The 54,366-nt window shown below is 63.6% G+C and carries 57 protein-coding genes, 2 tRNA genes and 2 pseudogenes (1 of these 61 only partly in view); 20 read left to right on the top strand and 41 right to left on the bottom strand.

Annotation, left to right across the window (positions count from 1 at the left end; translation table 11 throughout):
* Positions 1 to 294: 294 nt before the first annotated feature.
* On the bottom strand, positions 295 to 1,704 hold the full coding sequence (locus tag YUA_RS0108670; RefSeq protein WP_027530324.1) for an amidase: 1,410 nt from the start codon (positions 1,702 to 1,704) through the stop codon (positions 295 to 297).
* A gap of 106 nt (positions 1,705 to 1,810) precedes the next feature.
* Here YUA_RS0108670 and YUA_RS0108675 point away from each other — a divergent pair, with 106 nt between their 5' ends.
* Positions 1,811 to 2,386, top strand: a complete 576-nt coding sequence (locus YUA_RS0108675; protein WP_027530325.1) for a TetR/AcrR family transcriptional regulator — start codon at positions 1,811 to 1,813, stop codon at positions 2,384 to 2,386.
* Positions 2,387 to 2,814: 428 nt separating this feature from the next.
* Here YUA_RS0108675 and YUA_RS51560 read toward each other — a convergent pair.
* The 3 genes and pseudogenes from YUA_RS51560 to YUA_RS51565 all read right to left on the bottom strand — a co-directional run.
* A pseudogene (locus YUA_RS51560) lies at positions 2,815 to 2,895 on the bottom strand (transcription elongation factor); the annotation flags it as partial.
* Positions 2,896 to 2,934: 39 nt separating this feature from the next.
* The gene (locus YUA_RS0108680) at positions 2,935 to 4,098 is read right to left on the bottom strand and encodes a transcriptional regulator CadC (RefSeq protein ID WP_245285124.1); all 1,164 of its coding nucleotides are present in this window, start codon (positions 4,096 to 4,098) and stop codon (positions 2,935 to 2,937) included.
* On the bottom strand, positions 4,025 to 4,543 hold the full coding sequence (locus tag YUA_RS51565; RefSeq protein WP_245285125.1) for a winged helix-turn-helix domain-containing protein: 519 nt from the start codon (positions 4,541 to 4,543) through the stop codon (positions 4,025 to 4,027). The genes YUA_RS0108680 and YUA_RS51565 overlap by 74 nt, the downstream gene beginning before the upstream one ends.
* Before the next feature lie 316 nt (positions 4,544 to 4,859).
* On the opposite strand from YUA_RS51565, the gene YUA_RS46820 reads away from it, so the two are divergent.
* The 4 genes from YUA_RS46820 (at position 4,860) to YUA_RS0108705 (ending at position 11,732) form a co-directional block, all read left to right on the top strand.
* Entirely contained in the window at positions 4,860 to 9,578 is a 4,719-nt protein-coding gene (locus YUA_RS46820) for an autotransporter domain-containing protein (protein ID WP_051383128.1), read from the top strand.
* A 55-nt stretch (positions 9,579 to 9,633) separates the two neighbouring features.
* Complete coding sequence (locus YUA_RS0108695; RefSeq protein WP_156947081.1) at positions 9,634 to 10,131, top strand: zinc ribbon domain-containing protein; 498 nt, start codon at positions 9,634 to 9,636, stop codon at positions 10,129 to 10,131.
* Positions 10,132 to 10,289: 158 nt separating this feature from the next.
* On the top strand, positions 10,290 to 10,817 hold the full coding sequence (locus tag YUA_RS46825; protein WP_027530329.1) for a hypothetical protein: 528 nt from the start codon (positions 10,290 to 10,292) through the stop codon (positions 10,815 to 10,817).
* A gap of 261 nt (positions 10,818 to 11,078) precedes the next feature.
* Positions 11,079 to 11,732 carry a hypothetical protein gene (locus tag YUA_RS0108705; RefSeq protein WP_027530330.1) on the top strand — a complete coding sequence of 218 codons (654 nt, stop codon included), beginning with the start codon at positions 11,079 to 11,081 and terminating at the stop codon, positions 11,730 to 11,732.
* A 19-nt stretch (positions 11,733 to 11,751) separates the two neighbouring features.
* Here YUA_RS0108705 and YUA_RS0108710 read toward each other — a convergent pair whose 3' ends face one another.
* Positions 11,752 to 12,195 (bottom strand): GNAT family N-acetyltransferase, encoded by a 444-nt coding sequence (locus tag YUA_RS0108710; protein ID WP_156947082.1) that lies wholly within the window; start codon positions 12,193 to 12,195, stop codon positions 11,752 to 11,754.
* Positions 12,196 to 12,297: 102 nt separating this feature from the next.
* On the opposite strand from YUA_RS0108710, the gene YUA_RS0108715 reads away from it, so the two are divergent.
* From YUA_RS0108715 to YUA_RS0108735, 5 genes are all read left to right on the top strand, one after another.
* On the top strand, positions 12,298 to 13,788 hold the full coding sequence (locus tag YUA_RS0108715) for an AbiV family abortive infection protein (protein ID WP_084292277.1): 1,491 nt from the start codon (positions 12,298 to 12,300) through the stop codon (positions 13,786 to 13,788).
* 10 nt (positions 13,789 to 13,798) lie between these two features.
* Positions 13,799 to 15,064 carry a helix-turn-helix domain-containing protein gene (locus tag YUA_RS0108720; protein WP_027530333.1) on the top strand — a complete coding sequence of 422 codons (1,266 nt, stop codon included), beginning with the start codon at positions 13,799 to 13,801 and terminating at the stop codon, positions 15,062 to 15,064.
* A 21-nt stretch (positions 15,065 to 15,085) separates the two neighbouring features.
* On the top strand, positions 15,086 to 15,811 hold the full coding sequence (locus tag YUA_RS46830; RefSeq protein ID WP_051383129.1) for a TIGR02391 family protein: 726 nt from the start codon (positions 15,086 to 15,088) through the stop codon (positions 15,809 to 15,811).
* Positions 15,812 to 15,896: 85 nt separating this feature from the next.
* The gene (locus tag YUA_RS0108730; protein WP_027530334.1) at positions 15,897 to 16,553 is read left to right on the top strand and encodes a hypothetical protein; all 657 of its coding nucleotides are present in this window, start codon (positions 15,897 to 15,899) and stop codon (positions 16,551 to 16,553) included.
* A gap of 179 nt (positions 16,554 to 16,732) precedes the next feature.
* On the top strand, positions 16,733 to 17,182 hold the full coding sequence (locus YUA_RS0108735; RefSeq protein WP_245285126.1) for a class I SAM-dependent methyltransferase: 450 nt from the start codon (positions 16,733 to 16,735) through the stop codon (positions 17,180 to 17,182).
* A gap of 102 nt (positions 17,183 to 17,284) precedes the next feature.
* On the opposite strand, the gene YUA_RS0108740 is transcribed toward YUA_RS0108735, so the two are convergent.
* The 9 genes from YUA_RS0108740 to YUA_RS0108780 form a co-directional block, all read right to left on the bottom strand.
* Positions 17,285 to 17,360 (bottom strand) — tRNA-Phe (locus YUA_RS0108740).
* Positions 17,361 to 17,557: 197 nt separating this feature from the next.
* Positions 17,558 to 17,740 (bottom strand): DNA gyrase inhibitor YacG, encoded by a 183-nt coding sequence (gene yacG, locus YUA_RS0108745; protein ID WP_027530336.1) that lies wholly within the window; start codon positions 17,738 to 17,740, stop codon positions 17,558 to 17,560.
* A gap of 136 nt (positions 17,741 to 17,876) precedes the next feature.
* On the bottom strand, positions 17,877 to 18,506 hold the full coding sequence (locus YUA_RS0108750) for a Maf-like protein (protein ID WP_027530337.1): 630 nt from the start codon (positions 18,504 to 18,506) through the stop codon (positions 17,877 to 17,879).
* 158 nt (positions 18,507 to 18,664) lie between these two features.
* Positions 18,665 to 19,132: a low molecular weight phosphatase family protein gene (locus YUA_RS0108755; RefSeq protein ID WP_027530338.1), complete on the bottom strand. Its 468-nt coding sequence runs from the start codon at positions 19,130 to 19,132 to the stop codon at positions 18,665 to 18,667.
* 71 nt (positions 19,133 to 19,203) lie between these two features.
* Positions 19,204 to 19,701, bottom strand: coding sequence for a UPF0262 family protein (locus YUA_RS0108760; protein WP_027530339.1), 498 nt, complete (start codon positions 19,699 to 19,701; stop codon positions 19,204 to 19,206).
* Positions 19,698 to 20,993 (bottom strand): histidinol dehydrogenase, encoded by a 1,296-nt coding sequence (gene hisD / locus YUA_RS0108765; RefSeq protein ID WP_027530340.1) that lies wholly within the window; start codon positions 20,991 to 20,993, stop codon positions 19,698 to 19,700. The genes YUA_RS0108760 and hisD overlap by 4 nt, the downstream gene beginning before the upstream one ends.
* Before the next feature lie 190 nt (positions 20,994 to 21,183).
* Positions 21,184 to 21,633, bottom strand: coding sequence for a DUF2948 family protein (locus tag YUA_RS0108770; protein ID WP_027530341.1), 450 nt, complete (start codon positions 21,631 to 21,633; stop codon positions 21,184 to 21,186).
* An 82-nt stretch (positions 21,634 to 21,715) separates the two neighbouring features.
* Positions 21,716 to 22,375 (bottom strand): NAD-dependent epimerase/dehydratase family protein, encoded by a 660-nt coding sequence (locus tag YUA_RS0108775; protein ID WP_027530342.1) that lies wholly within the window; start codon positions 22,373 to 22,375, stop codon positions 21,716 to 21,718.
* 26 nt (positions 22,376 to 22,401) lie between these two features.
* Complete coding sequence (locus tag YUA_RS0108780; protein ID WP_027530343.1) at positions 22,402 to 23,340, bottom strand: SDR family oxidoreductase; 939 nt, start codon at positions 23,338 to 23,340, stop codon at positions 22,402 to 22,404.
* Between the two features lie 135 nt (positions 23,341 to 23,475).
* Between YUA_RS0108780 and YUA_RS0108785 the strand changes: the two genes are divergently transcribed.
* Entirely contained in the window at positions 23,476 to 24,078 is a 603-nt protein-coding gene (locus tag YUA_RS0108785) for a TetR/AcrR family transcriptional regulator (RefSeq protein ID WP_371259874.1), read from the top strand.
* 9 nt (positions 24,079 to 24,087) lie between these two features.
* Here the strand turns inward: YUA_RS0108785 and YUA_RS0108790 are convergent, their stop codons facing one another.
* The 5 genes from YUA_RS0108790 to YUA_RS0108810 form a co-directional block, all read right to left on the bottom strand.
* Entirely contained in the window at positions 24,088 to 24,912 is an 825-nt protein-coding gene (locus YUA_RS0108790) for an alpha/beta fold hydrolase (protein ID WP_027530345.1), read from the bottom strand.
* Positions 24,913 to 24,938: 26 nt separating this feature from the next.
* Positions 24,939 to 25,448 carry a hypothetical protein gene (locus tag YUA_RS0108795; protein ID WP_027530346.1) on the bottom strand — a complete coding sequence of 170 codons (510 nt, stop codon included), beginning with the start codon at positions 25,446 to 25,448 and terminating at the stop codon, positions 24,939 to 24,941.
* Positions 25,449 to 25,639: 191 nt separating this feature from the next.
* Entirely contained in the window at positions 25,640 to 25,948 is a 309-nt protein-coding gene (locus tag YUA_RS0108800; protein ID WP_027530347.1) for an EthD family reductase, read from the bottom strand.
* A 207-nt stretch (positions 25,949 to 26,155) separates the two neighbouring features.
* Complete coding sequence (locus YUA_RS0108805; RefSeq protein WP_027530348.1) at positions 26,156 to 27,862, bottom strand: FAD-dependent oxidoreductase; 1,707 nt, start codon at positions 27,860 to 27,862, stop codon at positions 26,156 to 26,158.
* Positions 27,863 to 27,888: 26 nt separating this feature from the next.
* On the bottom strand, positions 27,889 to 28,089 hold the full coding sequence (locus tag YUA_RS0108810; RefSeq protein ID WP_027530349.1) for a hypothetical protein: 201 nt from the start codon (positions 28,087 to 28,089) through the stop codon (positions 27,889 to 27,891).
* A 318-nt stretch (positions 28,090 to 28,407) separates the two neighbouring features.
* Here YUA_RS0108810 and YUA_RS0108815 point away from each other — a divergent pair.
* A tRNA-Thr gene (locus tag YUA_RS0108815) sits at positions 28,408 to 28,482 on the top strand.
* Positions 28,483 to 29,451: 969 nt separating this feature from the next.
* Positions 29,452 to 30,201, top strand: coding sequence for a S9 family peptidase (locus YUA_RS47990; protein ID WP_084292281.1), 750 nt, complete (start codon positions 29,452 to 29,454; stop codon positions 30,199 to 30,201).
* Between the two features lie 401 nt (positions 30,202 to 30,602).
* Here YUA_RS47990 and YUA_RS0108825 read toward each other — a convergent pair whose 3' ends face one another.
* The 3 genes and pseudogenes from YUA_RS0108825 to YUA_RS43710 form a co-directional block, all read right to left on the bottom strand.
* A complete protein-coding gene (locus tag YUA_RS0108825) occupies positions 30,603 to 31,088 on the bottom strand; it encodes a Crp/Fnr family transcriptional regulator (RefSeq protein ID WP_027530351.1) in 486 nt (161 codons plus the stop codon).
* A gap of 46 nt (positions 31,089 to 31,134) precedes the next feature.
* Positions 31,135 to 31,740 (bottom strand): ferric reductase-like transmembrane domain-containing protein, encoded by a 606-nt coding sequence (locus YUA_RS0108830; protein WP_035970684.1) that lies wholly within the window; start codon positions 31,738 to 31,740, stop codon positions 31,135 to 31,137.
* A gap of 35 nt (positions 31,741 to 31,775) precedes the next feature.
* Positions 31,776 to 32,278, bottom strand: a pseudogene (locus YUA_RS43710) (Twin-arginine translocation pathway signal).
* Positions 32,279 to 32,558: 280 nt separating this feature from the next.
* Between YUA_RS43710 and YUA_RS0108840 the strand changes: the two are divergent.
* Complete coding sequence (locus YUA_RS0108840; protein ID WP_027530353.1) at positions 32,559 to 33,566, top strand: LLM class flavin-dependent oxidoreductase; 1,008 nt, start codon at positions 32,559 to 32,561, stop codon at positions 33,564 to 33,566.
* A gap of 192 nt (positions 33,567 to 33,758) precedes the next feature.
* On the opposite strand, the gene YUA_RS0108845 is transcribed toward YUA_RS0108840, so the two are convergent.
* The 6 genes from YUA_RS0108845 to YUA_RS0108870 are packed head-to-tail and all read right to left on the bottom strand — an operon-like array spanning position 33,759 to position 38,370.
* Positions 33,759 to 34,634 carry an amidohydrolase gene (locus YUA_RS0108845; protein WP_027530354.1) on the bottom strand — a complete coding sequence of 292 codons (876 nt, stop codon included), beginning with the start codon at positions 34,632 to 34,634 and terminating at the stop codon, positions 33,759 to 33,761.
* Positions 34,635 to 34,648: 14 nt separating this feature from the next.
* Complete coding sequence (locus YUA_RS0108850) at positions 34,649 to 35,041, bottom strand: RidA family protein (RefSeq protein WP_027530355.1); 393 nt, start codon at positions 35,039 to 35,041, stop codon at positions 34,649 to 34,651.
* Positions 35,042 to 35,066: 25 nt separating this feature from the next.
* On the bottom strand, positions 35,067 to 35,870 hold the full coding sequence (hpaH, locus tag YUA_RS0108855) for a 2-oxo-hept-4-ene-1,7-dioate hydratase (protein WP_027530356.1): 804 nt from the start codon (positions 35,868 to 35,870) through the stop codon (positions 35,067 to 35,069).
* Between the two features lie 3 nt (positions 35,871 to 35,873).
* The gene (locus YUA_RS0108860) at positions 35,874 to 36,734 is read right to left on the bottom strand and encodes a fumarylacetoacetate hydrolase family protein (RefSeq protein WP_027530357.1); all 861 of its coding nucleotides are present in this window, start codon (positions 36,732 to 36,734) and stop codon (positions 35,874 to 35,876) included.
* 49 nt (positions 36,735 to 36,783) lie between these two features.
* A complete protein-coding gene (locus YUA_RS0108865; RefSeq protein WP_027530358.1) occupies positions 36,784 to 37,401 on the bottom strand; it encodes a flavin reductase family protein in 618 nt (205 codons plus the stop codon).
* A gap of 3 nt (positions 37,402 to 37,404) precedes the next feature.
* Entirely contained in the window at positions 37,405 to 38,370 is a 966-nt protein-coding gene (locus YUA_RS0108870) for a tripartite tricarboxylate transporter substrate binding protein (RefSeq protein ID WP_027530359.1), read from the bottom strand.
* Between the two features lie 129 nt (positions 38,371 to 38,499).
* Between YUA_RS0108870 and YUA_RS0108875 the strand changes: the two genes are divergently transcribed.
* The 5 genes from YUA_RS0108875 to YUA_RS0108895 all read left to right on the top strand — a co-directional run bounded on the left by YUA_RS0108875 (position 38,500) and on the right by YUA_RS0108895 (position 42,871).
* A complete protein-coding gene (locus YUA_RS0108875; RefSeq protein ID WP_027530360.1) occupies positions 38,500 to 39,306 on the top strand; it encodes an IclR family transcriptional regulator in 807 nt (268 codons plus the stop codon).
* Positions 39,307 to 39,403: 97 nt separating this feature from the next.
* Positions 39,404 to 40,699, top strand: coding sequence for an O-acetylhomoserine aminocarboxypropyltransferase (locus YUA_RS0108880; RefSeq protein WP_027530361.1), 1,296 nt, complete (start codon positions 39,404 to 39,406; stop codon positions 40,697 to 40,699).
* A gap of 4 nt (positions 40,700 to 40,703) precedes the next feature.
* Positions 40,704 to 41,486 carry an alpha/beta fold hydrolase gene (locus YUA_RS0108885; RefSeq protein ID WP_027530362.1) on the top strand — a complete coding sequence of 261 codons (783 nt, stop codon included), beginning with the start codon at positions 40,704 to 40,706 and terminating at the stop codon, positions 41,484 to 41,486.
* 68 nt (positions 41,487 to 41,554) lie between these two features.
* On the top strand, positions 41,555 to 42,058 hold the full coding sequence (locus YUA_RS0108890) for a DUF6496 domain-containing protein (RefSeq protein WP_027530363.1): 504 nt from the start codon (positions 41,555 to 41,557) through the stop codon (positions 42,056 to 42,058).
* A gap of 81 nt (positions 42,059 to 42,139) precedes the next feature.
* Positions 42,140 to 42,871 carry an SDR family NAD(P)-dependent oxidoreductase gene (locus YUA_RS0108895; RefSeq protein WP_027530364.1) on the top strand — a complete coding sequence of 244 codons (732 nt, stop codon included), beginning with the start codon at positions 42,140 to 42,142 and terminating at the stop codon, positions 42,869 to 42,871.
* 213 nt (positions 42,872 to 43,084) lie between these two features.
* Here the strand turns inward: YUA_RS0108895 and YUA_RS0108900 are convergent, their stop codons facing one another.
* Genes YUA_RS0108900 through phnG form a run of 9 tightly spaced genes read right to left on the bottom strand, consistent with a single transcriptional unit; the run spans position 43,085 to position 50,081 of the window.
* Complete coding sequence (locus YUA_RS0108900; protein WP_027530365.1) at positions 43,085 to 43,696, bottom strand: pyridoxamine 5'-phosphate oxidase family protein; 612 nt, start codon at positions 43,694 to 43,696, stop codon at positions 43,085 to 43,087.
* 25 nt (positions 43,697 to 43,721) lie between these two features.
* Entirely contained in the window at positions 43,722 to 44,315 is a 594-nt protein-coding gene (phnN, locus tag YUA_RS0108905; protein WP_027530366.1) for a phosphonate metabolism protein/1,5-bisphosphokinase (PRPP-forming) PhnN, read from the bottom strand.
* Positions 44,312 to 45,469, bottom strand: coding sequence for an alpha-D-ribose 1-methylphosphonate 5-triphosphate diphosphatase (locus tag YUA_RS0108910; RefSeq protein ID WP_027530367.1), 1,158 nt, complete (start codon positions 45,467 to 45,469; stop codon positions 44,312 to 44,314). The genes phnN and YUA_RS0108910 overlap by 4 nt, the downstream gene beginning before the upstream one ends.
* A gap of 12 nt (positions 45,470 to 45,481) precedes the next feature.
* On the bottom strand, positions 45,482 to 46,180 hold the full coding sequence (gene phnL / locus YUA_RS0108915) for a phosphonate C-P lyase system protein PhnL (protein WP_027530368.1): 699 nt from the start codon (positions 46,178 to 46,180) through the stop codon (positions 45,482 to 45,484).
* A 20-nt stretch (positions 46,181 to 46,200) separates the two neighbouring features.
* Positions 46,201 to 46,998, bottom strand: coding sequence for a phosphonate C-P lyase system protein PhnK (gene phnK / locus YUA_RS0108920; RefSeq protein WP_027530369.1), 798 nt, complete (start codon positions 46,996 to 46,998; stop codon positions 46,201 to 46,203).
* Positions 46,991 to 47,887 (bottom strand): alpha-D-ribose 1-methylphosphonate 5-phosphate C-P-lyase PhnJ, encoded by an 897-nt coding sequence (locus tag YUA_RS0108925; protein WP_027530370.1) that lies wholly within the window; start codon positions 47,885 to 47,887, stop codon positions 46,991 to 46,993. Before YUA_RS0108925 ends, phnK begins: the two co-directional genes overlap by 8 nt.
* Positions 47,884 to 48,999 carry a carbon-phosphorus lyase complex subunit PhnI gene (locus tag YUA_RS0108930; RefSeq protein WP_027530371.1) on the bottom strand — a complete coding sequence of 372 codons (1,116 nt, stop codon included), beginning with the start codon at positions 48,997 to 48,999 and terminating at the stop codon, positions 47,884 to 47,886. The genes YUA_RS0108925 and YUA_RS0108930 overlap by 4 nt, the downstream gene beginning before the upstream one ends.
* 4 nt (positions 49,000 to 49,003) lie before the next feature.
* Positions 49,004 to 49,612, bottom strand: coding sequence for a phosphonate C-P lyase system protein PhnH (gene phnH / locus YUA_RS0108935; RefSeq protein WP_027530372.1), 609 nt, complete (start codon positions 49,610 to 49,612; stop codon positions 49,004 to 49,006).
* Between the two features lie 4 nt (positions 49,613 to 49,616).
* Positions 49,617 to 50,081: a phosphonate C-P lyase system protein PhnG gene (gene phnG, locus YUA_RS0108940; protein WP_027530373.1), complete on the bottom strand. Its 465-nt coding sequence runs from the start codon at positions 50,079 to 50,081 to the stop codon at positions 49,617 to 49,619.
* A 107-nt stretch (positions 50,082 to 50,188) separates the two neighbouring features.
* On the opposite strand from phnG, the gene phnF reads away from it, so the two are divergent.
* A complete protein-coding gene (gene phnF / locus YUA_RS0108945; RefSeq protein WP_027530374.1) occupies positions 50,189 to 50,917 on the top strand; it encodes a phosphonate metabolism transcriptional regulator PhnF in 729 nt (242 codons plus the stop codon).
* A 134-nt stretch (positions 50,918 to 51,051) separates the two neighbouring features.
* On the opposite strand, the gene phnE (YUA_RS0108950) is transcribed toward phnF, so the two are convergent.
* The 4 genes from phnE (YUA_RS0108950) to phnC form a co-directional block, all read right to left on the bottom strand.
* Positions 51,052 to 51,897, bottom strand: a complete 846-nt coding sequence (gene phnE / locus YUA_RS0108950; protein WP_027530375.1) for a phosphonate ABC transporter, permease protein PhnE — start codon at positions 51,895 to 51,897, stop codon at positions 51,052 to 51,054.
* On the bottom strand, positions 51,894 to 52,778 hold the full coding sequence (gene phnE / locus YUA_RS0108955) for a phosphonate ABC transporter, permease protein PhnE (protein ID WP_027530376.1): 885 nt from the start codon (positions 52,776 to 52,778) through the stop codon (positions 51,894 to 51,896). Before phnE (YUA_RS0108955) ends, phnE (YUA_RS0108950) begins: the two co-directional genes overlap by 4 nt.
* Positions 52,779 to 52,851: 73 nt before the next feature.
* On the bottom strand, positions 52,852 to 53,787 hold the full coding sequence (phnD, locus tag YUA_RS0108960) for a phosphonate ABC transporter substrate-binding protein (RefSeq protein WP_027530377.1): 936 nt from the start codon (positions 53,785 to 53,787) through the stop codon (positions 52,852 to 52,854).
* A gap of 70 nt (positions 53,788 to 53,857) precedes the next feature.
* Positions 53,858 to 54,366, bottom strand: partial view of a phosphonate ABC transporter ATP-binding protein gene (gene phnC, locus YUA_RS0108965; RefSeq protein ID WP_027530378.1) — the 3' portion only. The gene runs 301 nt beyond the window's last position; only the last 509 of its 810 coding nucleotides appear in the window; its start codon lies beyond the right edge, outside the window; it ends in the stop codon at positions 53,858 to 53,860.

A 54,366-nucleotide genomic window follows, 5' to 3' on the forward strand; every position in this document is an offset into this window, starting at 1 on the left:
TTGAGCCAACGATTGCGAATCCTTCCGATGCGTCGCGAAACCCACAATCGCGGAGCTGCCCTTGTGCGACCCCTGGCTAGGCTCAAATCCGGGAGGCGCAACACCCGATTCTTGCGGCTGGTTGAGCAGCAAATTCCGAGGTCTGTCGCATAAAAACTCTAGTTTGACAGCCGCAGCCCATAGATGTGGCTCTCAAGGGCCAGGTGGAGAATCTTTTTGCACCACGAGCTAACGAGGAACGCTTCTGTTCGAAGCGCCGCCTCGCCCGGTTCGAACGCCAACGCCCCGTATTCGTCACAGGTCCGGATGCAGGTCCCGCACGGGGCTCACGCTTTCGAGCAGTGACGCAAGGTGCAAGACGGTCGATTCGGCGAGCCAGCTTCCGACGAGCTGCACGTTGATCGGCAATCCTTTCTTGCTGGTGCCGAACCGCATCGACAGCCCGGGCAATCCGGTGATGTTGAGCGGCACAGTCGCGCCCTGAAGGTAGGTGGCGTCCACCTTCTGACCGTTGATGACGAACTCTGCGACGCCGTGCTTGTGGGCAGGGATCGGCAGCACCGGAGTGATCAGCGCGTCGTATGTCTTGAAATACTCGGCATAGCCGTCACGCAGCCGCTCCGCCGCCTGCTCCGCGTCGATGTAGTCCTTCATGGACGTGTCGGGCAGCGAGAGCATGGTCTTGGCCATCTTGTAGAGCTCGTCCGGGCTGCGTCCGGCCGTCGCTTCCGCGAACGCGGGCTTCATCTCCATGACGTGGAGCCGGTTGAACACGTCCAGCGCAAAGTCGCGCTCGAGCGCCGGGATGCGCACCGGCTCCACGAAGAAGCCGAGATTCCTGAGCGCCTCGGCGGCCGCTTGCACTGTGGCACCGACCTCGGGGTCGACCGGCCCGAAGCCGGGCTCAACCAGCCAGCCCACCCGGAGCTGACGATAGGGCGAGCGCCCGAGGCCGGCATCGAACTGGGCGGCACTCGTCGCGAAAGCGTCGTGGCCGTCAGGGCCGGCCAGTTGCGGGAAGGCGAGCGCGAGGTCGCGGACACTGCGCGCCATGGGACCGACATGCCAGAAGCGCCGCGGCACACGCGGCCAGATTCCGGTCATGGGCACGCGTCCATGCGTCGCCTTGAGGGAGACGATGCCGGTCTGCGCGGCCGGACCGCGCACCGAGATGGCCAGGTCGGTGCCCAGTCCCAGCGGCGACATGCCAGCCGCGATCGCCGCGGATTCACCGCCGCTCGAGCCTCCCGGCGTGCGCGTCAGATCCCAAGGATTATTGGACCTGCCGGAGAGCAGATTGTCGCTTTCGATCCAGTAGGAGAATTCGGGAAGGTTCGTCTTCGCGAGCAGGATACCACCCGCCTTCTTCATGCGCGCGACGCTGGTCGCATCGGTCTCGGGAACGCGTCCCCGGAAGATCGGCGAACCGCGCTGGGTTGCCACGCCTGCCGTGTCGATCGAGTCCTTCACCGAGAAAGGGACGCCGTGCAGCGGACCAAGGTGTTCGCCGTCGACGACCGCCTTCTCCGCCGTCCTGGCGGCTTCGAGGGCGCCATCGGCGACCGTAACGATCGCGTTTATCTTCGGGTCCACGGCTTCGATGCGATCGAGATGCGCCTGCACGACCTCGATCGGCGACACCTCCTTGGTCCGGATCAATTCAGCCAGCTTGGTCGCATCGGAATAGATGATCTCAGTGCTCATTTGAATGTACCTACCTAACGTTCGGTAGGAGAAATATCGCTTTCGAAAGCTCCCGTCAACCCCTATCTAACGTTTGGTAGGTTCACTGAGAGCTTTGGGGCGTTCTTTGAGTGCAAATTCACGGGAAGCGATCTTGGCCGCGGCGACGCGCATCGCGCAGGCTCACGGCTACAGCGGGTTGAACTACCGCGATCTCGCCGCCGACGTGGGGATCAAGGCTCCGAGCATCTACCATCACTTCCCGAGCAAGGCCGATCTCGGCGCGGCGGTGGCGAAGCGCTATTGGGAAGACACCGCCGCCGAGCTCGACGCCATCTCGGCGGAATTCGCTAACAATCCGGTGCGTGCTCTGCAGGAATATCCCACCAGGATATTCCGAAGATCACTCGAGAATGGGAATCGTCTATGCCTCTGCAGTTTCATGTCCGCCGAATATGACGACCTGCCGGCGGAGGTGCAGAAGCAGGTTCAAGCCTTCGCCGACGTCAACGTTGCGTGGCTCAGCAAAACCTTAGTCGCGACGGGTTTGGTCGGACCTGACGAGAGCGAAACCCGAGCCCGATCGATCTTCGCCGCCGTCGCGGGTGCACAGCTCATGGCACGCAGTCGCTCGGACATCTCTCTCTTCGATGCACTCACCGACGGCTATCGAGCGGCTGGTCTTCTGCCAGGCGGACAGTAAGGGCCCATCAGCCTCAGCTGAGTCAGGCCGGCTGAGTTGGGGGACGTACGCAAACTCAGCGGGATTTACCGCGAGCGTCCTTCGCGCCGATCATCTAGCAAACGCGATCGTACAGGGTCACGCTCCAGCGTGGAAAAGCGTAGTTTGGTGCCCAGGGAGGGAATCATACGCAACCACCGACAGGACGAACCGCTGTTTGTGCTTAATATGGTGGCGTGAGCGCTTGGCCGTGGTGGCGGAGGTCCGCTTCACCCTGTCGGAGGAAGACCGTTTTCTGATCGGAGGGCAGCCTGATTGGCGAGGCCAGTGGGGCTGCCGGGCACGCAAACACCGCAACTTGCTCGTCCGCCCAGCGGCCTAGTACCCCGCCCACTTCGAGCAGACAGACAGAAAGCGCAGAAGATCGGGAAGACCGCTCGGGTCGGAGCCGGATGCGAGATCGGACGGTCGGGGAGCAGGGTCTCCGACGCCGTTTCGGCACGGTCTCCCTTGGTAAAGGCGACGCTCAATCTCGAACTCCGTTTTCGCGAGCCAAACGCGACGGCGCGTCAGCTTTGAGGCAGGCCGGCCGCCACCATGGATTGCATAATCCGTTGGGAGGCTTCGAGATAGATCGGGCTGGCATTCTTCGTGGGCGGCGGCACATTGAGCAACGTCGATCCGGGCCGCAATTCCCGCCCCTTGTCCATCGCCGCTCTGGCTTCATCAAATCGTCCCAGTTGCTGATAGGCCGCCGCCAGCAGCATATGCGTGCGCCCGGAGGCCGCGGTGATCGCGATCGACTTCAGCAGCCAGGGTACTGCGTCTGCGGCGCGGCCCAGCATCAAATTGGCCCAGCCTGCACCGATCATCCAGGTCCAGCGCGAGACCTGTGGGGTATCGAAGCGGTCCGCCTGCTTGAACGTCGCCAGTGCGTCCTCGAAACGTCCGCTTTGAATCTGGGCAAGGCCGATATGGTACAGCGCGATCCCGTTCCACGGATCGAAACTCAAAGCCCTGGCGCAAGCCACCAGACTGGCGCGGAACTGATTGGTCGCATTGAGGAGGCGACAATAGGCCTCATGTGCCGGAATATAACTGGGCGTTGTGCGCAAGGCCTGCTGCAGGACCTTCTCCGCTTTGGATTCGGCGGCGTCACGCTCGGCCGGGCTCAACCACACCATCTGGATGCCGCGCATCAGATGCGCGGCCAGCGCGACCTGAATGTCGATATCGTCCGCGTCATCCGCGAGCGCCTCTTCCAGAATGGCCTGCGCCGCCCGAAAACGTTCCGGACTGGTCTGATTGATGTAGGCGGTCGCCTGTTCGATCACGACCTTGTTCCGCCCCGCCGACGATCCGCCGGTCGCCGCAGCCGATCGGGTATTGGCATTCAGCAACTCGTTGATGCGCAGCGCCAAAGCGTGGCCCACGCCCGCGGCGAGGCGCGATTGCTGCAGTTGCAGGTCCGGATTGTCGGTCAGGCTGACCGAGTATGATGCGGTCCACTTGACCTCGCGTGTCCGCGTCTCCGTCATGCGCGCGCGTATGGTCCACGCCTGCTCGCCTTTTTGCAGTTCGCCGTGCACCACGAAATCGGCCGGCGCCTTGGCCGCGTCCGAAACCAGCAGGCGGATATTCTCGATCTTTGCCAAGCCATCACCGAGACGATCGCTGACATCCGCGGCCATTTGAGTGGCGAGCGGGTCGCCGCTGGCTGTCGTCACCGGCATCACGGCGATGGTCGCGGGCCCCCGCGCCGGGATGAGGCCGGGGCGCAATGCCGCGGCGGCAATCGCGATTCCGAGGACAGCGAGCCCGGCAGCGCCAGCGAGCGCAAAAGCGGCTTCGCAGGCGGAACGCAAACCGGCGCGTGGCGGCGATGCTGCTTGTTTCGACCGGCGCCTCAGCGTCGGGCGCGACGCGGGCGGACTGGCTCGTCGCGGCTTGTTCAGGCAGGTCCACAGCGGCGGTGTCCGTCCCCTCCGCGTCGAACAGATAGCCGCGGCCGGAAATAACCCGGACAATCTGGCGCTTGTTGTCGCCGAGCCCGGCCCGGATTTCCCGGATGCACTGGAACAGGCTGTCTTCGCCGACATGAACGTTCGGCCAGACCGTTTCCATCAAGTCCTGCTTGCTGAGCACCCGGCCGGTGTTGGCGGCGAACAGGCGCAGCATTCCAGCGTCTTGGGCCGGAGCTTGATCGTCTCGCCATCCGGCCGGCGCAGCTCGGCGCGTTCCTGATCGAGCTCGAAGCCAGAAAACCGCAGCACCACTCTCTCCCACCGGCAACTGGCCCCGGATCGCACAAAAGGATGTGCTGAATGTACCGGTGCGGTCAAATATCAGAAAAATTTCAGAATGTCTCGGCGCGTTGTCAGGACTTGCTGCGTGCGCCATGACATGACCAAAAGATCGGGTCGAAGTGAGGAACTGGGCCGAAAGAGGCTGCGCCGCCGGACAGGCGCGCGAACCTATGCCAGTGGGGAAGAAGTTGGAATCGCGTTGCAATTCTGTCGCGCTGTGGCGTATCGGCCGCAAGCGGCTGCGTACCGTGCTGCTGGCCTCGACGGCGCTGGTCGCCGTGGGCTCGCCGGCGGCGGCCCAGGACGCCACCTGGCTCGCCAGCCCCGGCTCGGGCGACTTCAACACCGGCACCAACTGGGACCCCGGCACGATGCCAGGCGGCACCGCGTTCTTCGGCGCCTCGAACACCACCAACCTGTCGTTTTCGAACGACACCAGTGTCGGCGGCTGGACCTTCAACGTGGGCGCGTCGACTTATAGCTTCACGGACAACTTTTTTCTGACGTTCCTTGGCGCCGGCATTGTCGTCAACGGCGGCAGTGCCACCATCACCAGCGGCGGCGAAATTGATTTCCTCAACTCCAGCAGCGCCGGCAGCGCCAGCATCGCCACCACCAACAGCGGCGCCCTGACCTTCAACAACACCAGCACGGCCGGCGGCGCCACCATTACCAACAACAACATTGTGAATTTCAAACACACCAGCACGGCCGGCAACGCCAGCATCGCCAACAGCGGCGCCCTGACCTTCTACAACACCAGCACCGCCGGCACCGCCAACGTCACCAACAACAGCGGCGGCACGCTGAGTTTCTACGATGCCAGCACGGCCGGCAGCGCGACCATCACCAACAACAACAGCGGCGCCACCTCTTTCGGCGACGCCAGCTCAGCCGGCAGCGCCGCCATCACCAACAATGCCGGCGGCACGCTGGCTTTCTACGCGACCAGCACGGCCGGCAACGCCTCGATCACCAACAACACCGGCGGCAACGCCTATTTCCGCGACAACAGCACGGCCGGCAGCGCCACCATCACCAACAACGACACACTGAATTTCAACAACGCTAGCACGGCCGGCAGCGCCGCCATCACCAACAACAGCTCCTTGACTTTCAACGACACCAGCACGGCCGGCAACGCCGCCATCACCAGCAACAGCGGCACGCTGACTTTCAGCAACGCCAGCACCGCCGGCAGCGCTGCTATCACCACCAACAGCGGCGGCTCCCTGAATTTCAACGACACCAGCACGGCCGGCAACGCCACCATCACCAACAACTACAGCACGTATTTCAACTACACCAGCACGGCCGGCAGCGCCGCCATCACCAACAACGCCGGCGGCATTGTCGATTTCTCGGCTACATCAGGAGCCGCCGGCGACGGCAAGATCACGGCCGGCTCGATCGCCGGCGCCGGCAATTACTATCTCGGCGCCAATGAGCTGACGGTCGGCGCCAACAATCTCTCGACCAATGTCAGCGGCGTCTTCGATGGTGGCACCGTCGGCGGCACCGGCGCCTCGCTCATCAAGACCGGCACCGGCACGCTGACGCTCTCAGGCTCGAGCTACTATACCGGCGGCACCACGATCAACGGCGGCACGTTGCAACTCGGCACGCTCGGCAGCGCCGGTTTCATTCTGGGGACCGTCGCCGTTGGCGGCTCCGGCGCATTCGATGTGGTCAACGCCGACACCAGCGGCATCACCAGCATCACGAACAGCGGAGCCACGAATTTCCGCAACAACACCAGTGCCGGCAGCGCCGCCATCACCAGCAACAGCGGCGGCGTCCTGTATTTTCGCGACACCAGTACGGCCGGCAGCGCCACCATTACCAACAATTCAGGCTCCGGTCTGTATTTCCAGGCCGCCAGCACGGCCGGCAGTGCGACCATCACCAACAACCACCTGCTGTATTTCTACGGCGCCAGCACAGCCGGCAGCGCCACGATCGCCAACAACTTCGTCGCGCATTTCCTGGACACCAGCACGGCCGGCAGCGCCGCCATCACCAACAATGGCCTCGGCACCAACCTGATTTTCCACAACGCCAGCACGGCCGGCAGCGCCACCGTCACCAACAGCAACAACGCCTCGGTGACTTTCAACGACACCAGCACGGCCGGCAGCGCCACCATCACCAACAATGCTACTGGCACGCTCGAATTCCTCAACGGCAGCACGGCCGCCAGCGCCAATGTCACGAACAACAACGCCCTGAATTTCCGCGACACCAGCACGGCCGGCAGCGCCACCATCACCAACAATGCTACTGGCACGCTCGAATTCCTCAACGGCAGCACGGCCGCCAGCGCCAATGTCACGAACAACAACGCCCTGAATTTCCGCGACACCAGCACGGCCGGCAGCGCCACCATCACCAACAATAATTTTCTGCAATTTTTTGATAGCAGCACGGCCGGCAACGCCACCATCACCAACAACGGCGGCACGCTGACTTTCTACGGCGGCAGCACGGCCGGCAGCGCCACCATCACCAACAACGCTGCCCTGAATTTCAACGACGCCAGCACCGCCGGCAGCGCTGCTATCACCAACAACAACTCCCTGACTTTGAACGACACCAGCACGGCCGGCAACGCCACCATCACCAACAACCACAACACGTATTTCAACGACACCAGCACGGCCGGCAGCGCCGCCATCACCAACAACGGCGGCGGCTTTCTGGCTTTCTACGGCAGCAGCACGGCTGGCAGCGCCACCATCACCAACAACGGCGGCACGCTGAATTTCAACGACACCAGCACGGCCGCCAGCGCAACCATCACCAACAACAGCAGCGGCTTTCTGTATTTCCTCAACGCCAGCAGTGCCGGCAGCGCCGGCATCACCAACAACGGCAACGTGACTTTCTACAGCACCAGCACGGCCGGTAGCGCCACCATCACCAACAATGGCGCCACGTATTTCTACAACAACAGCACGGCCGGCAGCGCGGCCATCACCAACAACAGCGGTGGCGTGGTCGATTTCTCACTCTCGACCGGACCCGCCAGCGACAACAAAATCACGGCCGGCTCGATCGCCGGCGCCGGCAATTACTATCTCGGCGCCAATGAGCTGACGGTCGGCGCCAACAACCTCGCGACCAATGTCAGCGGCAGCATCGAAGACGGCGGCGTTGGCGGCGGCACCGGCGGCTCGCTCACCAAGACCGGCACCGGCACGCTGACGCTCTCGGACGCCAACACCTATACCGGCGGCACAACGGTGAACGGCGGCACGCTGGCGGTGAACGGCTCGATCCTGTCGTCGAGCGGCGTGACGGTGAACAATGGCGGCACGCTCGGCGGCACCGGCATTGTCGGCAACACCACGATCCTGAGCGGCGGCGCGCTCGCGCCAGGCAACTCGATCGGCACGCTCACTGTCAACGGCAACCTCACCTTCAACGCCGGCAGCTTCTACCGGGTCGAAATCTCGCCGAACGGCACCGCCGACCGCACCAACGTCATCGGCATTGCGACGCTCACCGGCGCCACCGTGCAGGTGAGTGCGCTGCCCGGCAGCTTCCGCGCCCAGACCTACACCATCCTCAATGCGGGCAGCTTCGGCGGCACGCAATTCGCCGGCCTCACCGGCAACGTGACGCCCGGCGCGCGCAATCCGCGCCTGACCTATGACCTGAGCAATGTGTTCCTGTCGGTCGATGCCGGCACGCTCGTGCTGCCGCCCGGCACGATCGGCAACCCGGCGGGTGTCGCGGGCGGCATTAACAAGGCGATCGAGGGTGGCGCGACGCCGCCGGCCAGCTTCGATGCACTGCTCAACATGAGCGGCGCGCAACTCGGCAACGCGCTCCACCAACTGTCGGGTCAGGCCCCCACCGGCGCCACGACCAGCGGCATGCAGATGATGGGCTCGTTCCTGTCGCTGGTGCTCAATCCGTTCGGCGGCGCGCCGAACAGCAATCCCGGCACGCTCGGCTTTGCGCGCAGCTTCGGTGCCGGCGAGCAGCCGCTGTCGCCGGAAATTGCCGCCGCCTATGCCGCGGTGACGCCGCGGGACGCCCGACCCGATACGTTCGACCGGCGCTGGAATCTGTGGGGTCAGTCCTATGGCGGCAGCAACCGCACCGGCGGTGACAGCGCAATCGGCACCAGCGACACCTCGGCTCGCAGTGGCGGCTTCGCCGCCGGCGCCGACTATCGCGTGAACGTCGATGCACTGGTCGGCTTCGCGCTCGGCGGCGGCGCCACCAGCTGGGCGCTGGCACAAAATCTCGGCGGCGGCCGCAGTGACGTGTTCCAGCTCGGCGCCTATGGCTCGCATTCGTTCGGCGCCGCCTATGTCTCCGCCGCTCTGTCCTATGCGTGGCACGGCACCAGCACCGAGCGCACCGTCACCGTTGCCGGCGTCGACAGGCTGACGGCGAACTTCAACGCACAGAGCCTCGGCGGCCGGATCGAGGCCGGTTATCGCATCGCGACGCCTTGGCTCGGCGTCACGCCATACGCGGCCTTGCAGGTGCAGAATTTCCGCACGCCGTCCTACAGCGAGAGCGCGGCCTCGGGCTCGAACACCTTCGCGCTAACCTATGACGCGCGCGCGACCACCGCCACGCGCACCGAACTCGGCGCCTGGTTCGACAAGACCATCGCGCTCGATCGCGGTAACGCACTCGCGCTGCGCACCCGCGCCGCCTGGGCGCATGACCATTCCGACAATCCGGCGCTGGGCGCCATCTTCCAGACGCTGCCAGGCGCGAGCTTCACCATCAACGGCGCGCCGCCCGCACCGAATGCTGCGCTGCTGTCGCTCGGCGCCGAGTTGCGGCTGGCCAGCAACTGGTCATTCGGCGCCAGATTCGATGGCGAGTTCGCCAGCAACTCGCAGACCTATGCCGGCAACGGCACGGTGCGTTACGCGTGGTAGGCGCCGCGCCTCCGAAATCGTCGAGTACGACATTCCGGCGATCATCGATCGTGCCTTGTTCGATGAAGTCCAAGCCCTTCTGGTTGCGCGCCAACCACGGGCCAAAGGGCCGCGTCTGACCTCGGCGCCCTCCTTGCTGGGCGGGCTGGTACGCTGTGACTGCGAGGTATGCTGCGCCTTGACGACCGCAACGAGCACGTCCAGGACCGGAAAAATCTACGCCTATTACAAGTGCATCCAGGCCACCAAACAGGGGCTCCACAAGGAGGGCAATGGGGCGAGCTGCGCCAACCGAAAGATCCTGCGGCCGGTCATCGAGAAGTTGGTCGTTGAGGCGCTGACCGATCAATTGTTGCAGCCCGACCGGGTGACCTCGATCCTGCTCGCCCTGAAGGCTCGGCGAGATGAGCGGCAGGCCTCCGCCGACCGCCAGATCGTCGATCTTGCCCGCCGGGCGTCCGAGGCCGAGGAGCGACTGGGACGCCTCTACGCGGCGATCGAGGCCGGTAGCATAGCATCGATGGTACCGATCCGACGCTCAAAGAGCGTGTAGCCGCGCTTAAGGCCAGCCGGGATCGGGCGGCCGAGGCTCTGGACTATGCGAAAAAGTCCAGCGGCGCGCCGATCGAGATCGATCCGATCGCCGTCGGTTCCCCCACCATCAGCACCACCCGCGTTCGCGTCCCCGCTCGCCTGCTTCTCAAGGGTGACGTGACCAGCTCCAACGAAACCGTGCTCGGCATCAGCGCTGGCGTTGCGACACCGCGCGGCAAGGTCGAAGTCTCATTGGAGAAGGCCGGCCGCAAGCGCCTCGCTATCTGGAATGCGCGTACCATTATCGTCGTGCGGCGGGCGACGTTCGGGGCCGTCACCAACGCAGACATTCCGCTCTCTGATCGCCTACCAACCTTTCATGAACTGGCCAGTTTCGACGCCGGCGAGGCGTGGGACCGACTGTCACCCGAGCAGCAGCGCGTGATTGGCGTGCTCGCCCTCCGGTTCGGCACCATCGGTCAGTGTGACGGCTTCTTTCACGAAACCATTGAAGCCGTCCGCAAGAGCTTCTCATCGAGCCATTGGACGTCGCAGGTTCAGGCGACCGCTGTTTGGCCGCGCCTGCATATCGAGCTGATCGAAAGCGCCGCGCAGGCTGCCTTCCAGAACCTATGTGACCACTTCGATCCACTCTGGCCCCAACTGTTCAACTGGCGAGCCCGGAAGGAGGTGAAGCAATCGTAGGCTTGTCTGCCCGCCACCTGCTGAGCACGGGCGGTGTTCAGCCAACCATCAACCCCCAATCCGAGAAACGACATGAGCAACGCGGTAAACAAAGCGCAGACAACTCCAAGCATCAGCGCCCCCGGCGCCGATAAATTTTCCTCGCATTCTCTGATTCCGACCAGCCCGCCCAATGCATGTCAGCGCAGCCCTGTGGATGGAGAACCATCCCGGGGCACAACGATTCCTTCGACAGGGGCGCGGATCAGCAGGAGGTCACTCATGAATATACTCGTATCAACCGCTGCCATCGCAGCCGCACCGGCTTTGGCGGGCAATCACTCTGGGCGCCCAATTGACATTCCTCCCGGTGAAGAGTTGCGAAATACGGACAGCCCCACCCTCGCCGACCTGATAGACAACCTTACTGTCACCAAGACGGCAGCCGAGAACGCCTGTACCGTGTTGAGCGAGACCGAGGAAAAATGCCGCGATGCGGACGGCGGCCTTGCACGGGCCAAGAAGCTGAAGGTGTACGGCGGACCAACCCGTCCTCTGAGCATCATCGTTGATGGGGTGAAGTCCGACATCGAGCCGGGGGAATGGTTCTTCCGGGATCGCGAGCACGTCAAGAAAGAGGGCACGCCCGAGCAGCTTGCGGAATGGAACCGGCAATCTAGAGCCGCCCGCCATGCGGTCCGGAAAGAGCTACGCGCCGCCGAACGAGAGCATCTGCGCGCTATGGATCGTTGGACATTCGCCGAACGAGCGCTGACCGAATACAAACCTACAAGCGCGGCCGAGGCCACAGAGCTGCTAACGTTAGCGGGCAAGCCGCAGGAGCGCGGTACGCTCTATTTGGATATCGACGAGTGGGCGTTTCAGCGCCTCGTCGCTAACTGTGCAGCTGCGCTCCGCGAAGCGTTGACCAACTGACCCCAAAACGCCCGCCGGTTCACGCTGGCGGGCCCGTCGGCCTTTCCCAGCGAAGTTTTGTGCGGTCATTGTTTACGTGGGTTTTGACGAACCCGAAGTGTTCAAAGCGCTCAACCATCGAGCTGGTGTTGTTCGAACGGACGTCGGTGTCGATCGGCCTGCCAGTTTCCTTCAACCTCGCTATGAGCGAAGAGGAAACACGCTGATTTCGTGCAGCCGCAGAAACTCCAAGGTAAACCAGCCAGATAGCCTTATCGTCGCCTTCAGCTAACGCATATCCAATGATTGTGCCGGCCGCATCGGTCGCAATCCACGACTGATTCGTTGCGACCAAACGATCAATCAATTCCTTTGTCCCCGATCGAACGGCTGTAGGGACCTCTGGGGCGACCTCAGCGAAAACTTTGAGAATACCAGCTTCATCGCCAGGAGCCGCGACACAGTAAGATATATCCTTCGTCATCTGGGTTCTCCGATAGATCGGTTTCGCGATGCGGCAGTTTACAATCGTCCGAATCATAGGTTGAGTTCAAGAAGAGCATCAACCACACTTTGGACGAGGGGCATGAGCGATCCGACTTCGCACATTTGGCGGCTTTGCTTGGATCAAGCGAATGGGATGATCGAAGCCGCTCATCGCCTGAACGAAACGCAGAGATGGCCCCATATTGTCTATCACCTTGGCTTGCTTGCTCTGGAGGAGGTCGGGAAAGCAAGCATGGTGGCGGCCAAATCCGTCCCAAATGCGCTTTCTGATGGTGATTGGTTCGATCGGTGGTTTGATAGTCACCGCCGAAAGTTGCAATGGGCGGTTTGGTCTCCACTAACAAGGCTTGATCCGGCAGACTTTGAACAGGCTCGGCAATTTGCCGAACGCGCCCATAGAATGCGGCTGGACTCGCTGTACGTCGATACGAACGCGGATCTGGCAGATCCGCCGCCCCATCAAAAAGTTCTGCAGGACGACGCTGATCAGGTTCTCGTGCTTGCCCAGTCCCGCCTAGAACATGAATTGCAGTCGAAAGAGACCGCGCTAGAGGTAGACGAACTCACGACGTGGTTTCTGGACACCGTGGCCGACCAGGACCGGTCGCGCACTCTACTTAGTCCGAGCTTCCTTCGGCAATTTGAGGCTTTGGGAGCTAAACCAAGAGATTGGGCCGCCTGGGCTAGAACCGAGATGGCGCGACTTGACGCAGAAGCCGAAGAGTTTCTGAAAGCGGAGCTCGCGAGGCCCGCCGTGGCTTCCGAAGCGGCCAAACCGAAATGGAGGGCGAACGCGCCGGTTTACACACCATCGCATTCGCTCAGGCCAAAAATTTTGGCGAGATGGAACGATCATATAGAGCCGGTCCAGTTTCTCTGGACCGGAAAGAAGGACACGCTCACCCTTCAGGTATCTTTGAGCGACAATCGACCTCTTCAGGATCTAGCTGGCAGGCTCATCAGCCTAAGCAAGTTGGCTATAGCGTGCATCAGCATCGGAAGTCTCGGCTATTTCTGGTTCCAACGGCCGGGCTTCCAGCAAAAGATGTTCAAAGAGGTTCGCGACCTTGAGCACAACCGACCCATGGATCTCGTTACGTCAGAGACCTTCTGGGATGACGGTCGAGCTGTAGCACTCACGGATGCGCATATCGATAACGCTCTGCGTTGCATGATGGCGTATGCGCCGCTGCCGGAAGCCGAAGCTGAGCCCATTTTTGCGCCGTACTTTAACGGCCTCGCAATGATTGCAAAGTCGGACACGTTTTACCGCTTCGATGATTTGGCTCGGCATGAATTTGTGAGGAGCCTGGCCGGAGCATTGCGTCACTACGGCGGGTGGAGCGGGCGTTCAGACGAATTTGAAGCTTGTCTCCATCGCTGCTTCGCTCCGTTCATGCCAGAGTGGCAACACCGCGAGAAGGTATTTCAATCACTCAAAACGCTGGGTGATCCAAGCGATACCCCGCTTGTTAATTTGCGTACCGCAAAGCACATGGCGGACCTTTACTTAGTGCACACTGCTAGTCAAACGTGGAAAAACATTCTCGATAAGCGCCCGGCTGATTAGGGAGGACAACATGACTTCTGAGATATTCGAATTGCCGATTGAATCGATCACAGTTGCCCACATCCACTCGCTAATAGCTTCCCAGGCGGAGGAAGGGCCGCGCTTCGAATTGAAGAGAGCGCTGGCTACGAATGACGGCCGCCCCGACCGCTGGATGCGCGACCAGAGCGCAATTGGCAGTGTTGCCCGCGACGATATAGCTAAAGAGCTTGTTGCGTTCGCTAACGCCTACGGTGGCGTTATCATTGTCGGCATCGAAGAAACGGACGATAGCCCGAAGCGCGCTAACTCGATCTTCGAGCCCATTATACCGTCTGTCCATGACTGCGCGGATCGGCTGGTCCAATCGTTGCGGAGCGTGATTGATCCGCCTATTCCTATGCTCGAGGCGCGCGGCATTGAGGTCGCGGACGGAGGTGGTGTCATAGTCTTGCGGGTTGGGTCTTCGCCGTCAGCGCCTCATGGCTTCGGGCGTCCATCAAATGCTTATGTTCGGCGGGGTAGCAATTCAGAGCCGCTTGCGATGCGGGATATCCAGTCAATCTTCTACGAGCGCCGAACTAGGCTCGAACGGGTGGCGCGGATCTCCGAAGAGCAGTTTAAGGCTGCTGATGATGCAGCACGGCATTGGCGTGCTGGGAAACTGGTTCAGCCGGACACTAATCAGCCGATAGATTCATCAAACGGGTTACTGTTTCAGCTCTCGCTCGTCAGCTCAGAAGATATGGCTATCGATAACTTACCGGATCGTTTTCACCGGAAGCCGATTAGAATTGCTAAGCCGAATATCAGGAGTCTCGTTGAGCTTCCGGGTTGGACCTCTGAGTGGAAGCGCGGATACCGATCCGTTGAATACCCCTTCAGCTACTCCTCGAACCTGTCCAAGGTTTCTCTTCGAGCGGATGGCCTGCTCAACGTGTTGCTTGTTCGGTCGGATAATAAGTTTCATCCATCATGGTACTCCGCCATAATAGCTCAGAGCTTTCTTCTGGTTGAATGGTTACGCCGCTGGTTAGGACGACCCGATGTCGAGTTCATGGTCCAAGGCAAATTTGAGAAGGCTGGGAATCCCGCGATAGCCCACAGCAATGGTCATTTTGACACTTGGGTGAGCATTCCTTGGGATTCGGCCGTAATCGGACCCTATTCGCTGACATCACGGGCGAACTTCCCCGCGACGCATGACGTGATCGAACGCGAGGTGTGGGATCTGTTCGGCGCCAAGCGAGATGGTCCGTTGATAGTGGACTGGGATCTAGATCTAGGGCTGAACTAAGCCGAAGCGGGTGGAGTTACAGTGCCAAAGCTTTTCAATCATTCGTTCAAGTCGATTGAGCAACTGAACCGGGCCTCGCCTGAGCGGGTTGGCATTGCCATTGTGCTCCATATGCAGGTGCAAGGCGGTCGATTTTCACCGCACAACTTTCAGACCGACATCAACCACTGGTTTGCTAACCAAGGCTCTCCGCCTTGGCTGATGCAACGCATCTCGGAAGGCATGATGTGGGCACAGCAAATGCTTCTTGCAGTGCCGGATCTCAGTCAATCAGCCGGTGCATGGTACGTCCTTAGCAGGACGGGGATCGAGTTTGAGCCGGAGGTCGATCTTGAGAGACTTCAAATCGAGCGACTTCTTCCCGATTTTCTATTGCATCCAGACGTGCGAGAGGCATCAGCGGAGATATTCAAGATCGGCCGCTACGACGCCGCGGTATTCGAGGCGTTTAAGCTAGTCGAGACAGAAATACGGGAGGCCGCAGGCTTGCCAGCAGAGGCCCATGGCATGCCCATGGTGGCCAAGGCGTTCAATGCTGAAAGCGGTCCTCTGATGCTATCGAGCGATCCGGCCGGCGAGCGACAAGGCATGCAGCAATTCATGGCGGGCGCCGTCAGCGTCTTTAAAAATCCGAGAAGTCACAGAAATGTTGATCTGTCGGATCCGAGAGAGGCCGCAGAGATGTTGATAATTGCAAGTCACCTTTTGCGGATTGTCGGCAGCCGGCGAACTCGATCTAGCACCTAAGATTAACCATTTCTTAGGAAAGCGAGCACGAAAGCACTTCTGCGTTGTAGTGTTGCCTCATTTCTAGCAGGCGGCATTCCCAATTATGACTTACCTCGACAGAGTCACGCCGGTAGTAGATCTAACGATTTCCAGGCTGGCATCGCAGCGTTTCTTGGTTGACCCAATCTCGGGCGAAAAATTCTCCCGACAAACCAGCATCATCAGCTCAGCCTACAAGCGCCATGGCGCGATCCTTGAAGTTGCTATCAGGGAAAGTCTTCGTGAGAGCAACCGACATCGAGTTTGGAGGGAGGATGCTTTTAAAGTCTCCCGTGCTGCGGACCAAATTGTTGGGCAGCAGACTGACGAAGCGTACTCGTCCACAACGCTTCCCTACGGCGAGGCTGTCCGCACATTGCAGATCGATATGATCGCATTCGACGACGCGGACAAGACCCTTCGCGCCTACGAGATTAAGCGGGGAAACGGCGCGTTCGACGCTGGCAAGATTCGGTCAATCCGCCGAGACCTGAACGTCACCCAGATGCTCCTCAAAAGCTATGGGGAAACCTTCAAGGTGAACCCCGTGAAGGCCGAAGCCCGTGTTATCTTCTATTATGGTCTTCGTTCGTTGCCGAGGCCGTACTCGTTGATCGGATCTGAACTTAACGATCACTTCGGCTTCGCCGTGTACGATCTGGTCGAGACGGCAAATGCTTACTTCCGCCAGAAGCTCCACGAGCTGCTAGAGCGGATCTGAGGGGCGAAATGCAAAACACGTCGCATGCTGTGATGGCTCAGCGGGTCGAGGCAGCAGACAGTCTCGATAATTTCCCAACGCCCCCCTGGGCCACGAGAGCCCTCCTCCAGCATGTGATTGCCGACGCAGGCCCATTTCGCAAGCTGAGTTGCCTTGAGCCGGCGTGCGGGGCTGGCCATATGGCCAAACCGCTCAAGGAGTTCTTTGGGAGGGTGAAGGCGTCAGACGTTCATCCGTATGGCTATGGATCTGTCGCTGATTTTCTGACCACCCCATTGGAGGCAGGTTCGGTCGATTGGATCATCACCAATCCTCCGTTTAGGCTGGCAGAAGATTTCATTAAGCGTGCGCTGATCGGGGCCAGGCACGGTGTCGCTATATTGGCGCGAACGGTCTTTATCGAGAGCGTCGGGCGCTACCGCGAGATTTTCGAGCAGACGCCACCGACCAAGTTTGCCCAGTTCACCGAGCGTGTGCCGATGGTGAAGGGCAGGCTTGACCGAAAGGCGTCCACGGCGACAGGCTATGCTTGGATCGTTTGGGAAAAGAAGGTGAAACAGCCGCCACGGTTAGTGTGGGTGCCACCTTGTAGAAAAATCCTAGAGCGAGCCGACGACTATCGGAATTGAGGGGCGCCCGCCGCAATTGCGTCCCCGGCGCGTCCCCCATCGAAAGGGGGCAGCTTAGCGCCAGGACACTTGGGCTTAAGACCCTGCTTTATCTAGGGAAAATGGTGCCCAGGGGCGGAATCGAACCACCGACACTGCGATTTTCAGTCGCATGCTCTACCAACTGAGCTACCTGGGCATGCTGAGGGAAGGACCCAAAGAGAAGGTCAAGGCCCATCGAGCGGGCGGTTTATAGTGGGCTCGCGGCGGCCTGTCTACCCACGCTTCGTCTTCGGCTTCGCGAGGCGCGGCCCGGCTGTGCACAAGGTGGGGCGGGCTTGCCGCAGCCGGCACGCGGAGCGGCGGGCACCAGATTAAGCCACTGATATTACTTTATTATTCGATGTCATCCACCTCGTCGTCGCGACCGGGGATGACATAAGAGCCCTTCAGCCAGCGGTTCAGGTCGACGTCGCGGCAGCGCGAGGAGCAGAACGGACGGGCAGCCCGCGCCTGCGGCTTGCCGCAGATCGGGCAGGTTTTGAGGGGTCCGGCGGGCTTTTTGACGTGGTCGTCCATGATGGCGGCAGTCTACACGAGGTGAGAGGGTTCAAGAGCCCCCCGGCAAACGGGTTCCTGCGACGGGCGCGCCGGACCCCCGCCGGCCGATTCTACGGTGCATGGGGTTGTTTTCGAGATTTTTGTCGGGCCGAGCTCAGACCGCGGTCGCGTTGAGCCAGCCGAAGCGGATCGGAAAGCCTTCACCGCCGAGCAGCGTGGTGGTCTCGTAGAGCGGCAGGCCGACGACGTTGCTGTAGGACCCGACCATCTTTACCACGAACGAGCCGGCGATGCCCTGCACCGCGTAGCCGCCGGCTTTGCCGCGCCATTCGCCGGAGCCGATATAGGCCTGGATGTCGTCTTCCGACAGGCGCTTGAAGCGGACGCGGGTCTCGACGAGGCGCTGGCGAAAAGCCTCGCGCGGCGTCACCAGGCAGATCGCGGTGTAGACGCGGTGGTTGCGGCCCGACAGCAGCCGCAGGCACTGCGCGGCCTCGTCGACGAGATTGGCCTTGGGCAGGATGCGGCGGCCGACCGCCACGACCGTATCGGCGGACAAGATGAAGGCGCCGCGGAGCTCGTCGTCGAGCTGCACCGATTTGAGCGCCGCATCGGCCTTGGCCCTCGCGAGGCGATTGGCGCAGGCGCGCGGCAGCTCGCCCCGCCTCGGCGTCTCGTCGACGTCGGCCGGCCGGAGCGCGTCCGGGTCGATGCCGGCCTGGTTGAGCAGCGACAGGCGCCGCGGCGAACCGGAGGCAAGAACGAATTTGGGGCGGCCGAGCATCAGGTGATTTTTGGGAGACGAGGCAGGGGGTGAATTGCGCGCGGAACCTATCGGAAGGGGGCTGATTTCACAACCCGGGAACCCCGACTTTGGCGATTCGGGGCGTCCAACATGCGTGTGCCCTCAGTCTGTGACGCGGGTGTTACGCCAACCCAATGCTACCCGCTCGCGGCGCCGACCTTGGCGAAACGCCGGCGGATCCGCATCAGGAGCTGGTCGCAGACTTCGCGGTAGGCGGCGAGCTTCTGGTCACGGCTGCCCTCGATGATGGTGGGGTCCTGCGTCGGCCAGTATTCGACGTCGGCCGCGAGCGTGCGGGTCAGCTCCAGCGCCTTGTGGTGCGCCTCCGGCGAGAGCGTGACGATGAGGTCGAAATTCAGCCCCTCCCAGTCCTCCAGCTCCTCAAAGGTCTGCGGCTTGTGGGTGGAGATGTCCTGGCCGAGCTCGGCCATCACGGCGATGGCGAACGGATCGAGCTCACCCTTTCGGGCACCGGCCGATTTCACGTAGAGGCCTTGCGGAAACATGTGCTGCAGCAGGCTCGCGGCCATCGGCGAGCGCACGCTGTTCATCGCGCAGGCGAACAGCACTGATTGTGGATCGCGTGCGCGTGGCGGACCCGCCATCGCGGTTAGGCCCTTTTGATAGAGGGCATGGCCTCGTCGGAAAACCGCTGCACACTTTTCCGGGCCATGCCCTAGCCCTTCCAGTGAAGAACAGTGATGAGCGTGAACAGGCGGCGCGAGGTCTCGAAATCGACCCGCACCTTGCCCTTGAGCCGCTCCTGCAGCGTACGCGATCCCTCGTCATGGATGCCGCGGCGGCCCATGTCGATGGCCTCGATCTTGTCCGGGGTCGCGGTGCGGATCGCCTGATAGTAGCTGTCGCAGATCATGAAATAGTCCTTCACGATCCGCCGGAACGGCGTCAGCGACAGCAGATGCGCGACCACGGGCGTGCCGTCCTCGCGGCGGATGTCGAACATCAGCCGGCTGCCGGTGATGCCGATATGCAGCGTGAACGGCCCCTTGCCGTCCGCACCATCGGGCGCGAACAGGTTCTGCTCGATCAGGTCGTAGATCGCGATCGCGCGCTCGTGCTCGATGTCGGGCCCGGAACGGCCGATCGAGTCCTCGTCGAGGGTGACCGCGACGATGCGATTGGTCGAGTCGTCCTGTTCGGGCGGCTTTGTCATGACAGATTGAGGCGCAATCCAATCGAGCGCGAATGAGCATCCAGCCCCTCCGCTTGTCCGAGCGTCATCGCAGCCGGGCCCAGCGCGCGCAGCTGGTCCGGGCCGCATTTCAGGATCGAGGTACGCTTCATGAAATCGGCGACCCCGAGCCCCGAGGAAAACCGCGCCGAGCGCGCCGTCGGCAGCACGTGGTTGGAGCCGCCGACATAATCGCCGATCGCCTCCGGCGTATGCGCGCCGAGGAAGACAGCGCCGGCGTTGCGTATCTTTGCGGCGAGCGCGTCGGGATCATCAGTCATGATCTCGAGATGCTCGGCCGCGATCGCGTCCGCGAGCGGAATGGCGTCGGCGAGGGTCTTCACCATGATGATGGCACCGAAATCGGCCCAGGATTTGCCGGCAATCACCGCGCGCGGCAGCGTCTTCAGCTGCGCTTCGACCGCGTTTTCGACATCGGCGGCGAGGCGCGCTGAGTCAGTGATCAGAATCGATTGCGCGCTGGCATCGTGCTCGGCCTGCGCCAACAGATCTGCGGCGATCCAGTCGGCATTGCCGGTGTCGTCGGCGATCACCAGCACCTCGGAGGGGCCCGCGATCATGTCGATGCCGACCTTGCCGAACACCAGCCGTTTCGCCGCAGCGACATAGGCATTGCCGGGGCCGACGATCTTTGCGACCGGCGCGATCGTCGCGGTGCCGTGCGCGAGCGCGGCCACGGCCTGCGCGCCGCCGACGCGGTAGATCTCGGAGACGCCGCCGAGCGAGGCGGCCGCGAGCACCAGCGGATTGAGCTTGCCGTCAGGCGAAGGCACCACCATCACCAGGCGCGACACGCCCGCGACCTTGGCCGGCACCGCGTTCATCAGCACCGAGGACGGATAGGCCGCGGTGCCGCCGGGCACGTAGAGGCCGGCGGATTCGATTGCGGTGTAGCGCCAGCCGAGCTCGACCCCGAGCGGGTCGGTGAAGCGCTCGTCCTTCGGCAATTGACGGCGATGGTAAGTCTCGATGCGGTCGCGCGCGAGCTTCAGCGCATCCAGCGTCGCGGCGTCGCACGCCTTTGTCGCGGCTTCGATCTCGGCGGCTGAGACGCGCAGGCCGGATGCATCCAGCGTCAGCCTGTCGAACTTTGCCGTGGCCTCCAGCAGAGCCGCATCGCCGCGTTTCGCCACGTCGTCAACGATGGCGCGTGCGGCCGCCTCGACATCGGCCGAGATCTCGCGCTTGGCGGCGAGGAAGGCCGCGAATCGCTGGTCAAAATCGGCGCTGCTGCGGTCGAGGCGAACGGGCATTTTTGGCTTGGCTTCTGCTTGTTTGGAGGGCGCAGTCTGGCTCACCGGCCCCCTGCTCAATGGCGCGGCGGGGAAGCTGCGTCAACCCTTGCAGTCGACCCTTGGCAGTCAACCCTTGGAGGCCAATGCTTGGAAGCTACCGTTCCTGCGATGGCCTGGGCCGGCCGGTTCGGCTGGTATACAGGCAACCTCACCCCTCTCCCTCGATCCCCAGACCCGTTCCCAATTCGTCCGTCCCCAGATCCGTCAGCTCGCATTCCAGGCATTCGACGTCGAGGCGGATGGCGCCACCCTGGGCAAACAGCAAGAGCGCGCTGCCGCTAGGCTCCTCGTCGCGGCCGTCCCGGGGATGAAACTCGATGCCGACGAGGTCCAGGACCGCCTCAAGTGTCGCGAGATCGATGTTGCGCGACTTGCAGGCGAGCACGCGGTCGAAGCGGAGCGCTGAGATCAGCCGGCGTGGCTCGGTCTCGCCCACCAGCGTCTGCTCCCAGTCCAGCCGGCTCATGCCGACCACCAGGCGCTTCTCGCCCTGCCGCCAGATGATGTCGGAAGGCTGCACCCGGGCATCCTGCACATGGGTCGAGATCACGGCGAGATCGTCGGCATCGAGCGCGATCAGTTTGAGCGGGGGAGACATCACCGACACTTCTCCTCGAGGGCTGATACGGCTCAACGCGCAGGGCTGCCGAAATTTCCGCGCAAACTAGCGGCCGCGCCGACTAGAGGCTATTGATATCCTCCATTTCCAGCACCTGCTTGGGATAGCCGACCCGGGCGACATGGATCATGGCGCGGCCGATCTGCTCGGTCGAGGTGACGAGCCGGGGCGAGATCCGGCGCAGCACCGACCATAGCGGCCAGGTCACGTCGTAGACCGCCTGCACCCAGGCCGTCTTCGAGCGGATCCCGTGCAGAGGCTGGATCGCGCCGGGCCGGAACATATAGGCCGCCCTGAACGGCAGCTTGAGCAGATCGTTCTCGGTCTTGCCCTTGACGCGCGCCCACATCCGCGAGCCCTGCTCGGTGGAATCGGTGCCGGCGCCGGTGACATAGGTGAAGGTCATCTGCGGATTGAGCCGCGCCAGCGTCGTCGCCGCCGCGAGCGTGATGTCGTAGGTGAGATGGCGGTAGCGCTCTTCGCTCATGCCGATCGAGGAAACGCCGAGGCAGAAGAAGCAGGCATCGAAGCCGGTGAGCTGCGTCTCGATCGCCGAATAGTCGGTGAAATCGTCGTGGGTGATCTCGGTGAGCTTGGCATTGCGCACGCCGGTCGAACTGCGCCCGACCACGAGGACGCGCTCAACGCCGGCATCGACCAGGCACTCACGCAACACACCCTGCCCGACCATGCCGGTCGCGCCGAAAATGATGACACGCATCGGGACGTCCCCACCAGAGTCGCGGCTCATGCGGCGGCCGCGATCTCGTCGAAGGATACACCGGTCAGCGTCGCCGAGACATCCCACAACATGGCAGCCGACGCGAAATCCTTCGCCTGCGGCATGATCCGCGCCGGCGCCGGTGCCCCCTTCAATTCGTAGAACCCGTTCGGGCCGTAATAGCTGCCGGGCTCGGCGCCCGCCGAGGTCGCAGCGAACAGCGTCGGCAGCGCGCCTTCAGCCGCGGATTGGCTGATGAGAGGCTGAAGCAACCGGCCCACTCGCCACTGCAAGGTGCTGGTGCCCGGCCCGTTCGGAATGAGATCTGTGCGCGCGTAGCCGGGATGCGCGGCGATGCTCCTCAAGCCCCAGCCGGCCGAATCGCTGCGCCGCTGCAATTCGAGCGAGAACATCAGCATCGCGAGCTTGGACTGGCAGTAAGCGCGCCAGGGTCGATAGGACCGCGTGCTCTGCAGATCGTCGAAATTGATCGCGCCGGAGCGATGCGCGAGGCTGGAGAGATTAACAACGCGCGCGGCCTTCGCGCGGCGAAGCTGTTGCAACAGGCGCGCCGTCAGGGCGTAATGGCCGAGATAATTGGTGCCGAACTGCTGCTCGAAACCATCCTCGGTCTGCTGCCGCTTCGGCAACGCCATCACGCCGGCATTGTTGACGAGGAGGTCGAGCTGGTCGTTGCTGGCGGCAAAACGCCTGGCGAAATCGGCGACCGACGACAGGCTGGCGAGGTCGAGATGCTCATAGGCGATCAGAGCGTTGGGAAACTGCGCGCAGATGCGCTCGATCGCCCGCAGCCCCTTTGCGTCGTTGCGCCCGGTGAGTATGACGATGGCTCCGGCACCCGCCAGCGCCAGCGCCGTCTCATAGCCGAGGCCGCCGGTGGCCCCGGTGACGACGGCAGTCTTGCCGCTGAGAGAGGGGATGTCTGCCGTGCTCCAGTCGGTCATGCCATATCTCCGTTCAGGGCTGGAAGGAGGCTCGCGACGGGTCTAAATGTGCACTGAGTGCAAGTTTGCAAGAGGTGAAATAATTTGAAGGCTTCGCAATCCGCTCGGAATTCGCCGAGGAAAGGCGCCAAGCCATTGCCAGCAGGGGCAAAATCCCCTGTCAGCCCCGGCCTGCGCCAGCGCAAGCAGCAGGAAACCCGCGAACGGCTGAAGCGCGCGGCGATGGCGCTGTTCCTGGAGCGCGGCTTCGAGGCCACGACCATCGACGACATCGCTGAAGCGGCCGATATGTCGCGCCGGAGCTTCTTTCATTATTTCGCGTCCAAAGAGGACGTTGTCGCCGCCTGGCAGGAGGATGCGGCGGCCGCGCTGGTCGCCGAAATCCTCGCACGGCCCGCGGACGAATCCATGCTGACGGCGGCGGAGAACGCCATCGCTGCGGCGGTCAAGCGGATCGATCCGGCTGAGGCGGCAGCGATGTCACGGCTCAAGCGCGACAATCCCGCGCTTCAGGCCCGCGACCAGCTCAAATACGAAAAGCTCGAGCGCGCGCTGGCGGACGGGCTTGCGCAACGCTCCGGCCGCAAGTCGGACCGGCTGAAGGCCCGGCTCGTCGCCATGATCGCCACCGGCGCGATGCGCGTCGGCGGCGAGAGCTGGCTCAGCGAAGGCACGCGCGACAAGCCGGAGGCTTTTGTGAAGCGGACCTTCGATTTGATCAGGGCGATCCTGGCGTGAGCACGTCCCTCAGCCCTTGAAGAACGCCAGCAGGTCCGCGTTGATGGTTTCGGCGTGCGTGGTCGGCATGCCGTGCGGAAAACCCTTGTAGGTCTTCAGCGTGCCGTTCTTGAGCAGCTTGGCCGACAGCGGCGCGGAGTCGGCATAGGGCACGATCTGGTCGTCGTCGCCATGCATCACCAGCACCGGCACGTTGATCTTCTTCAGGTCCTCGGTGAAATCGGTCTGCGAGAACGCGACGATGCCGTCGTAATGCGCCTTCGCGCCGCCCATCATGCCCTGACGCCACCAGTTCTGGATCACCGCTTCCGACGGTTTTGCGCCGGGACGGTTGTAGCCATAAAAGGGACCGGCGGCGATATCGCGGTAGAAGGCCGAGCGGCCGGCGGCGAGTGCTGTCTGAAAGCCGTCGAACACGTCCCTGGGCAGACCGCCGGGATTGGCCTCGGTCTTCACCATCAGCGGCGGCACCGCGGAGAGGATCGCGGCCTTCGCGACCCGGCTCTCGCCGTGGCGCGCGATGTAATGCACGACCTCGCCGCCGCCGGTGGAATGGCCGACATGGATGGCGTTCTTGAGATCGAGATGCGCGGTCACCGCCGCGAGATCGTCGGCATAATGATCCATGTCGTGACCGTCGGCGACCTGCGACGAGCGGCCGTGGCCGCGGCGGTCATGAGCGATGACGCGGTAGCCGTGGGTGACGAAGAACATCATCTGCGCGTCCCAGTCGTCGGCCGATAGTGGCCAGCCGTGGCTGAACACGATCGGCTGGCCCGGGCCCCAGTCCTTGTAGAAAATGTCGACGCCGTCTTTGGTGGTGATGGTGGGCATTGGTGGGCTCCTTTAGTTAAGAACACTCAGGCGAACGCCATCGGCTTGTAGCGGCGCCAGGCACCGATGGTCACCAGCACGAAGAACACCAGCACGATGCCCTGCACGACGGCGAAGACCGGGCCGGACGGCGGCGCCGGCGGCACGGCCGGTGCGAGCGCAGCCAGCGCCGGCACTTTCAGGAACGACTGGATGATCAGCACGAACACGTTGAAGTAGAGCGAGATCATCGCGGTCACGATGTAGACCGGGCGCCAGACGCCCGCGAGCTTCATGCCGTAGAGCGCGATGCAGGCGACCGCGAGCAGCACCAGCGAGATGATACCGATGATATGCGACGGCAGCAGCTCCTTGAACGGAAACAGGAAGCCGGTGGCGCTGGTCAGGATGGTGAACAGCAGGAAGATCGCGGTGAGGCCCGGCATCGACTTCGAGCCGAGCAGGCCGAACATCACGATCAGCCCTGCGACGATTCCGATCAGGCTGATGATGACATGGACCAGTGTGAAGGCGGGCAGGCTCATCCCGAGAACCATGACATCTCTCCTATTCTCTGCATTGAGATCAGGTGATTGATATTACGGTCCTCATCGGATTGCCACATGCTCCTGCATCACACGGCGCGCGCAGCCATGCGTCATCGTGCGAATCGACAAACGCATGGCTGAATTTTTTGCAGCGTTGCCACAAACGACAACAGCTTTTCGACGAAAGTTGAATCGGGGCGTCAGACTTCCTTGGTGTCGAAGATCAGCATGTCGGCACCGCCGCTGGCGAATTTCGGCACGTCGCCGGCGGCGGCCTTGCCTGCCTCGCTGCCGAACGCCTTCTGAATGTCGCCCACGCTGTCGAAGCTGAGAATGGCGACGAGATGAATACCTGACGGTCCGGCAGGCGAGCCGACCGCGCCCGTGCTGACGGCGTATTTTTTCAGGCCGGGAAGCTTCTTGGCCAGCGGAATGTGGGTCTCTGCATAATGCTTGTCGAAGGCGGCAGCGTCTTTGGGCGTCTTGTAGAGCACGACGAGTTCGGCCATTTAGTCCTCCCGTTGAAGCTTGTTGTCTTTAGTCCTCATGGTGAGGAGGCGCGTCAGCGCCGTCTCGAACCATGCAGGCCCGGCTGTATCCGGGCCTTCATCCTTCGAGACGCGCGTTCCGCGCTCCTCAGGATGAGGGGATAGTCTGCATCATGACGCGTCATGGCAAGTCACAATCGACTTGCCGTCTGCTTGTCTTCTGCTTGACTAAAGCGCCGGTTTTGCGGCGTCGCCGAGATAGCCGTGCAGGGAGGCCACGACCTGCGCGCCTTCGCCGATGGCGCCGCCGACGCGCTTGACCGAGCCGGAGCGGACGTCGCCGACGGCGTAGACACCGGGCACGGAGGTCTCTAAAGGCGCCACCAGCTTGCCCTGGTTCAGCTCGGACTGTGCGCCGGTGACGACGAAGCCGCCGCGATCGAGCGTGACGCCGCAGCCGTTGAGCCAGCCGGTGGCGGGATCGGCGCCGACGAACAAAAAGAGATTGCGGATGTCAGCGGACTCTTCGTCGTTCGACAGGCGGCTCTTCAAGCGGATGCGCCGCAGCAGCGAGGCCTCGTCGCCCTCAAGCGCCGAGATCTCGGTGTTGAACATCAGCTCGATGTTCGGCGTCGCCTCGATGCGCTCAATGAGATAGCGCGACATGCTGGCGCCCAGGCCGCCGCCGCGGATGATCATCAGCACCTTCTTCGCGTGCCCAGACAGGAACACGGCGGCCTGCCCGGCCGAATTGCCTGCGCCGACCAGCGCGACTTCCTCTCCGGCGCACAGCTTCGCCTCGACCGGGGACGCCCAGTACCAGACGCCGCGGCCCTCGAATTTGTCGAGGTTCTCGATCTCTGGCCGGCGATAGCGCGCACCGCTGGCGACCACGATCGCGCGCGATCGCAGGGGATCGCTGCCGTCCAGCGCGATTGAAAACGCGCCATCCTTGCGCGTGCAGTCGAGCGACTGCACCGTCACCGGGATCATGATGTCAGCGCCGAACTTCTGCGCCTGGTTGAACGCGCGCGCCGTGAGGGCCTGTCCTGAAATGCCGGTCGGAAAACCCAGATAGTTTTCGATGCGCGCGCTGGCGCCGGCCTGGCCGCCGAAGGCGCGGGTGTCGAGCACGGCAACCGATAGCCCTTCGGACGCCGCATACACGGCGGTTGCGAGCCCGGCCGGTCCGCAGCCGACGATCGCGACGTCGTAGATGCGGTCATTGCGCGGGCCGCCGATCATGCCGATCGCACGCGCAAGCTCGGTTTCGCCGGGATTGCGCAGCACCGCACCGTCTGAGGTGACCACCAGCGGCCAGTCCTCAGGCTTCGGTGAATAGCGTGCGATCATTTCGGCGGCATCGCGGTCGCGCTCGGGATCGAGCAGATGATGCGGCTGGCCGTTGCGGGTGAGAAAACCCTGCAAGCGCACCACGCCGGCCGAATGCGAGGGACCGATCAGCACGATGCCGCCGACGCCAGCCTGGAGCAGATTGACCCGGCGCAGGATCAGCGCGCGCATGATGCGCTCGCCGAGCTCGGCCTCGGCGACCAGCAGCGCGCGCAGGCGCTCGGGCGGCAGCAGCAGCGTCTCGACATCGCCCTTGGCGCGGCCGTCGACCAGCGCCGGACGGCCGGAGAGCTGGCTGAGCTCGGCCAGGAATTGCCCCGGCCCCTGCTCAATCAACGGGGTGACATTGCCGAGACCGTCGCGCTGGGTGATGGCGACATGGCCCTTCAGCACGACGAACATGCCCGGCCCCGGCTTGCCGGTTTCGAACAGCAGCTCGCCATCCTGATAGGAGCGGACTTCGCCAAAATGCCGCATGCGTTCGATCTCGGCGGATGTCAGCGCCGGAAAGGTCTGCTCGGGACGGGTGAACCGCGACATCATCGCGTCCCCATTGGTACGGTCCTGCTCGTTCTGCCCCATGGCCACGTCCACGCACTCCAAAATTTCTAGCCTCCGGCCTTGCCGGCGGTCCCCTCATCTGGGGAATCATCATCGTTCTGCGAGGGCTCGGCGCTTGCGGCGCGTTCGCGCGCCTGCACCTTCCGCCGCTTCAGATTCTCCCGCAGCGCCGATTTCAGCCGGTCGTCCCGCGATGCTCTCGCCTGCCTCGTGTCCTGCTTCGCGTTTCTGTCGTTCTCGTCAGCCATTTCGGGTCCATACAGCGGTTGGCGATAACATGCCCAGAGAATGCGGCAGCTCAAGAGGCCCGCGCGGTCCCGATCGTGCGAAACTCAAAATGGCTGGAATCCGCCTCTCGGGCCAACTGGCCAGTTGGCCGGGGGGAAGAAGAACCAAAATCGACGGAAAGTCGGTCGTTTCGGGCCCAAACAGCCTTGATACCCCCGATATCGCCCCGATTTTCTCGCTTTGGCGGGTCCGGCAAGCTTGCACAGCGGGGAGGCCTGTGGCAGATATCGGCCCGCTTGGTAGGCCCCTCGGGCGGCCGATTCTTAATCCCAGCACATGCTGCCGTAGCTCAGTGGTAGAGCACTCCATTGGTAATGGAGAGGTCGACAGTTCAATCCTGTCTGGCAGCACCATTTCATCTCTCGAAATGAGCATGAATCAGCATTCTCGCGGCACCAAACGCCCGAGTTTTGCTCGTCTCCGTTGCCCTCTTCCGTGAAGAGGGCGCAGGGAAGACCGGGTGCCAACGGGCACCCGCGGTCCGCTGCGCGAATGTGTAGCGCAAGGAGACCGCACAGCAGCATACAGGTGACGCCGAACACTCAGCCTTCCCTGCGCGATGGGTTGACGGCGTATGCCGCGCTCTCCCCGGCGACGAGTTCCTTTTGTCACCGTCACTTCGCGATCCGTTGACGCACCGCGCGCGGTTGGGGCGATGCATCGTCGCAAAAGCTTGGCTGTAGCAACGACAGCCAGGACCACACGGTTTAGCCGTACGCAGCGTTCCGGCTCCGCCCAAGGGCTACGCCGGACAAGCCCGACTACGCCCAAAGCTTCACCAGACACAGGCGCCGTTCGTTCGACACGGCTTGCGGCGAGCTCACGGGGTTCGGCTCAATCCTCTGCCCGCCCTGCTCCCACATCCGCGCCGGCGCTGCCGCGTCCACCGCACCCCGACCCACGTTCGTGACGACGTACGATCGCCCCTCTCCTTGGGTCGGGATGGAGGGAGTGTGTCGCAATTCCGAATTTCGGTAAAGTGGAATATTTTTGCGAGAGAGGGTTGACGGGGTTTTGCGGGAGGCGGGTGTTTTGCCCGACGGGTTGGATTGGCTGCGTGGCGAACAGAAGCCCGCCGACGCGTTCGACTGTGAACCGGCATGACCGAGTAATTGGCACGAGCAAGCTGGACCAAACTTGCACTCAAAAATGTCGCTTCTAGCAAAGCGGAAATCGCGGACACGCTATCATCGATCGCTTTTTTTCCTGACCAGACTTGCCGCTGTTTTGCTTGCTAAGCGAGATATGGTCGACGACAATCGAGGCTTGGCTCTGCTCGTCGCGTGTTCACTCCCGAAGAGTGCTCCCACATAGGATTCGCCATGCCGCTCAAAATCCTTCGCCGCTCTTTGCCAAACTGGGGTTGGGGTTATGGTCCGCCCGGTGAAGGTCCATTTCCGGCGATCATGCTCTTGCATGGCTCGGAAGGCAGTCGGTCAGGAATGATCTATAGGACCGCTGCTGTTCTAGCGGCGCATGGCTTTCTCGCGATGGCCTTTCCCTATTCGAACGGCCAGAACAGCAGCGACATAGTTGACGTCCCTCTTGACCAAACGGCGAAGGCCCTTTCCAGCCTCCGTTCGTGGCCAATCGTCGGAAAGAGGGTCGGACTCTATGGAAGTTCGCGCGGTGCCGAACATGCTCTATTGCTGGCCTCGCTGATGGCGAGGGATAGCGTCGCCGGGCTCCCTGACGCAATTGCTGCGCACACTCCACCTGACGTTATTTGCGGAGCATTTAACTCCAGGATGTGGAGAGACTCTGGTGATCCCGGTTGGCGCCCTTGGGACCCGGCGGATCGTGCTTGGAGTTGGCGCGGATCGTCGAACGAGCTCCTTCCAACGACGGCAATCGAAATCGAACGGTTTGATGGTCCAATCTTTCTAAGTCACGGCACCAAGGACGCCACATGGTCAGTCGAGATGACGCACCGGCTGCGGGATCGGCTGCAGCGTCATGGCCGCACTCCGGAAGTACACCTGTATGAAGGGGAAGGGCACGGGGTGAACAGCGATGTCGAGAACCAGCACAACGAACTGCTGATCGACTTCTTTAGTCGTCATTTGAGCTAGCTCGTAGGATGGGTAGAGCGCAGCGAAACCCATCGCACTTTGTCTAGATGGGTTTCGCAAGTGCTCTACCCATCCTATGCACACCGCTAAGCCACGCAGGTAAGGTTAATTCTTCCTTTCGATTGTCGGTAAAATTTTATCTATTATCGTCTTTGTCATTCAAGACGAACCCGGGGCTCCAATAGTGCTTGCGTTTTGCCTGATCGTGACTGGGACTGCGTTGCTTCTCTTCGGCTTAGTTGCCTTCGGCTTTCATCGAAACTCGCTGCACTCAATGGCGTTGCTGTAGCTGTACCAGCGAGCCGGCTCGTAGCTCGTAGGATGGGTAGAGCGAAAGCGAAACCCATCGAGAGTTTGTTCGGTGCCGAGACATGATGGGTTTCGCAAGTGCTCTACCCATCCTACGCACGATCAATTGCCGTCCCAACCGGATGCCCCGCGAATCGATCATCCGATCGGCGGAGCCGTCGGCATAATTCGCGATTGATGTTCTGCAGGACGATCACATAGGCGTGGATATCGGCCTTGTAGCAGGCGTAGAGTTTTTGGGCCGTCAGCTCGTAGAGCACGGTCGGAGACTCCGCGACCACCGTGGCGGAGCGGTTCTGCATTTCAATCAGCGTCATCTCGCCGAAGAAATCGCCGGGCCCCAGAACAGAAATCGGGACGACGCTGCCTGAATTCGCCCGCTTGCTCACTGCCAGCCGGCCGGACTTGACGATGAACATCGAGCGCCCCGCCGCGCCCTCCGCCACGATTGTCGCGCCGGCATCGCAGCGGCACTCGACCAGCATCGACATCAGGAGGTCGAGGCTCGCATCCGTGAGACCGCCGAAGAACGGCGTCACAAGCAGGAACGCTTTCAGATCGGGGGAGCTGACGGTCATGCGCAAAACTACGTCCCATCAGGATCTGCGGCAAGCAGACCCTTGTTCACTGCCGTGCAATGCTCTCGCCGCGCAACGTCCGCTTTCGCCAGAGATCCACCATAACCTTGATCGTTGCCGCAAGCACAGCTGCGCAAAGCGCCACTTTCGAGATGGTCTCCATCGTCCCCTCGATCAGCAGGCAATGGACCACGCTGGCTGCGACGATGACGATCGCGAGTGGGATATGGACCATGCGCCAGGTTCGCAGTCGCACCCCCAGCCGCCGGCGCAGGGCAGCCAGAAGCGCGACGGCGAAGATGGCCCACATGGCGATCACCCCAAAGGGAGAGAACGGCGTCGGCGATGAGAAGGTGACCGCATCGATCATGTCGGGCGGGCTGGTGATCCAGAGGCCGGCGACGTGGATCGCCACCGCCAAAGCAAGCGCGCTGCCGATCCAGTGGTGTGCGCGCCGTCCGCGATAGGCCGACAGGCCCGGCAAATATCCGCCGATCAGCAGGGGCTGAACCAGCACGAGGCCGAGGGCAATGATGCCTGCGAATCCGGCGAGGATGTAGACCGGTCCGCGCCATGCGAGCTGCTCGCTCTCTGCTGCGAGCGCGATCGGCACGCCAATAGCCAAAGCGAGGACGACCCAGATCAGGGGCACCCGGGCCGATCTCCACTCTTTCAATGGCAACGCGGTCAGGCCGGCTGAAGCACGAAATGCGCCTCGAGGCTGGTTTCCTTCGCGCTCCGCATGATCGGCCGCAGAAAGACGGTTTTGAATTCACCGCTGTCATAGGCGAGGTGGCCGTGCGGCTGGCCGAAGATGGGAATGATCTGCGGCATCTCGAGCCGGAACGCGCCGTCCTTGTCGGTGAGCGTGGCGCCATGGCTCTGCGGCTCGTGCTCCTGCCCTTCGACCGTGTGCGCCCAGATCTGGATGCGCTGCCCGGCAAGCGGCGCCCCGTCGCCGGCGCGGCGCACGGTGCCGCTCATCCAGAAGCCGCCCTTGCCGATCCGGTCCACGATGGCCGCGCCCTTGCGGTAGTTGTTCGCCCCGCCCGTCATCGATTCAGTCGGCGCAAGGCCGTCTGCGCGGGCGGGCAGCAGGAGCCCGGAAACCCCGCCGCCAAAACGCCTGTTGCAAGGACGGAACCGCCGGCAGCGAGGAGGTTGCGGCGACTGAGTACGACGATGGTCATGTCAGGTCCTCCTGGCGACGGTGGCGCTGCATAGAGGGTACAACAACGAGCGCGAAACGCCCAGTTACGACGAAGGGCGCCATGGGTCGCAATAACAGGGTTGTGAACGGAGGAGCGGCCGCTCAAGCAGCTTTGTAGGATGGGTAGAGCGGAAGCGAAACCCATCGAGGTCTTTCGATGACGAGACATGATGGGTTTCGCAAGTGCTCTACCCATCCTACGCGATGACATTACATGTCATGCTCTCAGACGCGCAGCCCTCCACTCCGGTACCCCGCCCATGATCCCCTTCTCCGTGCTCGACCTCGCGCCCATCAGGCAGGGCGCCGATGCGTCGCAAGCGTTTCGCAATTCGCTCGATCTTGCCCAGCATGCGGAAGGCTGGGGCTTCAAGCGGTTCTGGCTCGCCGAGCATCACAACATGACCGGCATCGCGAGTGCGGCGACGTCCGTCGTGATCGGGCATGTCGCGGGCGGGACCAAGACGATCCGCGTCGGGTCCGGCGGCGTGATGCTGCCGAACCATTCGCCGCTGGTGATCGCCGAGCAGTTCGGCACGCTGGAGTCGCTCTATCCCGGGCGGATCGATCTCGGGCTCGGCCGCGCGCCGGGCACCGACCAGTTCACCGCGCGGGCGCTGCGGCGCGATCTCGCGACTGCTGCCGAGAATTTTCCGCATGACGTGCTGGAATTGCAGGCACTGCTCGGCGATGTGCAGCCGAACCAGACCATCCGCGCCGTACCCGGCATGGGGACGAAGGTGCCGCTCTGGATCCTCGGCTCCAGCATGTTCGGCGCGCAGCTCGCGGCCATGCTCGGGTTGCCCTTCGCGTTCGCCTCGCATTTCGCGCCGCAGATGATGATGCCGGCGCTGCGCGAGTATCGCGCACGGTTCGAGCCCTCGGTGCAGCTCGACAAGCCCTATGCGATGGTCGGCGTCAACGTGTTTGCCGCCGACAGCGACCTCGAGGCGCAGCGCATGTTCACCTCGCTGCAACAGCAGTTCATCAACCTGCGCCGCGGCACGCCCGGCCAGCTGCCGCCGCCGGTCGACGACATGGACGCGCTGTGGTCGCCGGCCGAGAAGGCCGGCGTCGCGCAGTCGCTGGCCTGCTCCGTCGTCGGCTCGCCCGCTGTTATCGAGGAGAAGCTGAAGGCGCTGATCGCCGACACCGCCGCGGACGAGCTGATGACCACGGGGCAGATCTACGATCACGCCGCGCGGCTGCGCTCCTTCGAGATCGCGGCCAAGGTGCGGGATCGGTTGGCAGGATGGACGGCCGTTTGAAACAGCTCGGCCTGCATGGTTCGAGACGCCCGCTTTCAGCGGGCTCCTCACCATGAGGGTCTAACAGCAACACCGGGCCTCATCCTGAGGAGCCCGCCAAAAGGCGGGCGTCTCGAAGGATGGCCGTGGGCGAGAGCTGGGCCTTCATGGTTCGAGACGGCGCTAACGCGCCTCCTCACCACGAGGGTTTGGCTAGTCCGGAAACCCGAACAGTTTTGCCGGATTGTGCACGAGGATCTTTTCCAGTTCGGCCTTATCAGGCGCGTAGCGGAACATCAGTTCGAGCAGATCGGCGTCGTTCGGCGGCTGCTTGACGGAGACCGGGTGCGGCCAGTCGCTGGCCCAGACGCAGCGGTCGATCGCGGCCTCGATATAGGTGCGCGCGATCGGAATCACGTCGTCGTAGGGCGGACCGACCTGGGAGGTCTTCTCGCCGAGCGAGAGCATGACCCAGAAATTGCCCTTGGCGAGCAGCTCCAGCATCTTGCGCAGGTTCGGATCGTCCTTGCCGCGCGAGGGCTCGGGCCGCGCCATGTGATCGATCAGCACGGGCACGTCGAGATTCTCGTACTTGGCGACGCTGGAGACGATGCCGTCCTTCTCCGGCTGGATCTTGACGTACCAGCCGAGCTCGCGGATGCGGGCGATCGCCCGGGCGAAATCGGCGTCCGACAGCACCGCGCCCAGTTCCTGTCGAAAACTGAAGCGCGCGCCGCGCACGCCGGCGTCATGCAACTCGGCAAGGTAAGAATCGCTCGCCTCCGCGAACACCAGCGCGTTGGCGCAGCCGCGGTAGTTCGGGCCCATCGCGGCGAGGCCGTCGAGCACGACGGCATGGTCGGCGCCATAGGTCGTGGTCTGCACGATGATGCCGCGCTCGATTCCGAGCGTCTTGTGCACGCGCCGCGCCGCTTCCCAGGTTGCAGTCGGCATCCGATAGGCCGCACCGGGACGCTCCGGATATTTGTCCACGGGACCGAGCACGTGAAACTGGCTGTCGACGGTCTTCGGCGGCGGTGCCTTGATCGGGCGGCGCGGATTGGGATCGAACGGCAGATAGGTCGGCATGCAAAAATGCTCCTTCAGTCGATCACGGCGGTGAAGTCGCACTGCACCAGCGCGCCCCCATCCATGTCGTCCATCGGCAGCGCGTGCCGCGCCGGGCGCGAATGCTCGTCTGGAAACATCTTCAGCCACTCGACATTGACCGGGCCGCGCTGCGTGCGGTCCTTCAGCCACACCGTCATCTTGATGATGTCGTCCGTGCTGCCGCCGGCGGCCTCCACGGTCGCCTTCATATGCGCGAACATGTTGGCGCATTGCGCGTCGAGACTCTCGGGCATCGCGCCGGCCGCATCGCGGCCGAGGATGACGCCTGATATCACGAGATTTCCGATGCGGCAGGCGTTCGGAATCGGATTGGCATGCTTGAAGGCGCCGATATGGATGCTCTTGCGCCGCGTTGGACCTGACATGCTGCGTTCCCTCTTTATTGTTGGTTCAGACGAACTGACACGACACCGAGCCGAAGGTGCCATAGTCGGCGTGGAAGGTGTCGCCGCGACGAATATCGACCGGACGCGTGAACGATCCCGCCAGCACCACCTCGCCGGCGGCGAGATGCTCGTCATGCGGTGCGAGGCGGTTGGCGAGCCAGGCGATGCCGTTGGCGGGATGGTTGAGCACGCCCGCGGCAAGCCCAGTCTCCTCGACCTCGCCGTTGCGGAACAGCAGCGCGCCGATCCAGCGCAGATCCGCATCCAGCGGGCGGAACGGCCGGCCGCCGAGCACCAGCGCGGCATTGGCCGCGTTGTCGGAGATCGTGTCCACGACCTTTCGCGTCTTGCCGGTCTCAGGATCGACGCGATGCATGCGCGTCTCCAGGATCTCGAGTGCCGGCGTGACGTAATCGGTGGCGTTGAGCACATCGAAGATGGTGCAGTCAGGCCCGCGCAGCGGCGCCTTCAGCACGAAGGCGAGCTCGACCTCGATCCGCGGCGCGTGAAAGCGGTCGAACGGGATCGGCGTGGCATCGGCATAGAACATGTCGGCGAACAGCACGCCGTAATCGGGCTCGGAGATGCCGACTGCGTTCTGCATCGCCTTCGAGGTCAGGCCGATCTTGTGGCCCTTGATGACGCGGCCGCGGCCGAGCTGAAGTTTCGTCCAGGCGCGCTGAACCGCGTAGGCATCCTCGATACTGAAACCCGGATACTCCTTGGAGAACATCGGAATCAGCGCCTTGGTGCGCTCGGCTTCATCCAGGCGCGCGGCAAGGCGCTCGATCGTGGCGGTATCGAGCATGACTTACTGCTCTGCCACGACGGTATTGCGCAGCACGCCGATGCGGCTGGACTCGACCTCGACGACGTCGCCAACCTTGAGCCAGCGCGGTGGATCGAAGCGAACACCCGCTCCCGTCGGCGTGCCCGTCACGATCATGTCGCCGGGCTTCAGTGTGGCGAAGGTCGAGAGATAGGAGATCAGGACATCGAACGGGAACATCAGCCGCTCGGTCGTGTCCTGCTGCCGCACCTCGCCGTTGACGCGCGTGATGACGTCGTGCGGCCCGCGCGGATCGAGCTCATCTGCGGTGACGATCCAGGGACCGATGCTGCCGGAGCGATCGAAGTTCTTGCCTTGCGTGACGTTGAACTTGCCGTGGCGCAGCCAGTCGCGGATCGTGCCCTCGTTGCACAACGTCATGCCGAAGATGTGCGACCAGGCTTTTTCGCGCGGGATGTGACGGCCGCCCTGCCCGATCACGATGACGAGTTCGCCTTCGTAATCGAGCTGCTCAGAGACGTGCGGCTTCTCCAGAGGCTGGCCGGAGCCTGTCACCGAGGACATGCTGCGCACGAACAGGCTCGGATATTTGGGCAACTCGGAATTGTCTTTATATTCGGCGTTGCGCTCGGCGTAGTTGACGCCGATGCACCAGAGCTTTTCGGGCGCCAGGACCGGAGGCAGCAGCGTGAGCTGGTCCAGCGCATAGTCAGGCTTCTGGCCGGCCACCGCCTCCTGCGCTTCGGCCAGCGCGTTGGCGGCGATCAGCGCCTTCACATCGGAGAAGTCGCGGCCGATCCGCGTGGTCAGATCGACGACACCACCATCAACAGCCGCGCCATAGCGCGGCTCTCCGTCCACCAGATAGCTCAACAGTCGCATCGTCGTTCTCCAATGGTCTTCAGGCGGCGTACGCAAGCCGTCCGCACGCTCAGTCCTTCGATTTGGGAGTCTGGAAGACGGTGTTCAGCGTCACGATCTCGCCGAGGCGGGCATAACGGGGGCCGCCGATGCGGGCGATCGGATCGAGTGCTTTGGTTTCGACCTTGCCGTCGGTGACGAGGCCGTCGCGGATGTGGAACATCACGACCTCGCCGACGATCAGCCGGCTGCGCGCCTCGCCGAATTCGAGGCACTGGCGAAAGCGGCACTCCATCGCAACCGGCGCAGCGGCCAGCCTGCGCACCTTGATGCGCTCGCAGTCGAGCGTCTCCAGCCCGAGATGCTCGACCTCGCTGATTTCAGGCGGATGCTCGACCGAGCTGTCATGCACCGCGTTCATCAGCGGCGTATCGGCGATGTGGATCACGTATTCCTCGGTGTCGAGGATGTTGTGTGCGGTGTCCTTGTAGTCCGCGCCCTTGCGGCCGACGCTGATGGCAAGCATCGGCGGCTTCTGCGAGACGAAAGTGAAGGCGCTGAACGGCGCGAGGTTGAGCACGCCGCTGCGTGACAGGCTGGTCACCCAGGCGATCGGGCGCGGCACCACGATGCCGGTCATCAGCCGGTAGATGCGCTCCGCGCCGAACTCGGTGGGGTCGATCCGCATCGCTCAGTCAGCCTTGATGTTGGCCTTGCGCACGACCGGAATCCACTTGGCGTCCTCGCGCTCGAGATAAGCCCGGAATTCGTCCGGCGTCATCGCGACGGCTTCGCCGCCAAGCTTGTCGAACTTGTCGACCACGCCGGGGTCTTTGAGGATCGCGACCAGCGTCTCGTGCAGCTTGTCCACGATCGGCGCCGGCGTGCCCGCGGGCGCGAACAGGCCGGTAAAGGTCTGGCCGTCAAAGTCCTTGTAGCCGAGCTCGGAGAAGGTCGGCACGTCAGGCAAGGACTTCAGGCGATGCGGACTGGTGACCGCGAGCGCCCGGAACAGACCGGCCTTGATATGCTGGAGGCTGACCGTAAGCTGGTCGAAGGCGAACTGCACCTGGCCGCCGAGCAGATCGTTGATGGCCGGCGCATTGCCGCGGTAATGCGCCGTGACCCATTGCAGGTCGAGGCTCGACTGCATCAGCTCGCTGAGCAGATGGTTGGTGGTGCCGGGGCCGGGCGAGGCCATGGTCAGCTTGCCGGGCTCACGCTTGGCGAGGTCGATGAACTCCTTGAAGGTCGCAGCCTGCACCGACGGATGGACCTCGAGCACCAACGGCGTCATCGAGATGGTCGAGATCGGCAGAAAATCCTTCTTCCAGTTATAGGCATCACGCTTGTTGATCTCGGTCGCGAACAGCACCGGGCCGTTGGCGCCGACGAACAGCGTGTAGCCGTCGGGTGCCGATTTCACGAAGGCTTCGCCCGCGATCATGCCGCCGGCACCGGCCTTGTTTTCGATGATGAAAGGCTGGCCGAGCTTTTCCTGGAGCTTGTCGGCGATGATGCGCGCGGCGCTGTCGACATTGCCGCCGGCGGGATAGGGCACGATCAGCTTGACGCTGCGCGCCGGCCATTGCTGAGCCGACACCGGCCCCGCCAGCATGGCAGTTACAGCAGCGATGGCAATCGCGATTAATCTCATGTTAACCTCCCGGCGGCGCTTCCAATTCCACGTCGAGTGCCCTGTCGTTGCGCATGGCGCTCGATCGCCGCGCAATCTCCAGACGAGCGCTTTACCTGTCGAGTGAATTATGGCGTTCTTGTCCATATTATGGACAGAGCCAATTCCAGCAAATCCGCCCGCCGCGCGTTGGAGCCGCGACAAGGCGCGCAGGCGATCCGGCGCGCGCTTGCCGTGCTGCGTATTCTTGCCGCAGGTCGCGAAGACGGTGTGCCATTGGCCGAGGTCGTGCAGGCCACCGGCCTCACGCGCCCGACCGTGCACCGCATTGTTCACGTGCTGATCGAGGAAGGCATCGTCGAGCGGCACGGCAGGACCGGCCGCTACGCGATCGGCAACCAGGTGCCGGAATTGGCGCTCGCGCGTCCGCGGCCCTCGCCGCTGCTCGTCGCCGCAGGCCCTTCGTTGCGCCGCGCCTCCGCCGAGATCGGCGACACGCTGTTCCTGACAATGCGGACCGGCAACGACACGCTATGCGTCGACCGCAGGATCGGCGCCTATCCGATCCAGGTGCTGTCGATCGAGGTCGGCGCGCGCCGCCCGCTCGGCGTCTCCAGCGCGGGCGTCGCGATCCTCGCCGCGCTGCCGGCGCCGGACGCGCGAAAAATCGTCGCAGCCAACGAAAAGAGATTCGAGGCCTATCGGACCGATGCCGCAACCGTGCTCGGCCAGGTCACCGCGGCGCGGCGGCGAGGATACGCCATGCGGGAGATCGGACTCGTGCAGGGCACGAAATCGATCTCGACCTGGATCAAGACCCCGGACGGACGGCCCGCGGCTGCCATGACCGTCTCCGCCGTTCGGACGAGGCTCGGCCCGCGCCGCGAGCAGGAGGTCGCGGAGATCTTGTTGCGCGAGACCCGCGCGATCGAGCAGGCCATCGGCACAAATATCTAGCGCTGCGTGAGCTCGCGTGACGCTGTCAATAGGCTGACGTGGCGGGCGTTTTTGTGGCACAAGGGCCGCCATCGCCGATCGACCAACGAGGCCACGCATGCCCGCGCCAAAACCGCCTGCCTTCGAGACCCTGAGCCTGCATGCGGGCCAGCATCCGGATCCCGCGACCGGCGCCCGCGCGGTGCCGATCTACCAGACCACGTCCTATGTGTTCCAGGATTCCGACCACGCGGCGGCGCTGTTCAACCTGGAGCGCGCCGGGCACATCTATACGCGCATCTCCAATCCGACCACCGGCGTGCTGGAAGAGCGGCTCGCGGCGCTGGAAGGCGGCGTCGGCGCGATCTGCACCGCGAGCGGCATGGCCGCGCTGCATCTGGCCATCGCCACGCTGCTCAACGCCGGCGACCATATCGTGGCGTCGAGCTCGCTCTATGGCGGCACGATCAATCTGCTGGCGCACACACTGCCGCGCTTCGGCATCACCACGACCTTCGTGAAACCGCGCGATCATGATGCGTTCCGGAAGGCGATCAAGCCGAACACGAAACTCGTGATCGGCGAGACCATCGGCAATCCCGGGCTTGAGGTGCTGGATATCCCGAAGGTCGCGGCGATCGCGCATGACGCAAAAATTCCGCTGCTGATCGACAACACCTTTGCCACGCCCTATCTCAGCCGGCCGATCGAGCTCGACGCCGACATTGTCATGCATTCGGCAACCAAATGGATCGGCGGCCACGGCATCGCGATCGGGGGCGCCCTCGTCGACGGCGGCCGGTTCGACTGGCGCGCGTCCGGCAAGTTCGGCGTGCTGACCGAGCCCTATGGCGGCTATCACGGCATCGTCTTCGACGAGCAGTTCGGCACAGCGGCTTTCATCATGCGCGCGCGCACCGAAGGCCTGCGCGATTTCGGCGCCTGTCTGTCGCCGACCAACGCGTTTCAGCTGTTGCAGGGCGTGGAGACGCTGGGCGTGCGCATGGACCGCCACATCCAGAACACGCACCTTGTGCTTGAGGCGCTGAAGTCCAACAAGGCTGTCGACTGGGTGCTGCATCCCTCGCTGGAAGACCACCCGGACTATCAGCGCGCGAAGACATTGCTGCCGCGCGGCGCGGGCTCGATCGTCTCCTTCGGCATCAAGGGCGGCCGGCCGGCGGGGCGCAAGTTCATCGAGTCTCTGCGCATGATCAGCCATCTCGCCAATGTCGGCGACGCCAAGACGCTGGTGATCCACCCGGCCTCGACCACGCATCAGCAGATGGATGCCGAGCAGCTCAAGGCGGCCGGCGTCGGCGAGGAGCTGGTGCGGCTGTCGGTCGGCATCGAGACGGCGTCCGACATCATCGACGATCTCGCGCAGGCGCTGCGCATCTCGCAGAAGGTTTGACACGATGAAGCTCTCCGTCAACGGCGCCGAGGTGTTTGTCGCGACCGGCGGTCGCGAATTCGACAAGTCCTTGCCTGCGGTCGTCTTCATCCACGGCGCCGGTTTTGATCATTCGACCTGGGCGCTGCATACGCGCTGGTTCGCCCATCATGGCTTTTCCGTTCTCGCTCTGGATTTGCCCGGTCACGGCCGCTCGGCCGGTCCGTCGCTGTCGAGCATTGCCGACATGGCCGACTGGACGGCGGCGCTACTCGATGTCGCTGGAGCTGAGAAGGCGCATCTGATCGGCCATTCCATGGGATCGCTGATCTCGCTGGAGACGGCCGCGCGGCATCCCGACAAAGTCTCGGCACTGAGTCTGATCGGTACGGCCGCGACCATGACGGTCGGACCGGATCTGCTCAAGGCGGCCGAAGCCAACGAGCAGGACGCCAACGACATGGTGTCGATCTGGGGCCTTGGCTTCAAGGCCGAGCTCGGCGGCAGCCTCGCGCCCGGCCTGTGGATGCATGGCGGCGCGCAGGCTGTACTGAAACATTGCCAGCCGGGCGTGCTGTTCAGGGATTTGTCGGCCTGCAATGCCTATGCGAATGCGCTTCAAGCGGCCGCGACCATCAAGATGCCGGCCACGCTTATTCTCGGCGAGCGGGACATGATGACGCCGACGAAGGCGGGCAAGGCGCTTGCCGCGGCGATCCCGCATGCCAGGACCGTCGTGGTGCCGGGCGCAGGCCACATGATCATGGCCGAGCGGCCGGATGAATTGCTGGCGGCATTGAGGGGCTGATAGGATCAAACTTCGCGCTGGTGCGTTGTGGTTGGACATCCCTGCGACTCGAAAAGGGAATTTGAGCCATGCCAAGACAGGACATCATCCGCAAAGCCCGGCAAGACAAGCGTGCCGGCAAATCGGCGAGCACGCAGGCCGGCGAATTCGTCAAGGACGAGATCGACAAGGTCAGGAAAGGCAAGCACGGCGCGCGTTCGACGAAGCAAGCCATTGCCATCGGCCTGTCCGAGGCGCGGCGCGCCGGTGTCGACCTGCCGCCGCCGCGCAAAGGGCGTACCAAGAAGGCGACGCGCCGTAGCGCCAAATATGCCTATGAAGTTGGCCAGGGCAGGCGCACGCCGAAGCGTCGCCCCCGCGTGTCGCGGGCCGTCGAAGGCGTCTTGAAGAAGGAGCCGCGCTCGACTGCGTCGCGCAGCGCGCTGTCGAAGCAGGCCAAGCGTGCTGCGAGCCGTCGAACCGCCGCCTCGCGCTCGGCCGCCGCACGGAAGGCGAGCCAGACCAAGGGCGCCAAGGTCCGCTCCGCCGCCGCCAAGAAAGCGGCGCGCACCAGGGCGCGCCGGCGGAGTTAGTCGGGATAGCGACCTTTTGAGTTGAATGACGGCGGCTAACGCCCGACGATCCCGCCGTGATCGGATCGATCGGAGCTTCTCATGTCGGATAGTCTCAAGGGGCGCACGGCGCTCGTCACCGGCGGCTCGCGCGGAATCGGCGCTGCCGTCTGTTGCGCGCTGGCGGACGCTGGCGCCGCCGTAGCGATCAACTGCCGCGAGCAGATCGGGCAGGCCGAGAAGCTGGCGGGCGAGATCGGTAAAGAAGGCGGACGCGCCATCGTCGTTGCCGCAGATGTTTCACAGCGCGAGGCGGTGGCCAATATGGTCGAGCGCATCACGGGCGGGCTCGGGCCGATCGACATTCTCGTCAACAATGCCGGCATCGCAATCACGCGCGGCGTCGACGATCTCACCGAGGACGATTTCGACCGCACCATCCTGGTCAATCTGAAATCGGTCTTCCTGTGCACACAGGCGGCGCTGCCGTCGATGCGCGCGCGAAAGTGGGGCCGCATCGTCAACATCTCCTCGGGAGCCGCGCGCGGCGCCGGCTCGATTGGGCCACACTACAACGCCTCCAAGGCCGGCATGGAAGGCCTCACGCGAGGCTATGCGGCGCGGCTGGTGAAGGAGGGCATCACCGTCAATGCGGTGGCGCCGTCGTTGATCGAGACCGACATGATGAGCGGCCAGCCGCAACTGATCAGCCACATCCCACTCGGCCGCTTCGGCACAGCGGACGAGGTGGCGAAAGCCGTGATGCTGCTGGTCGACAATGCCTACATGACCGGGCAGACGGTCGCACTGAGTGGTGGGATGGCGTTTAATTAGGTGGCGTGGCGCTTGCCATGCTCTCTTTCGATCTCGGGGAACACCGTAGGGTGGGCAAAGCGGAGCGTGCCCACCATTTCTTTCGCGGTGCTAAATAGGTGGTGGGCACGGCGCAAGGGCGCCTTTGCCCACCCTACGATTCCGGAGTCGCAGAGAGAACCCCCCCACCCGTCTCGCCGCTCTCTCCCACAGGGGGAGAGAGGAGAAGGAAACTCACCACATCGTCGCGGCGGCACGCTCCGGCCAGATGCGGTCATACTCCGCGCCGCCGAGCTTGTTCTGGCTCATCTCGGCCAGGATCTGTCCGGGTGTCGGCAGCGTCTTCGGGTCGATTCGCTTGTCGGGATTCCAGAGGTCGGAGCGCACGATGGCGCGGGCGCACTGGAAGTAGATCTCGTCCACCTTCATCACCATGACGCTGCGCGGCGCCTTGCCCTCGACCTTGAACGAGGCGAGCAGCTCAGGATCGACCGAAAGATGCGCGCGGCCGTTGGCGCGGACCGCGTTGCCAGAGCCGGGGATCAGGAACATCAGCGACACCCGGGGGTCACGCACGATGTTGCGCAGGGAATCGACCCGGTTGTTGCCGCGCCGATCCGGCAGCATCAGCGTCCTCTCGTCATGGATGCGGACAAAGCCGGGAAGATCGCCGCGCGGCGAGCAGTCGATGCCCTCGGGCCCGATGGTGGCAAGCGCCGCGAACGGCGCCTTCTCAATGAAGATGCGGTAGAGCGGTGTGACGTGGTCGGCGACTTTCACGGTCGAGGCGTCATTGGTGGCGCCGTAGATGGCTTCCAGCTGTTCGACCGTTTCGATCACCGACATTCCGTTCTCCTTGTTGTGCCAGCCGCTATTCGTGCCAGCTTTCGTTCCTGATCACGCGCAGGAGGTGGCGGCTGTGATAGTCCGCGCTGCCGGCGTTGAGGATGGTGACGTCAGCATTGGCCGATGCGTCATCGACGCTGCGCGTGAGCCGATCCGCGATATTGCCGTCGCTGTGACGGGCGCGTGCAGCAAGGCGCTGCGCCAGCACATCCGGTGGCGCGGCAATCGCGACCACGACGACGTTGGAATAGGCATCGCGTAGCGCGGCGATCACAGTGCGAGAGACATTCACGACCACGGCGCGCCCCGCACGGATGTCGTCGTTGATCTCCAGCGGCAGTGCGTAGGAATGCCCATGCGCATCCCAATGCACGGCGAAATCGCCATGATCGCGCGCGCGCTGGAACTCGTCCGGGCTCAGTGAAATATTGTCCTCGTCGGCAGACGACGCGCGCGTCACGACACGGCGCGGGAAGACGATGTCGTGATCGTCGGCACAGGCCGCCTGCGCCAGCCGCAGCAGCGTGTCCTTGCCGGCGCCGCTCGGGCCGACCACGAGCACCAGCCGCCCCGGCCCGATCGTGCCTGCCTGCGCCGCGGTCGTGATGGTCTCGCTCATGCGACACGGCCCCCCTTGCGCCAGACGCTGCGAACCACGGGAACGCTGCCCGCGACATGGACGCGGATCAGATCGGCGCGCTTGCCGATGGCGATCTCGCCGCGATCGGTGAGGCCGACCGCATCGGCCGGCGCCTTCGTCACGGTGCGAACCGCCGCCGGCAGGCTGATCGACGGCGCATGCTCGGGCAATTGCAGCGCGCCCATCAGCAGGCTGGACGGGATGTAGTCCGAGGACAGGATGTCGAGCAAGCCTTCGCGGGCGAGATCGACCGCGGCGATGTTGCCGGAGTGCGAGCCGCCGCGCACCACGTTGGGCGCGCCCATCAGGATGTCGATGCCGGCCTGGTGCAGGCCGCGCGCGGCCTCCAACGTGGTCGGGAATTCCGCCACCGCGACGCCGTCGCGCACGGCGTCCGCGACATTCTCCTCGGTGGTGTCGTCGTGGCTTGCGAGCGGAATCTTGTACTGATGCGCGAGCGCGACGATCTCGCGCATGTTGGTCGCCGCATAGAGCCTCTGGTATTCGAAGCGTTTTGCGAACAGCTCGTCGAGCTCGGCATCGGTCTTGCCGCCGCCTTTGCCGCGATAATAGTCACGCAGCTTCACTTCATCCCGGAACTGGCGCTGGCCGGGCGTATGGTCCATCAACGACATCAGCTTGACGTCAGGCCGGTCGATCAGCTCCTTGGCTTCCTCGACCACGCTCGGCATCGGGATTTCGCACCGCAGATGCAGGAAGTGATCGGCGCGCAGCAAATTCGAGTCGCGCGCGGTCGTGATCGCCGCGGCGAGCACGCCGGCGCGGCCATCGACCTCCTCGGCGCCGTCCTCGCGCCAGACGCGGAGCGAATCGAACACGGTGGTGATGCCCGAGGTCGCGAGCTGACCGTCATAGGAGATGACGGCAGCAACCGGATTCCAGAACACCTTTGGACGCGGCACGTAGTGCGCTTCGAGATGGTCGGTGTGGAGTTCGATCAGGCCGGGCATGATCAGATCGCCGCCGGCGTCCTCCGCGCCCGCGGGAGCCCTGCCCTCACCGATCTCGGCAATGTGTCCGTCGGCAAGAGCAAGCCAGCCCTGTTCGATCACCCGGTCAGCCAGCACGATCCTGGCGTTGGCGATCACGATGTCCTTCGGCTTGGCGTTCATTTCCTTCTTCCTTCAGGCCGCGGCGGCAAAGCTGGTGACGTCGACGATACGGTCGGCAATCAAATGGCGGATTTCGTCGTCATGGACAATCGCAACCATGGCAACGTCCCGGCGTTTTTTCTCAGCGACCAGTTCGACCACGACGGCACGGTTGGCGGCGTCGAGCGATGCGGTCGGCTCGTCCAGCAGCAGGATCGGCAGGTCCGAGATGAAGCCGCGCGCGATGTTGACGCGCTGCTGCTCGCCGCCGGAGAAGGTCGCGGGTGGGAGCCGCCAGAGACGCTCGGGGATGTTGAGACGATGCAGCAGCTCGCCGGCGCGTGCCTGCGCATCGGCGCGCGTGATGCCGTTGACGATCAGCGGCTCGGCGACGACGTCGATGGTCGCAACCCGCGGCACCGCCCGCAAAAACTGGCTGACATAGCCAATGGTGGCGCGGCGGACGTTGAGGACCTGCCGCGGCTCGGCGGTGGCGAGGTCGATCACCTCACCGCGATGGCGGATGCCGATCCGGCCGGAGTCGCAGCGGTAATTGCCGAAGATCATCTTCAGGATCGACGATTTTCCGGCGCCCGACGGGCCGGACAGCACGACACATTCGCCGGGCTCGACGTGGAAGGTCACGCCGCGCACCACCGGCAGCTCGATGCCGCCCTGCAGGTGCATCGTGAAGGTCTTGTTGGCGTCGTCGATGTCGATCATGGCGGTCATGGGAAACTCATTTGAAAAGCTTATGGCGGCAGAATCGAGGAGACGAGGAGCTGGGTGTAGGGCTCGCGCGGATCGTCCAGCACCTGGTCGGTGAGACCGGTCTCAATGACGCGGCCGCCCTTCATCACCATCACGCGATGCGACAGAAGACGCGCGACCGCAAGATCGTGCGTGACGATGACGACGGCGAGATGCAGTTCGGCGACGAGATTGCGCAGGAGATCGAGCAGGCGGGCCTGGACTGAAACATCAAGGCCGCCGGTCGGCTCGTCCATGAACACCAGCCGCGGCCCGGTAACGAGGTTGCGCGCGATCTGGAGGCGCTGGCGCATGCCGCCAGAATAGGTGCGTGGCGCATCATCGATACGCGCGACGTCGATCTCGACCCGGGTCAGCCAGTCTGAGGCGGACTCGCGAATGCGGCCGTAATGATTCCAGCCCACGGCCATCAGCCGTTCGCCGACATTCGCGCCGGCCGAAACTGCCATGCGCAGTCCCTGCGCCGGATCCTGGTGCACGAAACCCCAATCGGTGCGGAATAGCAGGCGCCGCTCGGCCTCGCCGAGCGCGGCGAGATCGCGGGTGATTCCGTCGCGCATCCGATAGGACACCTGCCCGCCGCTCGCCGCGAGCTGGCCTGACAGGAGCTGCAGCAGCGTCGACTTGCCAGAGCCGGATTCGCCGACGATCGCCAGCACCTCGCCGGGATAGAGCGAGAACGACACGTCACGGCAGGCGGCGATGCGGCCGTAGGACTTGCTGAGGGAGTCCGCGACCAGCAGCGGCTGATCGGTTTCCAGAAGATCCTGATCAGCCATTTGCTTCCCCTTGTGCCTTCTCCTTGTACGGCGCAGCGCTCATGCTGCCGTGATGGCCGGCGGCCTGGCGTCCCTCGCAATAGTCGGTGTCGGAGCAGACGAACATGCGGCTGCCCTTGTCGTCGGTGACGATTTCGTCGAGGTAGGAATTTTCGGCGGCGCACAGCGCGCAGGGCGCGTTGAAACGGTAGGGCTCGAACGGGTGATCCTCGAAATCGAGCGACACCACCTGGGTATAGGGCGGGATCGCGTAGATGCGCTTCTCGCGGCCGGCGCCGAACAATTGCAACGCCGGGCAATTGTCCATCTTGGGATTGTCGAATTTCGGCGTCGGCGACGGATCCATCACGTAACGCGCGTTGACCTTCACCGGATAGGCGTAGGCGGTCGCGATGTGACCGAAGCGGGCGATGTCCTCGTAGAGCTTCACATGCATCAGGCCGTATTCGGCGAGCGCGTGCATGCGCCGCGTCTCGGTCTCGCGCGGCTCGAGGAAGCGCAGGGGTTCCGGGATGGGCACCTGGTAGACCAGCACCTGGTTTTCGTGCAGCGACGTCTCGGGAATGCGATGGCGCGTCTGGATCACGGTGGCATCGTCCGTCGACGTCGTCGTGGCGACGCCGGCGGTCTTGGCGAAGAATTTGCGGATCGAGATCGCGTTGGTGGTGTCGTCCGAACCCTGGTCGATCACCTTCAGCACGTCCTGGGGACCAAGGATCGCGGCAGTCACCTGCACGCCGCCGGTGCCCCAGCCATAGGGCATCGGCATTTCGCGGCTGGCGAATGGCACCTGATAGCCGGGGATCGCGATCGCCTTCAGGATCGCGCGGCGGATCATCCGCTTGGTCTGCTCGTCGAGATAGGCGAAGTTGTAGGCAGGCGCGTTCATTCCGCGGCCTCCTTCATGGCATCAGGCGCATTGGCCTCGGCAGAGGCTTCGGCAAATTGCTTGCGCAGCTTGCGCAGCAGGCCGAGCTCGGACTGGAAGTCGACATAATGCGGCAGCTTCAGATGCTCGACGAAGCCGGTCGCCTGGACGTTGTCCGAATGCGACAACACGAATTCTTCATCTTGCGCCGGGGCTCCCACCTCTTCACCGAGCTCGCGGGCGCGCAGCGCACGGTCGACCAGTGCCATCGACATGGTCTTGCGCTCGCTCTGGCCGAAGGCAAGGCCATAACCGCGGGTGAAGCACGGCGCTTCCGTTGCCGAGCCCTTGAATTGGTTGACCATCTGGCACTCCGTGAGCTCGATCGAACCGAGCGGCACGACGAAGCCGACGTCTTCCGCTGCGAATTCGACCTCGACCTCGCCGAAGCGGATTTCGCCGGCGAAGGGATGGTTGCGGCCGTAGCCACGTTGGGTAGAGTAGCCCATCGCCAGCAGAAAACCTTCGTCTCCGCGTGCGAGATTTTGCAGGCGCAAATCGCGGTCCGCAGGAAAGTTCAGCGGCTCGCGGGTGAGATCGCCGACGCTGGCGCCGTCTTCGGCCTGCGGCGAAGCCTCGATCAGCCCGTCGCGGCCCAAAATGTCGGTCACGCGCGGCGTCGGCGCCGTCGACGCTTCGGCCATAGAAGGCGCTTCCGGCACAAAACCTTCGGCCAGCGAGGGATCGAGCAGGCGATGGGTGTAGTCGAAGGTCGGCCCAAGGATCTGGCCGCCGGGAATGTCCTTGAAGGTCGAGGACACCCGCCGCCGCACCCGCATGGCGCCGGTGTCGACCGGCTCGCTGGCGCCGAAGCGCGGCAGGGTGGCGCGGAAGGCGCGAACGAGGAAGATCGCCTCGATCAAATCGCCGCGCGCCTGCTTGATCGCAAGCGCCGCGAGCTCGCGGTCATAGAGCGAACCTTCGCTCATGACGCGATCGACGGCGAGCCCAAGCTGTTCCGAGATCTGGTCGAGGGAGACTTCCGCAACGCTCTGGTCGCCGCGCCGCGCATTGGCGAGCAGGCGATGGGCGTTCTCGATGGCGCGTTCGCCACCTTTGACTGCGACATACATGCCTCTAGCCTCCCTTGCTCACGACGCGCGTGGTGCGCGGGATCGCAACCACGGCGTCATCGGCGACCAGAACCACGTCGATGCCGCGCGGAAACAGCGTCTCGTTGAACCGCAGCCGCTCGAACAGATCGAACGGCCTGATCGATGCCTGCAGCGTCGCAACACCATCGATGCCGGGGCCGCGCAGCTCGAAGCTGCGGCCGGCGTCGAGGCCGTCGACCTGGATGATCACCGTGGTCGAACGATCAGGATATTCGTTGGTGCCCAGAGCGAATCGCTCGAGCGCCGGGAGCAACGAGCCATCGCTGATCAGCGCGAAGGCCGCGATCGAGGAATCCTGGATCACCGGCGCGCCGGTGTGGAACTTCAACCATTTCAGGACGTCGGAACTCTCCGACATCCGGGCATCGAGCCAGAGCGGCGTGTCGTGGTCGAACAGCGTCAGCGCGATCGCGGCGGTGCCGCGCATCATCGCATCAGGCGTTCCCGCCATCGGCACGATGCGCTGGACCGCGCCCGGCCGGGCCATCGCATCCATGACCGAGCGAAAAGTCGATTGCGCCGACAACACCTTGTCGACGAAACCCGGCGGCAGTTCCGCAATCGTGGTCATCGCCTCACCCCTCACCGCGCACCATGGTGTAGAAATCTACCTTCGTCGCCGCGGTCTCTTCCGCCGCCTGCTTGCGCCGAATCATAAGCTGCTCACGCAACGGCGCGATAACGTCGCGCTCGACGGCAGCGCCGAAATCACGCGACTGCACCAGCGCATCGCACAGAGCGATCAGCCGCGCCTTCTCGCCGTCGCGCCCGAGCGTGTAGCCGAAGCCGACCTCGCCACTCGCAAGCCGCACGGCCGCGCGCGACACCGTCGCCTCCCCGAGATTGAACGGCGCACCGTCGCCGCCGACCCGGGCGCGCAGCATCACCAGGCCGCTCTCCGGCGCGCGCAAATCCTGATGGCCGGGCGAGGGAATCGTGCGGAGGCGGGCGGCGATCTCGCCCGCCTCCGCGTGCGCCAGCACGGCCATGGCGGCCTGGCGCTGGGCTTGCTGGGTGTTGTGCTGGGTCACCGAATCCACCGACCTTGCCGAATTCAAGTTGTCTATGATAATAGACAACTTGATACGGAAACGCCATGACTGTTTCGTGACAAAGCTATGATTTCTGGGCTAGGCTGGCCGCCGACATGAGCATGCAGGACACCGCCTCTTCAGGCGTCGCGTTGTGGCGCCTCGTTGCTGATGGCATCGAGCGCGGCATCGCCGACGGCCGTTTTGCCGCAGGCGACAAGCTGCCGGGCGAGATGGAGATCGCCGAGACCTATCGCGTCAATCGCCACACCGTGCGGCGCGCGATCGCGGCACTCGCCGAGCGCGGCATCGTCCGCGCCGAGCGCGGCAGCGGAACCTATGTCGAGGCGCAGAAGCTCGCTTATCCGTTGCGCTCGCGCACGCGCTTCTCCGAGATCGTCGGCGCCGACGGCCGCGAGCCGCATGGCCGGATGATCGAGGCGTCAGAAGATGTCGCGACCCGCGAGCTCGCGCGGGAGCTGGGATTGAAGACCGGCGCGCCGCTGGTGCGGATCGAGGCCATCCGCCTCGCCGACCGCACACCGATCTGCGTCTCCACCACCTGGCTGTCGGCAGAGCGGTTCTCGGGCGCGGGCACGGTGTTTGCTGCCACGCGCTCGATGACGAAAATGCTCGAGCATTACGGGATCCGCGATTACCGCCGCGGCGCCACCCGCATCACCGCCGGCATCGTCGACGCCACCGACGCCGCGCGGCTCGATCTGCCGCTGGGGCGGCCGATCCTGGTGGTCGACGCGACGGATCTCGATCTCGACGGCAAGCCGCTGGTGACCAAGCACTCGCGCTTCGCGGCGGAGCGGGTGGAGTTTCTGGTGGAGTCGTAGGGGCTCACCTCTCTCCGCGAAACCGGAGCCGTAGGGTGGGCAAAGGCGCCCTCGCGCCGTGCCCACCATCTTTCAAGGCTCTCGATAGAAATGGTGGGCACGCTTACGCTTTGCCCACCCTACGGCACCTTTGATCAGGCCACAGCCCGCCTGCCAATAATCGCAAACCGCAGCTTGCCCGAGATGAAATCGATCGCGGCGACCGCGACCAGGATCATCAGGATCAGGAACGACACCTTCTGCCATTCCAGTACGCGGATCTGCTCGGCGAGCTGGAGGCCGATGCCGCCGGCGCCGACGATGCCGATGATGGTGGCCGAGCGCGTGTTGGATTCGATGAAGTAGAGCACCTGGCCGGCGATCACGGGCAGCACCTGCGGCATCAGGCCGAAACGGATCTCGTGCAGCGCGCTGCCGCCGGAGGCACGGATGCCCTCGACCTGCTTCTGATCAGCCCCTTCGATCGCCTCAGAGAACAGCTTTCCGAACGCGCCGAAATCCGACACCGCGATCGCAAGCACGCCGGCGAACGGGCCGAGCCCGACGACATTGATCCACACCAGCGCCCAGATCAGCGTATCGACGCCGCGAATCGAATCGAGGAAGCGGCGCACGGGAAAGCGGAGAATGTTCGGCACGATATTGCGCGCGGCGAGCAAGCTGACCGGCAGCGCGAACACCGCGGCCAATGTCGTGCCCAGCAGTGCGATCGACAGCGTTTCGCCCAGCGCCTTCAGATAGACCGGCAGCGAGGAGCCGGGATCCGGCGGGATCATCATCACGCTGATCCAGCCGAGCTGGCTGAGACCCGCGAAGAAGCGCGACGGCGAGAAGTCGAGATCGACGAGGCCGTAGACCAGGATCGCAAGCGCCGCGACGATCATCGCCGGCATGGCGAGCCGCGCCGAGGCGGGCCGGTCGAACACGTCGGGATAGCGCGCGCGAATCTGCGCGGTATCGACCTCCTGCGGCCTCGTCACGTCCGCGCCTCCTTGCCGAACAGGCGGCCGCGCAGCCAGCCAGTACCGATGTCGATAATGAAGACCGTGACGATGATGGCGAGCAGGATGGCGCTGACGTCCGAATAGTAGAATTTGCGGATCGCGACGACAAGCTCCTGCCCGATGCCGCCGGCACCCACGAAGCCCATGACAGAAGCCTCGCGGACATTGATCTCGAAGCGCAGCAGTGCGTAGCTGGCATAGCCCGCGGTCACTTGCGGCACGATGGCAAAGCGCATGCAGGACAGCCAGCTCGCGCCGGTCGAGCGGATGCCTTCGACCGGCTTCATGTCGGCGTTCTCGACGATCTCCGAGAACAGCTTTCCGAGCGCGCCGGTGGAGTGGATTGCAATCGCCAGCACGCCGGCCATTGGGCCGAGACCGAAGGCGATGACGAAGATCAGCGCGAAGACGATGCCTGGGACGGTACGCGCGAATTCAAGCAGGCGGCGCACCACGAAGCGCAGCCATGGCGACGGCGACGTATTCTCGGCGGCAAAGAAATTCAGGCCAAAAGCAAAGACGGCGCCAGTCAGCGTCCCCACATAGCTGATCAGCAGGGTCTCACCCAGCATCTTCAGCCATTTGCGCCAGCCCCAGAGCCACTCGCCAACATCGGTCCAGACGCGCTGGCCGCTGTCGAGCGTGAGGATGCGGTCGAAATAGCTGACGAAGTTGCCGAAATGGGTGAATAGCGTGCGCAAATTCACTTCCGCGCCGACCGCGGCGAGAAGCAGCGCGGCGGCGAACACCACGGCTCCGAACAGCAGACGCCATCGCCTGCGCGCAACCGCCTGGCTGTAAGCGGCATTGAGCGTCGCCAGTTGCTGCTCGGGAAGGATCGAAACCGCGATGGTCATTGGTCAAAGAGGACCCGTCAAAAGAGAAAGAGCCGGGTCCATCGACCCGGCTCCAGTGCGTCGTCCCAAAAACTCAGGACGCCTTCTTCTTACGCAGTGCATCGACGAACTTGATCAGCTCGATCGTGCCATCCCAGTCCTTGGTGGTGGCGGGATGAAAACCCTTCTTCTGGCCGTCGGAGAGACGGTCGAATGCCGCCTTGTCCTTGGTCGGCGCATCGAAGAACGCCTTCGCGATCGCCGCCTTGGCGTCTTCCGGCAGGTCCGAATTGTAGGCATAGGGGCCGTTGATGATCGGCGCCGACTTGTGGATGATGCGGAAATCGTCCTTTTTCATCGCCGAGCCGTCGGCATTCTTCAACATGCCCTTGGTCAGCATCTGCGCCAGCGTGGAATCGTCGTCGCTGGTCCACTGGTTGGCGGCGACATCGACCGTGCCCTGCGACAACGCCAGCAATGCGTTCTCGTGGCTGCCGGTGAAGACAACCTTGCCGAAATAGCTTTCGGCGTCCGTGATGCCCATCTTGTTGAGCTCGAACCGCGGCACATTGTTGCCGGAGGTCGAGTTCGGATCGACCAGACCAAGGTTCTTGCCCTTGAGCTCTTCCACGGTCTTGTAGGGGCTGCTCGCCTTGACGAAGAACATCGAGTAGTAACCGGTCGAGCCGTCGGAGTTGATGTCGTTGGCGAAGGCGTCGGTCTTGACGCCGGTCAGGCGGGCACGGGCGAACGAGGCCGAGCCATAGCTGGCGATATGGATGTTGCCCGCGCGCTGGCCTTCGATCACGGCGGCATAGTCGTTGGCGATGCGCAACGTGACCTTCACGCCGAGCTGTTTCGACAGATATTCCACGAACGGGGTCCAGCGCTCGGTCACGCCGGAGGCGTTCTCGGCCGGAACGACCGCGAAGGTCAGCTCGGGATATTTGGCTTTCCAGTCGTCCGCCGAGGCGGAGGTCGTGAAGGCGAGCGCGGCGGTGCCGGCAAGGATTAGTCTGCGAGTGATCATGATACCCTCTTCATCGGTTGGGGTCGGTTGACGCGAAACTTATCAGCAGGACGTGACGGCGTTATGCCGATCAAGCCGCCGCGGCCGTTCCGAGTGCCGGAACGCCCTCCGGCGCCGGCGCAGCCGCGCCGCCCATGACGTCGGCGGCTTCGAGATCGTAGAGCTCACGCGCGACGAGATCGGTCAGCGCGGATGGCACGCCGTCGAACACCACGCGGCCCTGCGCCATGCCGACCAAGCGGTCGCAATAGTTGCGCGCGAGATCGAGCGAATGCAGATTGCAGATCACGGTGATACCGAAGTGCTTGTTGATGCGCAGAAGCGCATCCATGACGATCTTGGTGTTGCGCGGGTCGAGCGAGGCGATGGGCTCGTCGGCGAGGATGATGTCGGGCTGCTGCACCAGCGCCCGGGCGATCGCGACACGCTGCTGCTGGCCGCCGGAGAGCTGATCGGCACGCTGGGCGGCGAGCGAGGCGATGTCGAACTGCTCGAGCGCCGACATGGCCAATGCCTTGTCCTGCTCGGGCCAGATCTGCGACAACGAGCGCCAGGCCGGCATCGTGGCAAGGCGTCCCA

The sequence above is a fragment of the Bradyrhizobium sp. WSM3983 genome (assembly GCF_000473045.1).
In the GTDB taxonomy this organism is placed as follows: Bacteria; Pseudomonadota; Alphaproteobacteria; order Rhizobiales; family Xanthobacteraceae; genus Bradyrhizobium.

What these genes read in the sequence shown, in the direction of transcription:
- YUA_RS0108670 (WP_027530324.1), bottom strand. Translation starts at nt 1,704, where the DNA reads ATGAGCACTGAGATCATCTATTCCGATGCGACCAAGCTGGCTGAATTG.
- YUA_RS0108680 (WP_245285124.1), bottom strand. Translation starts at nt 4,098, where the DNA reads ATGCCGGTGACGACAGCCAGCGGCGACCCGCTCGCCACTCAAATGGCC.
- YUA_RS51565 (WP_245285125.1), bottom strand. Translation starts at nt 4,543, where the DNA reads ATGCTGCGCCTGTTCGCCGCCAACACCGGCCGGGTGCTCAGCAAGCAG.
- YUA_RS0108705 (WP_027530330.1), top strand. Translation starts at nt 11,079, where the DNA reads ATGAATATACTCGTATCAACCGCTGCCATCGCAGCCGCACCGGCTTTG.
- YUA_RS0108710 (WP_156947082.1), bottom strand. Translation starts at nt 12,195, where the DNA reads ATGACGAAGGATATATCTTACTGTGTCGCGGCTCCTGGCGATGAAGCT.
- YUA_RS0108715 (WP_084292277.1), top strand. Translation starts at nt 12,298, where the DNA reads ATGAGCGATCCGACTTCGCACATTTGGCGGCTTTGCTTGGATCAAGCG.
- YUA_RS0108720 (WP_027530333.1), top strand. Translation starts at nt 13,799, where the DNA reads ATGACTTCTGAGATATTCGAATTGCCGATTGAATCGATCACAGTTGCC.
- YUA_RS0108730 (WP_027530334.1), top strand. Translation starts at nt 15,897, where the DNA reads ATGACTTACCTCGACAGAGTCACGCCGGTAGTAGATCTAACGATTTCC.
- YUA_RS0108735 (WP_245285126.1), top strand. Translation starts at nt 16,733, where the DNA reads ATGGCCAAACCGCTCAAGGAGTTCTTTGGGAGGGTGAAGGCGTCAGAC.
- yacG (WP_027530336.1), bottom strand. Translation starts at nt 17,740, where the DNA reads ATGGACGACCACGTCAAAAAGCCCGCCGGACCCCTCAAAACCTGCCCG.
- YUA_RS0108750 (WP_027530337.1), bottom strand. Translation starts at nt 18,506, where the DNA reads ATGCTCGGCCGCCCCAAATTCGTTCTTGCCTCCGGTTCGCCGCGGCGC.
- YUA_RS0108755 (WP_027530338.1), bottom strand. Translation starts at nt 19,132, where the DNA reads ATGGCGGGTCCGCCACGCGCACGCGATCCACAATCAGTGCTGTTCGCC.
- YUA_RS0108760 (WP_027530339.1), bottom strand. Translation starts at nt 19,701, where the DNA reads ATGACAAAGCCGCCCGAACAGGACGACTCGACCAATCGCATCGTCGCG.
- hisD (WP_027530340.1), bottom strand. Translation starts at nt 20,993, where the DNA reads ATGCCCGTTCGCCTCGACCGCAGCAGCGCCGATTTTGACCAGCGATTC.
- YUA_RS0108770 (WP_027530341.1), bottom strand. Translation starts at nt 21,633, where the DNA reads ATGTCTCCCCCGCTCAAACTGATCGCGCTCGATGCCGACGATCTCGCC.
- YUA_RS0108775 (WP_027530342.1), bottom strand. Translation starts at nt 22,375, where the DNA reads ATGCGTGTCATCATTTTCGGCGCGACCGGCATGGTCGGGCAGGGTGTG.
- YUA_RS0108780 (WP_027530343.1), bottom strand. Translation starts at nt 23,340, where the DNA reads ATGACCGACTGGAGCACGGCAGACATCCCCTCTCTCAGCGGCAAGACT.
- YUA_RS0108790 (WP_027530345.1), bottom strand. Translation starts at nt 24,912, where the DNA reads ATGCCCACCATCACCACCAAAGACGGCGTCGACATTTTCTACAAGGAC.
- YUA_RS0108795 (WP_027530346.1), bottom strand. Translation starts at nt 25,448, where the DNA reads ATGGTTCTCGGGATGAGCCTGCCCGCCTTCACACTGGTCCATGTCATC.
- YUA_RS0108800 (WP_027530347.1), bottom strand. Translation starts at nt 25,948, where the DNA reads ATGGCCGAACTCGTCGTGCTCTACAAGACGCCCAAAGACGCTGCCGCC.
- YUA_RS0108805 (WP_027530348.1), bottom strand. Translation starts at nt 27,862, where the DNA reads ATGGGGCAGAACGAGCAGGACCGTACCAATGGGGACGCGATGATGTCG.
- YUA_RS0108810 (WP_027530349.1), bottom strand. Translation starts at nt 28,089, where the DNA reads ATGGCTGACGAGAACGACAGAAACGCGAAGCAGGACACGAGGCAGGCG.
- YUA_RS47990 (WP_084292281.1), top strand. Translation starts at nt 29,452, where the DNA reads ATGCCGCTCAAAATCCTTCGCCGCTCTTTGCCAAACTGGGGTTGGGGT.
- YUA_RS0108825 (WP_027530351.1), bottom strand. Translation starts at nt 31,088, where the DNA reads ATGACCGTCAGCTCCCCCGATCTGAAAGCGTTCCTGCTTGTGACGCCG.
- YUA_RS0108840 (WP_027530353.1), top strand. Translation starts at nt 32,559, where the DNA reads ATGATCCCCTTCTCCGTGCTCGACCTCGCGCCCATCAGGCAGGGCGCC.
- YUA_RS0108845 (WP_027530354.1), bottom strand. Translation starts at nt 34,634, where the DNA reads ATGCCGACCTATCTGCCGTTCGATCCCAATCCGCGCCGCCCGATCAAG.
- YUA_RS0108850 (WP_027530355.1), bottom strand. Translation starts at nt 35,041, where the DNA reads ATGTCAGGTCCAACGCGGCGCAAGAGCATCCATATCGGCGCCTTCAAG.
- hpaH (WP_027530356.1), bottom strand. Translation starts at nt 35,870, where the DNA reads ATGCTCGATACCGCCACGATCGAGCGCCTTGCCGCGCGCCTGGATGAA.
- YUA_RS0108860 (WP_027530357.1), bottom strand. Translation starts at nt 36,734, where the DNA reads ATGCGACTGTTGAGCTATCTGGTGGACGGAGAGCCGCGCTATGGCGCG.
- YUA_RS0108865 (WP_027530358.1), bottom strand. Translation starts at nt 37,401, where the DNA reads ATGCGGATCGACCCCACCGAGTTCGGCGCGGAGCGCATCTACCGGCTG.
- YUA_RS0108870 (WP_027530359.1), bottom strand. Translation starts at nt 38,370, where the DNA reads ATGAGATTAATCGCGATTGCCATCGCTGCTGTAACTGCCATGCTGGCG.
- YUA_RS0108875 (WP_027530360.1), top strand. Translation starts at nt 38,500, where the DNA reads ATGGACAGAGCCAATTCCAGCAAATCCGCCCGCCGCGCGTTGGAGCCG.
- YUA_RS0108880 (WP_027530361.1), top strand. Translation starts at nt 39,404, where the DNA reads ATGCCCGCGCCAAAACCGCCTGCCTTCGAGACCCTGAGCCTGCATGCG.
- YUA_RS0108885 (WP_027530362.1), top strand. Translation starts at nt 40,704, where the DNA reads ATGAAGCTCTCCGTCAACGGCGCCGAGGTGTTTGTCGCGACCGGCGGT.
- YUA_RS0108890 (WP_027530363.1), top strand. Translation starts at nt 41,555, where the DNA reads ATGCCAAGACAGGACATCATCCGCAAAGCCCGGCAAGACAAGCGTGCC.
- YUA_RS0108895 (WP_027530364.1), top strand. Translation starts at nt 42,140, where the DNA reads ATGTCGGATAGTCTCAAGGGGCGCACGGCGCTCGTCACCGGCGGCTCG.
- YUA_RS0108900 (WP_027530365.1), bottom strand. Translation starts at nt 43,696, where the DNA reads ATGTCGGTGATCGAAACGGTCGAACAGCTGGAAGCCATCTACGGCGCC.
- phnN (WP_027530366.1), bottom strand. Translation starts at nt 44,315, where the DNA reads ATGAGCGAGACCATCACGACCGCGGCGCAGGCAGGCACGATCGGGCCG.
- YUA_RS0108910 (WP_027530367.1), bottom strand. Translation starts at nt 45,469, where the DNA reads ATGAACGCCAAGCCGAAGGACATCGTGATCGCCAACGCCAGGATCGTG.
- phnL (WP_027530368.1), bottom strand. Translation starts at nt 46,180, where the DNA reads ATGACCGCCATGATCGACATCGACGACGCCAACAAGACCTTCACGATG.
- phnK (WP_027530369.1), bottom strand. Translation starts at nt 46,998, where the DNA reads ATGGCTGATCAGGATCTTCTGGAAACCGATCAGCCGCTGCTGGTCGCG.
- YUA_RS0108925 (WP_027530370.1), bottom strand. Translation starts at nt 47,887, where the DNA reads ATGAACGCGCCTGCCTACAACTTCGCCTATCTCGACGAGCAGACCAAG.
- YUA_RS0108930 (WP_027530371.1), bottom strand. Translation starts at nt 48,999, where the DNA reads ATGTATGTCGCAGTCAAAGGTGGCGAACGCGCCATCGAGAACGCCCAT.
- phnH (WP_027530372.1), bottom strand. Translation starts at nt 49,612, where the DNA reads ATGACCACGATTGCGGAACTGCCGCCGGGTTTCGTCGACAAGGTGTTG.
- phnF (WP_027530374.1), top strand. Translation starts at nt 50,189, where the DNA reads ATGAGCATGCAGGACACCGCCTCTTCAGGCGTCGCGTTGTGGCGCCTC.
- phnE (WP_027530376.1), bottom strand. Translation starts at nt 52,778, where the DNA reads ATGACCATCGCGGTTTCGATCCTTCCCGAGCAGCAACTGGCGACGCTC.
- phnD (WP_027530377.1), bottom strand. Translation starts at nt 53,787, where the DNA reads ATGATCACTCGCAGACTAATCCTTGCCGGCACCGCCGCGCTCGCCTTC.